Annotated in this window: 48 protein-coding genes and 1 tRNA gene (1 of these 49 running past the window's edge); 28 read left to right on the forward strand and 21 right to left on the reverse strand. The window is 58.6% G+C overall.

All coding sequences use genetic code 11. From position 1 onward, the window contains the following. Together F4V54_RS02540 and F4V54_RS02545 are read right to left on the reverse strand one after the other, a co-directional pair. Positions 1–1079 (reverse strand): alpha-(1->3)-arabinofuranosyltransferase domain-containing protein (locus F4V54_RS02540; RefSeq protein WP_150386137.1); only part of this gene is annotated, 1079 nt, incomplete at its 3' end. Continuing rightward, positions 1021–1218: a DUF2613 domain-containing protein gene (locus F4V54_RS02545; protein WP_034662727.1), complete on the reverse strand. Its 198-nt coding sequence runs from the start codon at positions 1216–1218 to the stop codon at positions 1021–1023. The genes F4V54_RS02540 and F4V54_RS02545, both read right to left, overlap by 59 nt. Positions 1219–1317: 99 nt before the next feature. Between F4V54_RS02545 and F4V54_RS02550 the strand changes: the two genes are divergently transcribed. Continuing rightward, positions 1318–2460, forward strand: a complete 1143-nt coding sequence (locus tag F4V54_RS02550) for a glycoside hydrolase family 3 N-terminal domain-containing protein (protein ID WP_150386138.1) — start codon at positions 1318–1320, stop codon at positions 2458–2460. A 21-nt stretch (positions 2461–2481) separates the two neighbouring features. Beyond that, positions 2482–4188 (forward strand): VanW family protein, encoded by a 1707-nt coding sequence (locus F4V54_RS02555; protein ID WP_249041208.1) that lies wholly within the window; start codon positions 2482–2484, stop codon positions 4186–4188. Here the strand turns inward: F4V54_RS02555 and F4V54_RS02560 are convergent. Continuing rightward, positions 4185–4922 carry an alpha/beta fold hydrolase gene (locus F4V54_RS02560; RefSeq protein WP_249041209.1) on the reverse strand — a complete coding sequence of 246 codons (738 nt, stop codon included), beginning with the start codon at positions 4920–4922 and terminating at the stop codon, positions 4185–4187. The genes F4V54_RS02555 and F4V54_RS02560 overlap by 4 nt on opposite strands. Positions 4923–5063: 141 nt before the next feature. After that, positions 5064–5137: transfer RNA gene (locus F4V54_RS02565), tRNA-Gly, on the reverse strand. 80 nt (positions 5138–5217) lie between these two features. Here F4V54_RS02565 and dcd point away from each other — a divergent pair. Together dcd and F4V54_RS02575 are read left to right on the forward strand one after the other, a co-directional pair. After that, entirely contained in the window at positions 5218–5781 is a 564-nt protein-coding gene (gene dcd, locus F4V54_RS02570; protein WP_034662732.1) for a dCTP deaminase, read from the forward strand. Between the two features lie 61 nt (positions 5782–5842). Next, on the forward strand, positions 5843–7174 hold the full coding sequence (locus tag F4V54_RS02575; protein WP_034662826.1) for a UDP-glucose dehydrogenase family protein: 1332 nt from the start codon (positions 5843–5845) through the stop codon (positions 7172–7174). Between the two features lie 322 nt (positions 7175–7496). Here F4V54_RS02575 and F4V54_RS02580 read toward each other — a convergent pair whose 3' ends face one another. Beyond that, a complete protein-coding gene (locus F4V54_RS02580) occupies positions 7497–8762 on the reverse strand; it encodes a pyridoxal phosphate-dependent aminotransferase (protein ID WP_034662828.1) in 1266 nt (421 codons plus the stop codon). Positions 8763–8772: 10 nt separating this feature from the next. Further along, entirely contained in the window at positions 8773–9414 is a 642-nt protein-coding gene (locus tag F4V54_RS02585) for a DUF1707 SHOCT-like domain-containing protein (RefSeq protein ID WP_249041210.1), read from the reverse strand. 124 nt (positions 9415–9538) lie between these two features. Between F4V54_RS02585 and F4V54_RS02590 the strand changes: the two genes are divergently transcribed. Further along, positions 9539–10624: a hypothetical protein gene (locus F4V54_RS02590; RefSeq protein ID WP_150386139.1), complete on the forward strand. Its 1086-nt coding sequence runs from the start codon at positions 9539–9541 to the stop codon at positions 10622–10624. On the opposite strand, the gene F4V54_RS02595 is transcribed toward F4V54_RS02590, so the two are convergent. The 6 genes from F4V54_RS02595 to F4V54_RS02615 form a co-directional block, all read right to left on the reverse strand. Continuing rightward, positions 10621–12567: an ABC transporter ATP-binding protein gene (locus F4V54_RS02595; protein WP_150386140.1), complete on the reverse strand. Its 1947-nt coding sequence runs from the start codon at positions 12565–12567 to the stop codon at positions 10621–10623. The genes F4V54_RS02590 and F4V54_RS02595 overlap by 4 nt on opposite strands. Further along, on the reverse strand, positions 12564–14237 hold the full coding sequence (locus tag F4V54_RS02600) for an ABC transporter ATP-binding protein (protein ID WP_150386141.1): 1674 nt from the start codon (positions 14235–14237) through the stop codon (positions 12564–12566). The genes F4V54_RS02595 and F4V54_RS02600 overlap by 4 nt, the downstream gene beginning before the upstream one ends. A 130-nt stretch (positions 14238–14367) precedes the next feature. Continuing rightward, positions 14368–15300, reverse strand: a complete 933-nt coding sequence (locus F4V54_RS02605) for a substrate-binding domain-containing protein (RefSeq protein WP_052092568.1) — start codon at positions 15298–15300, stop codon at positions 14368–14370. Further along, the gene (locus F4V54_RS11410; protein WP_170253093.1) at positions 15293–15679 is read right to left on the reverse strand and encodes a hypothetical protein; all 387 of its coding nucleotides are present in this window, start codon (positions 15677–15679) and stop codon (positions 15293–15295) included. Before F4V54_RS11410 ends, F4V54_RS02605 begins: the two co-directional genes overlap by 8 nt. A gap of 23 nt (positions 15680–15702) precedes the next feature. Further along, on the reverse strand, positions 15703–17040 hold the full coding sequence (locus tag F4V54_RS02610; RefSeq protein ID WP_102723438.1) for a Na/Pi symporter: 1338 nt from the start codon (positions 17038–17040) through the stop codon (positions 15703–15705). 130 nt (positions 17041–17170) lie between these two features. Then, on the reverse strand, positions 17171–17800 hold the full coding sequence (locus F4V54_RS02615; RefSeq protein ID WP_150386143.1) for a hypothetical protein: 630 nt from the start codon (positions 17798–17800) through the stop codon (positions 17171–17173). A 492-nt stretch (positions 17801–18292) separates the two neighbouring features. Between F4V54_RS02615 and F4V54_RS02620 the strand changes: the two genes are divergently transcribed. Beyond that, positions 18293–18970, forward strand: a complete 678-nt coding sequence (locus tag F4V54_RS02620) for a GOLPH3/VPS74 family protein (RefSeq protein WP_150386144.1) — start codon at positions 18293–18295, stop codon at positions 18968–18970. An 83-nt stretch (positions 18971–19053) separates the two neighbouring features. On the opposite strand, the gene F4V54_RS02625 is transcribed toward F4V54_RS02620, so the two are convergent. From F4V54_RS02625 to F4V54_RS02635, 3 genes are all read right to left on the reverse strand, one after another. After that, on the reverse strand, positions 19054–20121 hold the full coding sequence (locus tag F4V54_RS02625) for a lipoate--protein ligase family protein (protein ID WP_211359449.1): 1068 nt from the start codon (positions 20119–20121) through the stop codon (positions 19054–19056). Then, positions 20118–20648, reverse strand: a complete 531-nt coding sequence (locus F4V54_RS02630; RefSeq protein ID WP_150386146.1) for a type 1 glutamine amidotransferase domain-containing protein — start codon at positions 20646–20648, stop codon at positions 20118–20120. The genes F4V54_RS02625 and F4V54_RS02630 overlap by 4 nt, the downstream gene beginning before the upstream one ends. Before the next feature lie 70 nt (positions 20649–20718). Then, on the reverse strand, positions 20719–22059 hold the full coding sequence (locus tag F4V54_RS02635; protein ID WP_211359450.1) for an AI-2E family transporter: 1341 nt from the start codon (positions 22057–22059) through the stop codon (positions 20719–20721). A 306-nt stretch (positions 22060–22365) separates the two neighbouring features. Here F4V54_RS02635 and F4V54_RS02640 point away from each other — a divergent pair, with 306 nt between their 5' ends. From F4V54_RS02640 to F4V54_RS02675, 8 genes are all read left to right on the forward strand, one after another. Continuing rightward, positions 22366–23217: a hypothetical protein gene (locus tag F4V54_RS02640; protein WP_034662755.1), complete on the forward strand. Its 852-nt coding sequence runs from the start codon at positions 22366–22368 to the stop codon at positions 23215–23217. 177 nt (positions 23218–23394) lie between these two features. Further along, positions 23395–24201, forward strand: a complete 807-nt coding sequence (locus tag F4V54_RS02645) for a hypothetical protein (RefSeq protein WP_150386147.1) — start codon at positions 23395–23397, stop codon at positions 24199–24201. Positions 24202–24427: 226 nt separating this feature from the next. Further along, the gene (dnaK, locus tag F4V54_RS02650) at positions 24428–26272 is read left to right on the forward strand and encodes a molecular chaperone DnaK (protein WP_150386148.1); all 1845 of its coding nucleotides are present in this window, start codon (positions 24428–24430) and stop codon (positions 26270–26272) included. 12 nt (positions 26273–26284) lie between these two features. After that, positions 26285–26926, forward strand: coding sequence for a nucleotide exchange factor GrpE (grpE, locus tag F4V54_RS02655; RefSeq protein ID WP_150386149.1), 642 nt, complete (start codon positions 26285–26287; stop codon positions 26924–26926). 125 nt (positions 26927–27051) lie between these two features. Continuing rightward, on the forward strand, positions 27052–28257 hold the full coding sequence (gene dnaJ / locus F4V54_RS02660; RefSeq protein WP_150386150.1) for a molecular chaperone DnaJ: 1206 nt from the start codon (positions 27052–27054) through the stop codon (positions 28255–28257). Between the two features lie 12 nt (positions 28258–28269). Further along, positions 28270–28668, forward strand: coding sequence for a heat shock protein transcriptional repressor HspR (locus F4V54_RS02665; protein WP_034662767.1), 399 nt, complete (start codon positions 28270–28272; stop codon positions 28666–28668). Between the two features lie 123 nt (positions 28669–28791). Then, positions 28792–30813: a Rib/alpha-like domain-containing protein gene (locus F4V54_RS02670; protein WP_150386151.1), complete on the forward strand. Its 2022-nt coding sequence runs from the start codon at positions 28792–28794 to the stop codon at positions 30811–30813. 2 nt (positions 30814–30815) lie between these two features. Continuing rightward, a complete protein-coding gene (locus F4V54_RS02675; protein ID WP_150386152.1) occupies positions 30816–33239 on the forward strand; it encodes a zinc metalloprotease in 2424 nt (807 codons plus the stop codon). On the opposite strand, the gene F4V54_RS02680 is transcribed toward F4V54_RS02675, so the two are convergent. Beyond that, positions 33236–34987, reverse strand: coding sequence for a pyruvate dehydrogenase (locus tag F4V54_RS02680; RefSeq protein ID WP_150386153.1), 1752 nt, complete (start codon positions 34985–34987; stop codon positions 33236–33238). The genes F4V54_RS02675 and F4V54_RS02680 overlap by 4 nt on opposite strands. 81 nt (positions 34988–35068) lie before the next feature. Further along, positions 35069–36292: an alpha/beta hydrolase gene (locus F4V54_RS02685; protein ID WP_170253094.1), complete on the reverse strand. Its 1224-nt coding sequence runs from the start codon at positions 36290–36292 to the stop codon at positions 35069–35071. Between the two features lie 348 nt (positions 36293–36640). Here F4V54_RS02685 and F4V54_RS02690 point away from each other — a divergent pair, with 348 nt between their 5' ends. Next, the gene (locus F4V54_RS02690) at positions 36641–37432 is read left to right on the forward strand and encodes a carbon-nitrogen hydrolase family protein (RefSeq protein WP_034662844.1); all 792 of its coding nucleotides are present in this window, start codon (positions 36641–36643) and stop codon (positions 37430–37432) included. Here F4V54_RS02690 and F4V54_RS02695 read toward each other — a convergent pair. Beyond that, positions 37429–38259 carry a ferredoxin reductase domain-containing protein gene (locus F4V54_RS02695; RefSeq protein WP_146014935.1) on the reverse strand — a complete coding sequence of 277 codons (831 nt, stop codon included), beginning with the start codon at positions 38257–38259 and terminating at the stop codon, positions 37429–37431. The genes F4V54_RS02690 and F4V54_RS02695 overlap by 4 nt on opposite strands. 103 nt (positions 38260–38362) lie before the next feature. Between F4V54_RS02695 and F4V54_RS02700 the strand changes: the two genes are divergently transcribed. After that, entirely contained in the window at positions 38363–39700 is a 1338-nt protein-coding gene (locus tag F4V54_RS02700; protein ID WP_034662780.1) for a sodium/glutamate symporter, read from the forward strand. Between the two features lie 4 nt (positions 39701–39704). Here the strand turns inward: F4V54_RS02700 and F4V54_RS02705 are convergent, their stop codons facing one another. Further along, complete coding sequence (locus tag F4V54_RS02705; RefSeq protein ID WP_150386154.1) at positions 39705–40193, reverse strand: helix-turn-helix transcriptional regulator; 489 nt, start codon at positions 40191–40193, stop codon at positions 39705–39707. A gap of 627 nt (positions 40194–40820) precedes the next feature. On the opposite strand from F4V54_RS02705, the gene clpB reads away from it, so the two are divergent. The 10 genes from clpB (at position 40821) to F4V54_RS02755 (ending at position 52914) form a co-directional block, all read left to right on the forward strand. Continuing rightward, entirely contained in the window at positions 40821–43367 is a 2547-nt protein-coding gene (gene clpB / locus F4V54_RS02710) for an ATP-dependent chaperone ClpB (RefSeq protein ID WP_150386155.1), read from the forward strand. 145 nt (positions 43368–43512) lie between these two features. After that, positions 43513–44544: an alcohol dehydrogenase AdhP gene (gene adhP / locus F4V54_RS02715; RefSeq protein WP_034662791.1), complete on the forward strand. Its 1032-nt coding sequence runs from the start codon at positions 43513–43515 to the stop codon at positions 44542–44544. Positions 44545–44784: 240 nt separating this feature from the next. Further along, positions 44785–45183, forward strand: coding sequence for a DUF4265 domain-containing protein (locus F4V54_RS02720; RefSeq protein WP_034662793.1), 399 nt, complete (start codon positions 44785–44787; stop codon positions 45181–45183). Between the two features lie 14 nt (positions 45184–45197). Further along, complete coding sequence (locus tag F4V54_RS02725) at positions 45198–46031, forward strand: sulfurtransferase (protein WP_150386156.1); 834 nt, start codon at positions 45198–45200, stop codon at positions 46029–46031. Positions 46032–46185: 154 nt separating this feature from the next. Then, positions 46186–47172, forward strand: coding sequence for a type III secretion system chaperone family protein (locus F4V54_RS02730; RefSeq protein WP_150386157.1), 987 nt, complete (start codon positions 46186–46188; stop codon positions 47170–47172). 24 nt (positions 47173–47196) lie between these two features. Continuing rightward, entirely contained in the window at positions 47197–47751 is a 555-nt protein-coding gene (gene pyrE / locus F4V54_RS02735; protein WP_150386158.1) for an orotate phosphoribosyltransferase, read from the forward strand. Positions 47752–47815: 64 nt separating this feature from the next. Then, positions 47816–48457: a TrmH family RNA methyltransferase gene (locus tag F4V54_RS02740; protein ID WP_102723457.1), complete on the forward strand. Its 642-nt coding sequence runs from the start codon at positions 47816–47818 to the stop codon at positions 48455–48457. Between the two features lie 688 nt (positions 48458–49145). Then, entirely contained in the window at positions 49146–50471 is a 1326-nt protein-coding gene (locus F4V54_RS02745) for a glycoside hydrolase family 76 protein (protein WP_249041212.1), read from the forward strand. 30 nt (positions 50472–50501) lie between these two features. Continuing rightward, positions 50502–51536 (forward strand): class II fructose-bisphosphate aldolase, encoded by a 1035-nt coding sequence (gene fbaA, locus F4V54_RS02750; protein ID WP_034662806.1) that lies wholly within the window; start codon positions 50502–50504, stop codon positions 51534–51536. A gap of 100 nt (positions 51537–51636) precedes the next feature. Beyond that, positions 51637–52914, forward strand: coding sequence for an FUSC family protein (locus tag F4V54_RS02755; protein WP_150386169.1), 1278 nt, complete (start codon positions 51637–51639; stop codon positions 52912–52914). A gap of 18 nt (positions 52915–52932) precedes the next feature. Here the strand turns inward: F4V54_RS02755 and F4V54_RS02760 are convergent, their stop codons facing one another. Continuing rightward, positions 52933–53721: a hypothetical protein gene (locus F4V54_RS02760; protein WP_150386159.1), complete on the reverse strand. Its 789-nt coding sequence runs from the start codon at positions 53719–53721 to the stop codon at positions 52933–52935. Between the two features lie 207 nt (positions 53722–53928). On the opposite strand from F4V54_RS02760, the gene F4V54_RS02765 reads away from it, so the two are divergent. Continuing rightward, positions 53929–55218, forward strand: a complete 1290-nt coding sequence (locus tag F4V54_RS02765; protein ID WP_150386160.1) for an adenylosuccinate synthase — start codon at positions 53929–53931, stop codon at positions 55216–55218. 125 nt (positions 55219–55343) lie between these two features. Here F4V54_RS02765 and F4V54_RS02770 read toward each other — a convergent pair whose 3' ends face one another. Then, positions 55344–56840, reverse strand: coding sequence for a hypothetical protein (locus tag F4V54_RS02770; RefSeq protein ID WP_150386161.1), 1497 nt, complete (start codon positions 56838–56840; stop codon positions 55344–55346). Between the two features lie 520 nt (positions 56841–57360). Here F4V54_RS02770 and F4V54_RS02775 point away from each other — a divergent pair. Then, a protein-coding gene (locus F4V54_RS02775) for a hypothetical protein (RefSeq protein WP_034662077.1) crosses the window boundary here: on the forward strand, positions 57361–57671 show its start. Its footprint extends 970 nt past the window's final position; 311 of the gene's 1281 nt are visible here — the first part of the coding sequence; its start codon is at positions 57361–57363; the stop codon falls past the right edge of the window.

Here is a 57671-nt window from a genome sequence, read left to right on the forward strand (position 1 = left end):
AACCGGACCAGCGGGTCGAGCTTGTGCAGGTTCCGGAAGGGCGCGCCGGGTCCGTCGAGAAAGCTCAGCCAAGCCAGGCCGAACGGGCCGTGCGCTGCGCCCATGAGCGCCACGCCGAGGCACAGCAGCACCACGAAGTAGCCGCGCCAGGGGGAGCGCCATGTGGCTAGCCCTGCGATAGCGACTGCCGCAATTGCGGCAGTCGCGAGGACGAAGACAGGTTCCGCGACGAGGAGGGAGCCGGCGGTGCGCTCCGTATCCACGAAGGGGGCCCACGAGGTGGTGCCCCGAAGGATCTCCGCCAGGTTGAGCCACCGAGTGGTTACGTAGGAAGACTCAATGAAATCTGTAAACGGCGCCGAATACTTCCCCAGCACCAACAGGGGGCCGATCCACCAGGCGCTCACGAGCGCAGTTCCGGCCAGCCAACCGGCCAGATGCTTCCACGCCCCACGCCACAACAGGAGAATGAAAGCCGGCAGGCACGCCATCATCGTCGCGGTGGCATTCACCGCGCCCATGAAAGCGATGGGTACCACTGCCGCGGCAACATCGCACCAGTTCAACCGCGTTGCCCCGATGAGCGGCAGCACCGTCCACGGCACCAGAGCGACAGGCCACGCCTCCGAAGAAATCGCGGTCAGTGTGGTGAGCATCCGCGGGCTCAACGCGAAGAGCACCCCCGCCGCCCAGGCTGGCCACAGAGCAAATCCGACCTTGCGTGCCACCAGGTACGCCCCGGAAAAACCCACCCCCATGACCACGATCCACCACATCCGCTGCGCCACCCAATCCGGCAGCGGATCCGTAAGCAAGAAGAACAATCCGTGGGGGAACAGATACCCGTAGGCCTGGTTCTGAATTTGGCCCAGTGTGAATGTGTCCGTGTACGCATGCCCGGCAGCGGCCAAGAATCCAGCCGGGTTCACCAGCACATCAAACTTGGTATCCGCTGCTGTGCGGCCGGGGGCTTGCAAAAAGGACAGAAGGCCCAGTGCCAGCCATGTGAAAAGGTGCGCGCTACTGGCGCGAGCCGTACTCCGGTCCACCAAGAACCGCCTGGTCAGCGGGCACAGCATTGCCGGTGGGCACACGGTTCTGCCCGGAGAAACCCGCGATTCCCACGACCGCCACGATGCCGAGCACCACGCCCGTTACGGCGCTGGCAAGAACCGGGCCGAGGGTGCGGCGCGGCCACGATGCGGTGCGGTTTGTCATGCTCACAGACCATACCAGCCCTTTGGGGCGGAGCGTGTCCACGCGGGACGATAGTATAGGCCCGACACGACTTCTTATAGCTCTAAGGAATCCACTTTCATGCGCGCATCCATCACAGGCTTCCTGGCGTTGTGTGCTGCGCTCATGCTCAGCGCGTGTACGCCGACGGGTCCAGAATCTACGCCGGAGACATCCCTTGCCACTGTGACCAACACCGTCACGGAAACGCCCGCGAGCCCTGCGCAGCAGCGCGTGCCGGAGGATCTTCGCATGCGCGTAGCATCGCTCATGGTTGTGGGGGTTACTTCTTATGATGACGCCCGTGCCGCCCTCGACCAAGGCGTCGGCGGCCTGATTATCCCAAGCTGGGCGGACCCGGCCCTGCTTACCGAGGAAGGCCGTAACATCAACGCACTGCGGGAGGAATTCAAGCGCCCCTTTATCGTCGCCATTGATTTCGAAGGTGGCCGCGTTCAACGCCATTCGCAGATCCTCGGATCCTTCCCCAGTCCGCGTGACCTGGCTAAACAGTCTGATGACGTCATTCAGGGCACCGGCTACGACATTGGCACTCGTCTGCGTGAACACGGCATCAACGTGGATTACGCACCGCTGCTGGACCTCGATGTCACGGACCTGGACATCGTGGGCGACCGCGCATTCGGCCCCTCACCCGATCGTGTCGCAGAGGTGGCCACGCTTTTTGCGCAGGGGCTTATCGACGCACGGGTGGCGCCCACCTTCAAACACTTCCCCGGCCATGGTCGCGCCAGCGGGGATACCCACCACACCCTTGCGGTGACCCCGCACGTGGATGAACTGTATGGCTTCGACCTTGCCCCCTACGCTGCCGTGCTGCCGAAATTCCCCAACGCGTCTGTCATGGTCGGCCACATGGCGGTGCCCGGAGTAGGGGAGGATGACCTTCCTGCCTCCCTCAATCCCGCCATTTATGAGCTCCTGCGTTCCGGTGACTACCCCGGCGGCTCACCTTTCCATGGTGTCGCAGTGACCGACGATCTCTCCGGCATGCGGGCCATCACCGACCACATGTCCACCCCCGAAGCCGTCCGTCGCGCCATTGCCGCCGGCGCTGATCAAGCACTGTGGTCATCCGGTACAGACCTGCCTGCGGCCATTGACGGAGTGGTCGCCGCCGTCAACAACGGGGACATCCCCGAAGAACGGATCACCACCGCCGCCACCCGCGTCCAACAACAATTCATTGACACAGAATTTTGATCTTGAACTACCCTGTATCAGGTGAGCTCCAAACCTACATCCACGAATCAGCCCGGCGCGTCCCGTGGCAGCAAGATCGCCGCGGGGTTCTTCGCCGGATTCTTCGTGCTTCTGCTTGGCCTGTATCTTGCTGATATTGGGCTCAACCGTGGCACTGTGCCACGCGGCACCACAGTTGGTGGTGTGGAGATTGGGACGATGAAGCCCGCCGCGGCGGTGAGTTTGTTGGAGGGAGAGCTCGGCGACGTGGAAAAGCGTCCCGTACTCGCGCGTGCCGGCGACGTAGAGGCGACCTTCATCCCTGAAAACGCTGGTCTCGGCGCTGACTGGCAGGCAACCGTCGACGCAGCTGGTGTGGAATCCCTCAACCCACTCTCGCGTCTGCTTGGCTTCTTCCGCACCAAAGAAGTGGACATCACCTCGACGATCGACGCGAACAAGCTTCAACCCGAAATCGACCGCCTAGCTGCGGATCTAGCGCGCGACCCCAAGGATGGGACCGTGGCGCTAGAAGGGGGTAAGGCCAAGGTTGAGGAGCCCGAGGACGGCCAACACGTCATGCGCGACGACCTCGAACGCACAATGACCCTCAACTGGATCAACCCGGATGGCATCAGTGTTGAACCGAAGACCACACCCCCGGCGATTGATGCCGACGTGATCAAACAAACCGTCGACGGGCCTGCCGCCGCCGCACTCAAAGGGCCACTGACCCTGCGTGGCGGCCAAGGTGAGCAAAAGGTCAAGGCTGTCATTGAACCCGAACGCATGGGCGAGATTGCCACCTTTCGTAATGAGCCAGAAAACAAAAAGATCGTCCCCGAAGTCAACCCCGACAAGGCTGAAGAAATCTTCGGTGAACAGCTCAAAGACACCGTCACGAAAGTCCAAAACGCCACTATCTCTGCCTCCGGCGCCGTGACCCCTTCCCAAGATGGCAACGAGATTGCCTGGGATATCGTCTTGCGTGACCTTGATCGACGTGTGTTTGGCAGCGATCCCCGCGAATGGGACGCCGAATACCGTGACGTCCCCGCCACCTTCACCACCGAACAAGCGAACAATGCCACCTTCAACGAAGAAGTTGGGTCCTTCACCACCGACGGGTACTCCGACGCCTCAGGCACCAACATCAAACTCGTGGCGGAGACCGTCAACGGTGCTGTAGTCAGCCCCGGCCAAACCTTCTCCCTCAACGGCTACACCGGCCCGCGCGGGGCGGCGCAGGGCTACGTGGAATCCGGCATCATCATCAACGGTCACGCTGGCAAGGCTGTCGGCGGCGGCATCTCCCAGTTCGCCACCACCCTCTACAACGCCTCCTACTTCGCCGGCATGACCGATGTCGCCCACACCCCGCACTCCTACTACATCTCCCGCTACCCAGCCGGGCGCGAAGCCACCGTGTACGAAGGTGCCATTGACCTGGTGTTCAAAAACGACACCCCAAACCCAGTGAAGATTGTCACCGATTTCGGCGGCGGCAAGATCACCGTCCGCATGATGGGTGTGAAAGACCGCACCGTTGAATCCGTCAACGGCGGCCGCTGGGCAGAAACCTCCCCATCCCCACAGACCGTGTCCGGTGACGGTTGCGTCCCCTCCAGTGGTTCCCCTGGATTCACCACCTCTGACACCCGCATCGTCCGTGACCTTGCAGGCAATGAAATCTCCCGCGAAACCCAAACCACGGTGTACGACCCCCAACCAATCGTCCGCTGCGACTAAAAAGGCGGGATGGTTTCACCCAGCTCCCGCTCCAAACCCCAGCGGGTAAGCCGCGCGATCTCCATGTCCCGCGGCATGAGCGGGTGCAGTGGTGCGCCCGGAATCTCAAGATTCACCACATCCGCGCCATCAACTGCTTCCAGCATCGACGTACTCGCCGGCGTCACAATATGGTCCCGCCGCGAATACAAGGACGTATACACCACCCCCGGGTGCGTATCCGGAACCACGCGGGCCAACAACCATTCCGATCCCACCAAATGCTGCTGGGCACTCTCGCCTAAGAAACGGTTCACCACAGCTTTTTGTTTGTTCATCACCTGGGATATCAGTTCCGCCCGCCCATCCACATCTGTGCCATGAAACGGCGAACCCATCGTGACCACCCGGCGCACCTTCTCATACCCACCAGCCGCGATGAACAACTTGGTCACCGTGCCACCCTGCGAATGCGCCACGATGTCCACCTGGTGTGCACCAGTTGCCGCGAGCACCTTGTCCACATTGGCAGCCAATTCCCCCACGAGATCATCTAGATTCCCCGTGCCATACAGCCCCGGCACCCGCATTTGGCCATAATCAAACCCCCACACCCAATAACCATGGGTGGCAAGATACCGGGCCTGACGCGTAAAAGCACTGGTCCTACCCTGGAAACCATGCACAAACAACACCGGCGTGGGATGCTGCGGGGTGAAAGCAGGATTGTTAAACACAGGTTTGGGCAAGCGCACACAGCCACGCTAGCAGTTCGGGCGTGCCGGGAGAGTTCAAGAAATCTAACCAAAGTCACGCAATAACGCGATGAAACCCCGGGCCCAGTAATCTGACGAGCGTCAGATTCCTCAGCCAACGCCCCTTTTTGAACCCCCACTTGGAGCCGGCGACGAGAATCGAACTCGCACTCTCAGCTTGGGAAGCTGATGTTCTACCACTAAACTACGCCGGCGCAGCCACAACGAATGCAGCGGGAACATCGTAACACCGCCACCCCTCGAGCCCCCAAATGCGCGGGGTTAAGATTGTTTTGTGCTTCTTTCAGATCGTGACATTTCCTCCGCCATCGAGTCCGACCGCTTTCAGATCGACCCGTTCGACCCTGATCTGATCCAGCCATCGAGTATCGACGTGCGGATTGACAACCTCTTCCGCGTGTTCAACAACTCGAAATACACGCACATCGACCCCAAGGAAGAAATGCCGGACCTGACCACCGAGGTCCAGGTCCCCGAAGGTGAACCCTTCGTGCTGCACCCCGGCGAATTTGTTCTCGCCGCAACGCTGGAGCACTTCACGCTTCCCGCCGACCTCGCTGGTCGCCTCGAAGGCAAGTCCAGCCTCGGCCGTCTTGGCCTGCTGACTCACTCCACAGCCGGGTTCATCGACCCGGGCTTCTCCGGCCACATCACCCTGGAGCTTTCCAACGTGGCAAACCTTCCCATCACTCTCTGGCCCGGCATGAAGGTTGGCCAGCTGGCGCTGTTCAAGATGAGCTCCCCGGCCCAAACCCCGTACGGCTCCAGCACACTCGGCTCCAAGTACCAAGGCCAGCGTGGCCCGACCCCATCGAAGGCCTACCTGAACTTCCGCTAGACACCTTCCTCTAAAAGCACTCGCGCTGCGCAACTTCACAGTAGGGGTCATAATGGCCGGTATGCGCATGACTGTGATTGGCACTGGTTACCTTGGCGCGACGCACGCCGCTTGCATGGCAGAACTTGGCCACGAGGTGCTGGGAATTGACGTTGACCAGGCAAAAGTCGATGCTTTAAAGGCTGGCAAGGTCCCGTTTTTTGAGCCCGGTTTGCCGGAGGTGCTGGAGCGCAATATTGCGAATGGTCGGCTGCGCTTCACCACGGATTACAAAGAGGCCGCCGAGTTCGCGAATGTCCACTTCATTGGCGTGGGCACCCCGCAGCAGCGTGGCAGTTACGCGGCGGACACTTCCTATGTTGAAGCAGCGGTGGATAGCCTTGTGCCGCATTTGCAGGGGGATCACGTGGTTTTCGGCAAGTCGACGGTGCCGGTTGGAACAGCTCAAGCACTTCAAGAACGAGCCAATAAGCTTATTAGCGCCTCCGCCACCCTCGAGATCGCCTGGAACCCCGAGTTTCTTCGCGAGGGCTACGCGGTCAATGACACGATCACACCGGACCGTATCGTGCTTGGCGTCCGTAGCCCCGAAGAGGGCATAGAAACCCACGCCGAAGAGATTGCACGTGAGGTGTACGCTACTCCGCTGGCAGACGGTACGCCGTTTATTGTGACGGATCTGCAGACCGCTGAGCTGGTCAAAGTTTCCGCCAACGCTTTCCTGGCCACGAAGATTTCCTTCATCAATGCGGTCTCCGAGGTTTGTGAAATTGTTGGCGCCGATGTCACTCAGCTCGCAGACGCCATCGGCCACGACGAACGCATCGGCCGTAAATTTCTCGGCGCCGGCCTCGGTTTCGGCGGTGGCTGCTTGCCTAAGGATATTCGCGCGTTCATGGCCCGCGCGGGCGAGTTGGGAGCCGATCAGGCCTTGACTTTCCTCCGCGAGGTGGATGCGATTAATATGCGCCGCCGCCAGCGAGTTATTGATTTGTCGCGCGAGATCCTAGGATCGCTCATCGGCCGTCGCATCACAGTGCTCGGCGCTGCGTTTAAGCCGAATTCGGATGATGTGCGTGATTCGCCCGCACTCGCAGTCGCGGGTCAGCTCAATCTCGCGGGCGCCGCGGTGCGAGTCTACGATCCGGAGGCGATGGACAATGCACGCAAGGTCTTCCCCACGCTAGATTATGCAGACTCGCTCGATGACGCTCTGACGGACGCTGAACTGGTTATTCTCGCCACGGAATGGGACGAGTTCAAGAACTTAGATCCGGATCGTGCGGGTCAGCTCGTTGCAAGCCACATACTTATCGACGCCCGCAACGTCCTCCCCATCACCCCCTGGCGCGCCGCCGGCTGGGAGCTTCACGCCCTCGGTCGTTCTCTCTAACGCTTTTAACCGTCGCTTCTCGTTTCAGCAGCGTCGCTCCGGCGCTTTGAGAGAGTGGAAGGTATGTCGTCAGAGCATGCGGACAAATCTGTCCCTTTGGTCGTGCTCTCCTGGTCAGAGCCAATATTTGGTATGGACACGTAGTGTGTCCGCATGAAATAGAACTATTTTCCCAGAGTAAGAGGTGTAGTTGGAACGGTCTGGACAGATTTGTCCGCATTTCATTTTGCGCAATCTATCCAGCCCGAGGGGCTGAGCTTGCGTCAGGCCGATTGGGCTCGGCCGAGCAGAGCCGAGCAAGGCAGAGCCGAGCCGAGTGCGCCTAGTGCTGGTGGTAGTCCGAGAGGAAGTTGCCCAGGCGCTCAATGGCGTTCTCTAGCTGAGATGCCCAGGGGAGGGTGACCACGCGGAAGTGATCTGGCTTCGGGTAATTGAAGCCGGAACCACCAACCATGAGGATCTTCTCGCTCTTGAGAAGGTCGAGCATGAAGCGTTCGTCGTCGTGGATCTGGTACATGTCCAGGTCGATCTTGGGGAAGGCGTACATGGCGCCTTTAGGTTCAACCACGGACACGCCCGGGATCTCCCGTAACTTCTTCACCGTGATGTCGCGTTGCTCTTTCAAACGGCCACCCTCGCCGGTAAGCGCGTAAATGGACTGACGTCCGCCAAGAGCCACCTGGATAGCGTGTTGGCCTGGGACGTTCGCGCACAGGCGGGTGCCGGCGAGCAAATCCAGGCCTTCGATGAATCCGGTCGCGCGACGTCGCGGTCCGGTAATGACCATCCAGCCAGAGCGGTAACCGCACACACGGTAAGCCTTGGACAGGCCGTTGAAGGTGCAGGTGACCAGGTCGGGGGCGATGGAGGCCATAGAGTGATGGACGGCGCCGTCGTAAAGCACGCGATCATAAATTTCGTCGGCAAGCACCATGAGCTCATGCTCGCGCGCGATATCGGCAATTCCTTCGAGGATTTCCTTCGAATAGACCGCGCCCGTCGGGTTGTTCGGGTTGATCACCACGATGGCTTTGGTGCGCGGGGTGACCTTTGAACGGATGTCCTCGAGAGACGGGTTCCAATTGTCCTCCTCATCGCACACGTAGTGCACTGGCTTGCCACCGGCGAGTGAGGTGGCTGCGGTCCACAGTGGGTAGTCGGGGGAAGGAATGAGCACTTCATCGCCATTGTTAAGTAGCGCCTGGGTGGTCATGGAAATGAGCTCGGAGACGCCGTTGCCGAGGTAGACATCGTCGATATCAAAATCCGGGAAGCCTTCCACCTCCTCGTAGCGTGTCACCACAGCGCGACGAGCCGGGATGATTCCTTTCGAAGTGGTGTAGCCCTGCGACGTTGGCAGAGCGGCGATCATGTCGCGCATGATCACATCGGGAGCGTCGAAACCGAAAATGGCCGGGTTACCTGTGTTCAGCTTCAAAATGGAGTGCCCATCGCGCTCCATCTCCTCCGCCGTCGCCGCAACCGGACCGCGGAGGTCATACGCTACGCCTTTCAGCTTGTCCGCCTGATCAAAGTGGCGATGCTTCTTAATACGGGGGGAAGATTTCGTCTCGGGTTGGTCGGTCATGGAGGCCATCCTACTCATCTGACATGCGAGTCATACGGTATCTGTCGAGCGTCTTTTGTGCGAGGTCCATTGCGGAACCTGTGATTTCGTCGCGCTTCGCGGCGCGCAAAGCTTTTCTACGCTCCTCTTCCATTCGTCGTTCAGCCTGAATCTCGCGAAGACGTTCCCTTTCAAGTTGTCGGGGGCTGGGCGTGTACCAGCTATCAGGCCCGACTTTCATGACGTAGAGGAGGATGAACAGGATGGGGATGAGCGTGAAAATCAGTGCGCCAATCCCAGGAAATCCGGCCTGGCCTGCCACAGCGGTAAGAGCGACCGTGCCAACAGATCCGAGGCTGAAGATGCCCAACCGTGTGCGTTGTCCGCTGGTCCGGGACTGTTCAATTTCCTCACGGGTATATAACTGCATGTTCTTCGATTGCACTGCCGGTTCCACGCTGGTGTTCTTCCCAGGAAGATCCCGGAACAGGGGGATGAGATCCCCGTGGGTGGTGGCCTCCGTTACGGCATCACAACGGCGGTCATATTCGGCCAGATCTAACCGGCCTTCGCCGTAAGCGAATGTGAGACGTGAGAACGCGTCTGCACGGTCGGTGTCCGATAAACGCAGCTGAAGTTTCGCTGCTGACGAGTTTTCTGGCTGATAAATCACAATTCAAATAGTAGTGAGAAACCCCTGCTCTTTCCTAGTAGAGCAGTGTGTAATGGGTAAATAGTTGCTGCGTACACGAAACTATATGCATGACTCACGGGAGATTTGCGTTACCCTTGTCTACATGACTAATCCGAATGACCCACAAAACGGTTACAACAGCACTGGAGGTGCGGGCGACAACCCGTACGGCGGTAACTACGGCAACCAGCAATTCCCCCAGTACGGCTCCGAAGGGGAGTCCGGCCAGTCAGGCCACGCTGATCAGTCTGGTTACGGCCAAGACCAGACCCAAAACTACGGTCAGACCCAGGGGTACGACCAGACTCAGGGCTACGGCACCTACGAGTCGTACAACACGTACGCTTCGCAGGATGCCTACGGTGCCGGCTACGTGGACCCGAATGCTTCTTCTCAGTCTGGCCAACCGTTGGTGACCAATGCTGGTCCGCTGCCGGTCATGGACGCGCTGGCTTTTGGCTTCAAGCGTGTGTTCACGAGTCAGTGGCACGTGTACTTGGGCTTGGCACTGATCCCGATGTTGGTCGCCTTGGTCGGTTCCATTCTGATTGCTGGCCCATTGGTGGCAGCCGTCATGGAGGACCCGGAGAACTTTGTTCCGGGTGCAGGTACTTTCGTTTCGATCGCTCTGTTCGTGATCATCGCGACTCTTGCGACTATGGCTTTCCAGATTGTGTTGGCCAAGGTGGCGTTGCGAGACACTGCAGGTGAGGCACCTGCGTGGGACAAGGCATTCAAGGATGTTCCGTGGGGTCCTGGTTTCTTGGTGTACATCTTGGTGGGCTTGGCGTTCGGTGTCGTCGCTATCGTGGCAATGATCATTCCGATTCTGCTTGTCGCATTTGTGTCTGCACCGCTGGGTGTGTTCCTGGTACTGCTTGTGGGCATCGGCCTCATCTTCCTGTACCCGTTCACCGCGCTGATCCCGCTGTACGCGATTGACGGTCGTACGTCTGTCACGGGTGCTTTCTCCGCTGCGTACAACGACATCAAGCCGAACTACTGGCGCGTGTTTGGTGCGCTGGCTCTGGTTGGTTTGATCACGGGTGCTGCAAGCTCAATCACCAGTGGTTTGTCCTCCCTCATCATGACGCCGGTGAGCGTACTTGTGGCGGTGTTCGTGTACCGCTGGATCAGTACTCGTCACGAGCAGCCAGTCCAGCAGGATGGCTACATGAGCATGTACTAATCTTCGCAGCTGAACTGCGATTGGTTCAGTTCGAAGTACGTTCCTCGCCGGGCAAGGAGTTTCTCATGGGTTCCTTGCTCGGCGATTTTTCCGTCCTGCATGACGATGATGAGGTCAGCATCCCGAATCGTCGATAGGCGGTGAGCGATGACAAAGCTAGTGCGGTTGTTGCGCAGCGCGTTCATCGCCTTTTGTACGAGCACCTCGGTGCGGGTATCCACGGAGCTCGTGGCTTCGTCGAGGATGAGCAGCGCGGGTTGCGCCAGGAAGGCGCGTGCAATGGTGATCAACTGGCGTTCGCCAGTGGAAATGGATCCGGCGTCTTGGTCGATTTCGGTGTCGTAGCCTTCGGGGAGCGTGCGTACAAAACGGTCGACGTAGGTTGCCTTAGCTGCGGCGATGACTTCTTCATCGGTGGCATCAAGGCGTCCGTAGCGGATGTTGTCCATGATGGTGCCCTTGAACAGTACCGCGTCCTGGAGCACCATGCCCACCTGTGAGCGCAGGGTGGCGCGGGACATGTCGCGGATGTCGGTGCCGTCCAGGCGGATGGCGCCGGAATCAATGTCGTAGAACCGCATGATCAGGTTGACCAGGGTGGTTTTGCCTGCGCCGGTCGGCCCGACGATCGCAGCGGTCTGCCCCGGTTCCACGCGCAGGTTCAGGTTTTCAATGAGAGGCTCGTCAGAAGCGTATGCGAAGTCCACGTGGTCAAATTCGACGAGGCCCTGGGACACTGTGACGCTGTCATCTGATACGTCGGGTTCCTCTTCTTCCGCGTCGAGAAGTTCAAAGATGCGTTCCGCGGAGGCTACACCGGACTGCAGCATTTGCATCATGCCAGCGACCTCCCCGAGGGGTTGGTTGAGCTGGCGCGAGTACTGGATGAACGCGGTGGCTGCGCCAAGCGTCAAATTCCCTGATGCGACTTTGAGTCCACCGAGCACTGCCACAGCGACGTAGGACAGTGACTCAATAAACTGCATGATCGGGTGCATGGCGTTGGCCAGAAATTGGGCTTTGTGTGCTGCGCTGGCCAGCTCCTCGTTGTGCTCGTTGAACTCTGTGCGGACGTAGTCGGAGCGCCCAAAAATCGTGGTCACGTCATGGCCGCTGAAGGCTTCCTCCACATGGCCGTTGAGCCCGCCGGTGGCTTTCCACTGGGTGACAAATTCCTTTTGGGAGCGGGTACCCACGAGTCCGATCACGGCACCAGTGAGTGGGATAGCAAGGAGAGCAACGAGGGCAAGCTGCCAGGAGATGACTACCATCATCACAACGATGCCCACGATCGTGAGCAGGGCGTTGAAGAGCGACGCAAGGGATTGCTGCAGGGCTTGTTGCACGTTGTCTACGTCATTGGTGGTTCGGCTCATCACGTCTCCGCGTTGCCGTGAATCGAAGTAACTCAGCGGTAAGCGGTTGAGCTTCGTTTCAATTCTTTGGCGGAGAGCATATATGGCCCGCGTGGTCAGACGGTTCAGGATGGAACCTTGGCTCCACCTGAGGAATGAGGCGGCGATGTACAGCGCAAGCACGAAGGTGATGAGCTGGCCGAGTTTGTCAAAGTCTATGCCACGCCCGGGGATCAGTTCCATCGCGGACACCATGTCGGCGAAGCGGTCTTGGCCGGCAGCACGCAACCCCTCAACAGCTTGTTCAGGTGTTGTTCCTGCAGGAAATTGGCGGGAGACAACACCGGAGAAGATCACGTCCATGGCTTTGCCCAAAACGCGTGGTGCCCATACGGCCAGGAGGACCGAAATCGCATTCATGAGGAACACGAAGGTCAGCGCAATTTTATAGGGTGCTAGCAGACCTAGGAGTCGCTTCGCGGACGGCCAGAATTGCTTTGCTTGGCGGGGAGCTTTGCCCGAGTACTCATCGCCGGCCATGGAGGCTTCGTATTCGGCCAATTGCTCGTCATTAAGCTGCTCACTCATGCCGTCACCTCCTGCTGGCTTGCCGCGATCTCGCGGTACGTTTCACTCGTACGTAGCAGTTCATCGTGGGTTCCGCGCGCCACAATATCGCCAGCCTCCATCACGAGGATCTGGTCAGCATTGCTTATCGACGCCACCCTTTGCGCCACCACCAACACCGTCGCCCCCGCGGTGTAGGCATGCATCGCCTCTTGGAGTCGCGCTTCGGTGACGGCGTCGAGGGCCGAAAACGAGTCGTCAAAAAGCAGCACATCCGGCTTGGCCACGAGCATGCGCGCGATACACAAGCGCTGGCGCTGACCACCGGAAACATTAGTGCCACCCTGGGCGATGGGCATGTCCAGGTCTTCCACGAAGTGGGCCTGGGCGACGCGCAGTGCCTCCCAGAGCTCCTCATCGGTGGCCTCTGGATTGCCCACGCGCAAGTTGGTGGCCACAGTGCCGCGGTACAGCCAGGGCTTTTGCGGGACCATCCCGACCTTGCCGCCGACGCGGATGCGGCCAGACGTGGGGTAGTAGAGCTCCGGGAGCAGGCCCATGAGCGTCGATTTTCCGGAGCCCGTTGAGCCGATGATCGCCGTGAAGCTCCCTGGTTGTGTGGTGAATGAGATGTCCCGCAAAACCGGTTCCTCTGCGCCTGGATACTGGTAGGACACGTTGTGGAATTCCACGAACCCAGGTTCCGCATCGGTGTCCACTGCTTGGTCTGGGCGCTGGGTGTGTTCGTAGTACACAACTTCGCTGATGCGGCGAGCACAGACGAGTGCGCGGGGAAGCATCATGAGCATGAACATGCCCATCATCACAGCCATGAGAATCTGCATGAGGTACTGCATGAACGCGGTCAGCGAACCAACTTCCACGAGCCCCGCGTCCACCCGTTTTCCTCCGAACCACAACACTGCTGCGGTAGCGAGATTCAAGATGAGCATGCTGACAGGAAACATAGCTACAAATACGCGACCGATATTGCGGCTCAGCCTGGTCAGCTCGCCATTCGCCTTATCGAACCGGGCTTCCTCAAAATCCTCGCGCCCAAACGCGCGAACAACCCGGATACCGGCAATCTGCTCACGCAACAACCCATTAATAGCGTCTAGTTTGGCCTGCATCTTTTTAAACATTGGCAGCAGCACCGTCAGAATAATCGCCACAACCACGCCAAGTGCAACCACGGCAACCACCACCAACCACGACATTCCAGCATCTTGGCGCAGCGCCATCACCACACCACCAACAGCCATAATCGGTGCGGCGACCATGAAATTAAGACACAGCAAGATGGTCATTTGAACCTGCTGCACGTCGTTCGTGGCACGAGTAGTCAACGTGGCTGCACCAAAATGGCTCATATCCTCGGATGTAAAACGGCTGACTTTGTCATAGATAGTGCGCCGTATATCCCTCCCCGTGCGCATCGCCGCTGCCGAGGAAAACCACACCGCGGCCACTGCCGCTGCAACCTGGACGAAAGATACAGCCAGCATGACTAATCCGACGCGCTGAATGTATGCGACATCCGCCTTGGCGACACCATTGTCGATGATGTCCGCGTTCAAATCCGGCAAGTACAGCAACGCCAATGCAGACACTAATTGCAGCACCACAACCGCAGCAACCAGTGGCGCGTGGGCCTTGCCGTACTTCCCGGTGAGCCGAATGAGCTCCACGAATTGTCTCCTTGTTTCGAAGTTTCGCAATAATCCTAGCTGGTGGGAGGGACACGCGCGGGAGACGTCGATAAGCAGTGCATATAGACAAAGAGGGGCTCTTAGAAGAACCCCTCAATGCGTGCTTAGTTTAAGGCTGCCAGCGGGCATCCGGACCCGTGGTACGGTCGGCAAAACGCTTCTGCGCGGCCGCGTAATCCTCCTCAGGGAGCTGGTAGAAGTACACCCGCGGCATGACTGCTTCAGCGTGCTCGAGATACGTGGTGACAAAACCATTGATGTCCTCGCGCTCCGCAGCCTTCTTACTCACATAGATGAACAGCGGGCGGTCCAGCGGGTAGCTGCCCTTCTTCGTCTCATCCGCAGTGGGAGCCACGCCGTCCACGTTCACGTTGTCAATGAGCCTCAGGCTGTCCTCTTCTGTGGCAAGGTAGTTGCCAATACCCATGAATGACAGCGCATTCTTATCCTCCGCGACCCACGTGGACAGCTCCTGAATATCGTCCGTGGCACGGTAATCCTCGCGTATCTCATCGCCCTTCAACACCAGATCTTCGAAGACACTGAGCGTGCCCGAACCATCCGGACGACCATAGAGTTTGATCTCCTCATCAGGCCACGCCGGGTCAATGTCAGACCACTTTTTCACCGCGGAATCCTTAGCCCAAATGTCATGCAGCTGCTCGACGGACAGGTCCGTAGCAAAATCATTGTCGCGGTGCTTCACAATCGTGATGGCGTCGAGGCCAATGGGCAGCTCAAGGTACTCAACCTTGTTGTCAGCGCACTGTTGCTGAAATTCGCCCGGAATAGCTATCGACGAATCGTTGATATCAGCCTCACCACTACAAAACTTCCCGAATCCATCCGTGGAGCCGACTGCCTCAAGGTTGACGTCGAAGTTGTAGCGCTTAGCGATGTAGGAGGTGATCGGCTCCACCGTTGCGGAACCAGTCACCTGGATCGCGTTCTCGCTCGGGGTGGTGTCCGAGGAGCAGCCAGCGGCAAAAACGGCGACCGCTGCCAGGGTGGCAGTGACGAGTGGTAAGCGATTCCTACTCATGGTGCTTGTCTCCCTGCATCTCAGCGCGGAACTCCCGTAGCAGGCGGAAGAGGTTCTTCCAAGAGCCATGCGAGTTGCTCCAGTACTTGGCAAAGTTTTCGTCCAATTCGGCCTGTTGCTCAGGCGTGACATGTGGATTGATCTTCTTGTGCCGGTGATGATCATCCTCAGCGCGGCCGGATTCTACGGCGGAGTCAGACTCCTGATCAGCAGTCAGGCTCTCCTTATTGCGGCCACGTGCACGCAGTTCCACGCGCAACTCATTCGCGGTCTCCTCTAGCTCGTCGAGAAGCGCAACCAAGGCTTCATCCGGCGCCTCATTTTTGATGAGGTCCTGGGCCATCGGGGACAAATCTGGGGTCTCGTTCGGGTTCGTCATTGAAGGCTCCTTTAATCGGGGAGTTACATCAAGGTGTTGGAAATGAACACGGCCAGCAGCGGGAGAACAAAGAACACGCCACCGATGTAGATGAAGATGTACAGCTTGTTTTTCTCGGCCAGGCCCGCCAGCCAATCCGAGCACCTCGGCGGGACGTCTCGCAGGAATGGCAGGCCGAGGATGAGGATGGCGGAGAAGAGGTTGAACATTGTGTGCACCAGCGCACCGGCCATCGCGGCTTCGGCCTCCGCACCAGATGCGGAAAACGCTGCGATGAGGCCGGTGACGGTCGTGCCAATGTTCGCGCCAACCACGAACGGGAACAGGGTGCGCACGGAGAACTTGCCGGACGCTGCCAACGGAACCGTCAGGGCCGTGGTGGTCGAGGAGGACTGGACCAAGGCGGTGATCAGGGCGCCGGAGAGAACACCGAAGAAGGAGTTCTTGCCCAGGGCGGCGTACAGGATCTCCTGCGCCTTACCCACGAGCAACGCGTTCAGCAGCTTGCCAATGAAGCTGATGGACAGCAACACCAAGGTGACACCGATGATGGCGAGGAGGATGCCACCCCAGACGCTGCCAAGCGGAGAGACCAACCCACCTGCGACCCCGACGAGGGGTTCGGTGATGAGATCAATGAAATCACCCAGAGACTCAAAGACCCCCGCGATAACACCATCGCCCGAGCCGGACAGAGATGGCGCAATAGCTGACGCGGTCTTACCCAGGAATCCCGTGAACATCTCCAGAGTGAAGAAGAACGTAATACCGATGAGGTTAAAGAAGTCATGCACGGTTGCCATGGAGAAACCGTTACGGAACTGCTGCTTATTGCCTGCGAGACCCAGCGCCACCAGCGTCGAGGTGACGGAGGTACCCATGTTGGCACCGAACAGCATCGGAATGGCAATCTCCAGCGGCAAGCCACCGGCGATCATGCCCACCACGATCGACGTGGTTGTCGAGGAGGACTGGATAATCGCCGTGGTCACAATACCGATAGCCAGACCCACGAACGGGTTTTCCGCAAACGAAAACAGCTCCTTGGCCTGATCGCCGGCGGCCAGCTTGAAGCCGTCGCCGATCATGCCCACACCGTTAAGCAACAGCCAAACGCCGACGAACACGGCGATCCAGTTGATCACCTGCTTAGCAGTGCCAGTGAAAGGCAGGAACCCCAACGGGTCCTTCATCTGGCCATCATCCCCGTGGTCAGTGGCAGGGCGCGTTACTGTCGCGGCCCGGCCTTCAACCTCGGCTGATTCAGAATCCACCCGGCTGCGGTCGATGACACCCACGTCTTCTCCTTCTTGAGGATCTTGCTCATCGGCGAGCCCGTGGGAAACCCCCTCGTTGCTCATGAGTTCTCTCTTCTACGGATTGATAAGCCCTGGCAAGGTTAACCACAACTTCTTACCGGTAAGTAAACGAAGGTTGAACTCGATGAGAACCTTTAGGTCAACCAGGGGATATTCCCCGGTTTCCCGGACTCTAGAGCACTGACGGGACCGATGTAGCAGCCGCCACTATCGCGGACCACTGAGCGATGCTCACGGTTCTCGTGGCGTGGGTGTTAGATGCGTGGGTGTTAGATGCTTGCCTTTGAGTGCTGTCTTGCTTGAATGCTGGGCGGTGCCAGCCCGTCCAGGTGGTGAAGGGCAGGCTGCGGGCCTCGAGGAATGCAACAATCGCTCCGGGTTGGTCAGCAGGAGAGGGGTCGCTCACCACCGGGGTGCGGCTGACTGTGACGCTGCCGGTTGTACTTAGATGCTCGTACACGGTCACGGTTTCTGGGCTGGTGCCCACGACCGTCAACGCTTTGTCCTCAGCAGCCACGATCACGGTGTCGTAGTAGTTGGTGAGTTCGCCGACAGTGATATCCGAGCCCACCCTCACGTTTCCAAAGAGCCGGAGACGCGGGACCAGGGAGGTGCCGGGCGTGCTGCTTGCCGGTCGGTGTTGGTTGGCAAAGCGCAAGAGCCCGATTGGTGCCGGTGCTGGATCAAAAAGATCGACAAAGAACGTGTGGTCTGCCATGCAGATCAAAGCGTCCGATGCATGAATGCCGGCTGGGCCGGCGCCGACAATGGCCACGCGGTGTGCGCGGAACTCGTGCGTCATGATGACTCCTTTGATCAATTGGTACAGACTGCTTAGTCTGTAAATGTACGCGTCTCAAGTGCTGTGTCAAGAGGTTTAGGGGAATTATATTCAGAATAAATGATGCGCGACGTGCACTGTTGGTCTTCTTGGGCTGGGTGAGTATAGGCATGTCGTGCGCGACAGCTGTGGCCCCTTATATGTAGACCGGGCGGTCTGGATTGGGGAATATTGAGTTTGCGGGCCTCCATTGTCGGTCACCACCCTTGACGGTTTGTGGAGGGTGGGGTAGCTGGGGCTGGGTGAAGGATTTAACACCCAAGCGCGAGATAGTTGGTGCATCCCCACTATCTACCAGGGGTTTTAGTGGGTCATGTCCACAGGCCCTTGCAAATCCTTCACCTGGCACGGGTAATAGCAACCAAAACCGCAGAGCCGAACATGGCGGGCTACACTTGGCCCAAGTTCATCCGCTAGATCCGCTCGTTGAAAGACAGTTGAAAGACATCCGCCATGCTCGTTAGTGAAGCACTGTTTCTCCTGCTCTCGAACAAATCCGCACACCCGGAGCTGGGAGTAAGTCACCAGCGCGTTGCCTTGAACGGCGCATTGTTGTGTGACCTCGTGGCCACGGGTTTGGTGGAAGTTCATGGAGGGAAGAGCCCTACGTTGACTGCCGTTCCAGGTGCAGCTGGGCGCGCACAGTCTCATCCTGCACTGGCTCACGGCGTTGAAAGGGTGGAGCGAAAAGGGCAGCCGACTTTGTATTCGGCGCTGAATTCACGGAAGTTCGCAGCTAAGGAAGCGATCGCCGAGCGTCTGATTGAGGAGGGCGTGCTCGATGAGGAGCGCGCTGGCTTCCTGGGGCTCACCTGGTCCAGGTTCCCAGAAAAGGACGAAACCATTGAGGCTGCTATGCGCCAGCGCTACCGCGACATTTTCCGTGGTAAGGCCGAGCCCCGCCCGGAGGAAGCAATGCTGATTGTGCTGTTGCGCAACACTGGTGAGCTGCGCCGTCAGTTCCTCGAGGAGATTGAGGGCATCCCGTTTGATGCACTGCGGGTGCGCGTGCACGAGATTGACAAGAACGTCCTGGACGCAGCCACTTATGAGAACGCCGAGGGGATTAATCTCATCCTCGACGGCGTGGCCAAGGTCGCCGCGATCGAGGAAGAGGCCGCCTCCAGCTAACCCCCTTAAGCCTGAAGGCTTAAGGGGGTTAGGGGCCAGTATTAAGGCTCATGGCTTAAGGGGGTTAGGGGCCTTGGTGCCGTTTACGGCACGCGGTAGGTCCACTCGTCAGTGCTGAACTTTTCAGCCACGAGTTTCTCAGCGGCCGCCAGATCCTCATCGGACAAAGACCCCAGATGGGACGGGTAGCGGGCCATGAAGGTACTGATCAGGGTGTCAATAACCTCTGAACGAGATACGCCTGTCTGCCGGCGCAGCGGGTCCACGCGCTTGGCCGCGGACTGCACGCCCTTAGAGGACAGTTTGACCTTGCCCACGCGCAGGACTTCAAGCATCTTGTCGGCGTTGATGTCGTAGCTCATGGTCGTGTGGTGCAGCACTGCACCGGGGATGCGCTTTTGGGCGGCACCACCGATTTTGCCGCCGTCGGAGGTGATGTCGTTAATAGGCACATACCAGGCGTTCACACCCAGTGACTGCAGGCCGGCGAGAACCCACGTGTCCAGGTACTGGTAGCTGTCCACGTAGCTGAGTCCCGACACCACATCATCGGGCAGGTACATGGAGTAGGTGACGCAGTTGCCACCCTCCATAAACATGGCGCCACCACCGGAAATGCGGCGCACCGGCACGATGTCATGCTTTTCAATCCCCTCCGGGTCCAGCTCATTTTGGAAGGACTGGTAAGAGCCGAAGACCACGGCCTTGTCATCCCATTCCCAGAAGCGCAGGATCGGCCCTTTGCGCCCGGCTGCGACTTCCTCCAGGAGGTACTGGTCTAGCGCTACATTGATCGGGGTGGGCAGCACCGGGCAGTGGATCACGGTCCACTCGTAATCTGTCATGTCCTTCGCGTCGAGCAGTGCGCGCCGCGCGACCACGGCTACGTCGCGGGTGGAAAAGCCGTGCAAGGAAACGTTTTGGCTTCCGCCAAGGCGGGCCAAGGCGTCGTCGATAAGCGTCTGCAGCTCATCTGTACTTGCGCCAACGGGTGCGCCGATGAGCGCGCCATTGATTGCGTCGAAGGCTTCCTCCGGTTCGAGGAAGAAGTCGCCGGAGATGCGGGCGTCGGTGATGTGCGCGCCGTCGTCGTCGATGTCCGCGACGACGAGCTTGCCGCCGGCGACCTTCACTTCAAAGTGGTGCTTCACTTGGCAAATTCCTCCACGATTGCCTCGTTGAATGCCGGCAGGTCATCCGGAGTGCGCGAGGAAATGATTCGCTTATCTGCGACTACTTCTTCATCAACCCATTCAGCCCCTGCATTCTTAAGGTCGGTCTTCAACGAGGGGTAGGAGGTCATGCGCACGCCGCGCAGCGCGTCCGCGTCGGTGAGGATCCAGCCGCCGTGGCAGATAACACCGACGGGCTTGCCTTGCTGAGTCAGTTCGCGGACAAACGTGACAGCGGCCTCGTCCATGCGGATGCTGTCAGCGTTGCCGGTGCCGCCGGGAAGAATTAGCGCATCGAAGTCCGAGGCGTTTGCCTCCGTCGTGGTCAGGTCTACTGAGACGCTGGCGCCCTTCTTACCTTCGATCGTGCCTGCCTTGGGGGCGATGACCAGTACCGTTGCGCCCGCGGCCTCGACCGCATCGCGTGGGCTTGTCAGCTCCGAGTCCTCAAAGGCATCGGTGGCCAGGATCGCGATTTTCTTGCTTTCCAATGTGTTGTCACTCATGCGTCCCCAGGGTAGAGAAAAACGCCAGCCCGTGGGCTGACGTTGTCATGGGGGTTAGATGAAGGGGGGACTAGGCGTCTTGTTCTTCGTGTTCCTTCTTGCGGCGCTTGGGCAGCATGCGATCCCGCACCGCTTCGTACGCTTCGCGCCCATCCAAACCTTGGCTCTTCTGGGTAGCAATCTGGATGTCATCTGCCGTGATTTCGCCGGTACGCAGGGACACCATTTCGGCCCAGTAACGGAACCACACGGCGAAGACAGCCGCGATTGGCACAGCCAAAAACGCGCCCACGATGCCGAAGATCGTGCCACCCACCGCCACGGACAGAAGCACGATCGCGGCGTGCATGTTCATGGAGCGGGACTGCAGGATCGGGGACAAGACATTGCCTTCGAGCTGCTGCACCAGGATGACCAGGCCGAGAACCAACAGCGCGTTGGTCAGGCCGTTGGACACCAGCGCCACCACCACGGCCAGGGCGCCCGCGGTGAATGCACCGATGATCGGGATGAAACCGCCGAAGAACGTGAACACTGCCAGGACCGGTGCGAGTGGAACACCAAGGATGACAAGGCCGACGCCGATAAAGACGGCGTCGACAAGCGAAACAATTGCCTGCGTCCGAATGAATCCCGCGAGCGTATTCCAGGAACGCATCAGCACCTCAGACAGGTGCCAACCTGCCCTCTGGCCAGCGTACTTACGCAGCCACGGCAAGAAACTGTCGCCGTCTTTGAGGAAGAAGAAAGTGAGAACCAGCATCAGCACAAGCGTCGTGCCTACTGACGTCACAGCCCCTACACCAGTCACCACACCCGAAGCGATATTGGACGCCTGGCCGCGGGCGAAGTCCCCAACTTTCTCAACCGCTTCCTGAATTTGCGCCGTATTCACATCGAAGGGTGCTGACGTCTCAATCCACCCCAGGATCCGCTGCACGCCCTCTTCCGACTGGCGGTACAAGTCCACCGACTGCGTCTTAATCATCGGCGCCATCGCCGCGAACAACCCACCAATCGCCCCGAAGAACGTGATGAGCACCAAGAACACCGCCAACGCTGCCGGCACCTTATGGTTGCGCAGCCACCGCACCGGCGGCCACAGCACCGTGCAGAAGATCAAAGCCAGCAGCAGCGGCAGCACGCCCACCCACACGTAGCCGATGATTTTGAAAAGGAAGAATGTCGCAATTACTACAACGATGAAACGCAGTGCCCATGCTGCAGCCGCCTTGCCGTCCCCGGCGATCACCTTTGCGCGATCGATGGCCTCGCCCCGGTTTACCGGTTCGCTTTCGCGCCCTTCTTTATGAGTCTGCTCATCTTGCTCATCTTGCTTATCTTGCTCATCTTGCTTATCGACGGCGTCGATCGACGTCTCAGCAAAATCCTTCGCATCCTTGTCAGTCACAAGGGTGCATTCTGCCAGACACCAGTGAAAAGCAATACTGCTGTGCAGCAGATATGGGGTTTCGGTGCGGGGTTTTGCTTCTTGCTTTTGGGCACCGGTGAGTCGCACTGGTTAGTCGCGTTTGATTTTAGAGTCACTTCAGCCACATCTGACCTGGCCTTTTCTGGAACGCGTTTCAAACGCGACTAACCCCGTAGGCGGGATTTTGATAGGAACTGAAAGAAACGTGGAAATGTCCTGACAAATAAATGGCCGTTGCGTAGCATTCCTTTGAAGCCGAAGTTTTCTCCCGAAAGGACCCCTGCTATGAAGGTTTCTCGTTTTTCCCGCGCTGCTGCCACGGCGGCGCTCACTGTTGCTGTTGTCACTGGCGTGACCGTCGCTCCTGCAAATGCGTGGGAGAACACCTACCAGACCTATGAAGAGGTTGGGAACAACGAAGGCTTGTGCACCCTGGAGTTCACCAATGACGAGGTAAAGCGCATCAATGGCGCTTACGCGCTGATGTTCGAAACGATGGCGGACCTCTCCGCCAAGAAGCTCCAGAATAGGGAGAGTGCGGACATTTGGTACCCGTGGGCGAAGGAAAATCCGAACAGGGACCCTTTGGCGTGGCACCTTGGTACCAAGTACAACGGCAAGGATGTCGGAACTGCGCAGCGGAAGCTTGCGACAATCCATCCCAGCAAGAACTCTGGCCCGTACTTCATGGCTGGTAAATTCCTGCAGCAGTCCCGCGAGCCGATTCTGACCAACCACACGCTGAAGATCACACCATCTCAGGCCAAGGATATGAAGGGGGCTGGCGCTGTTAAGACGGGTGGCCTCATTGCGCCTGGCCTGTGGGGAATTATTACAGGCAGCCTCAAGGTTGATGATGCTGCCGGTATGGCCGCCGAGGCTCTGAATAAGCTGGGGCCACGCATCCAGCCGACGATCAAAACCTATGAAGGGGCATTGACTGCGTGTGAGGAGCGCCGCACCACCAAGGGCAAGATTAATAAGGGTTCCAGCCTGGACACGGACCAGTTCCTCGGTGTCGTCGCCGGTGGGATCCTCGGCGGTATTGCACTGCTTGGGCTCATTGCTGTTGCTGTTGGACCGCTGGTCAATGACTTCTTTACTAACTTCTGGAAGAACGCTGGTGTCCTGCGATAGTGCTTGTCCGCGTTTGGGTTGAGGTTCATGCGTTTTAACCCTTGAACGCATATTTATGTAAACAACTTCAGGTAGTGTTGTCGGAAACTAAATATGGCTCAGATTGTGCCGAATGGATGAGTCCGCCGAGCTTGAGCTGTGTGTTGGGTTTTGCTGTTTATGAAAGGTCTCTCTATCTTGAAACTTCGTCGTGCGGTTATTGCCGCTGTCACTGCCACTACTGTGGTTAGTTCCACGCTGAACGTTCCTGCATACGCGTACACCGTCAGTTATGACGAGGGTGCACAAAAGTGCACGATTTCCTTCACGGAGCAGGATCAAACTCGCATCAATGATGCCTATAAGAATGTCTATGGGAAGCTCGCGGATCAGTTGGTGAAGACCCTGGGCGAGAAGGAATCCACGAAAGCGTACTCGCAGGAGCAGCGTAAGCAGGACCTGGATGTGTATGTGGCGTGGGCGAAAACTGTGGATGACCCAAACCCGTACTCCAACGACCCTGAGGTGAAATCGGCGCAACAACGGCTGTGGCGACACGAGCGCCAGAATTACAATGTCTTCGTCGCGCTGAGCAAAGCCTCGAAGAAGGATTTGATCACCGATCCTCATATGGAACTGACCCGCGAAGAAGCCAAGAAGCTCGGGGAGACTCTGGGGTTGGATCTGACCACAGTGCTGGGTGGTGGGTTCGGCGGGATCTTGGGTAGCGTGCTCGGCGGGGTGAGTGACATCAGCCATTCGGTGAAGGTCATGATGCGCGAGGATGCACTGCAGTTCGCCGCCCCGATTGGTGCTTATAACAAGGCGTTGACCTCCTGTGCGGAGGGTGTGAGCGATTCAAGCTCCGTGCCCGCTGGTTCTTCCCTGTCTTTCTCCGGTTTGGTTGGCGTGCTCATTGCCGGAATTGTGGGCCTCGTGCTCGTTGCGGCAGGTATTGGTTTTGTAGTGCGTCCGGCGGTCGACGGCTTCTTCAGTCCGCGGTAAGAGCTCTTGACTATGTCCGCGAATGTCCTTTTGGCCTCGTGCAATCAAGAAAGTTGAGCGAAGTGGGAACAACTTTGAATGGAGCGCCGTTGTAAGGATTGAGTCAGTCAGGCTCAACCTTGCGACACTGTGTTCCTTCTCGGTGGTACAGTAGCCCGCAGAAGTTGAGTCGAAGCGACTTAACTTGAAAAACGAAAAACCACAAACACTTAGGAGGACATGAATTATGGGACGCGCAGTAGGTATTGACCTTGGTACGACGAACTCCGTCGTTTCCGTTCTGGAGGGTGGCGAGCCCGTCGTGATCGCTAACGCGGAGGGGTCACGCACGACTCCATCCGTCGTCGCCTTTGCTAAGAACGGCGAAATTCTTGTTGGTCAGTCTGCAAAGAACCAGGCGGTGACCAACGTTGACCGCACGATCCGGTCTGTGAAGCGCCACATGGGCGATAACAGCTGGAACGTCGACATTGATGGCAAGAAGTACACCCCGCAGGAGATTTCCGCCCGCACGTTGATGAAGCTGAAGCGCGACGCGGAGGCCTACCTGGGCACCGACGTCACCGATGCGGTGATCACAGTGCCGGCTTACTTCGAGGACGCACAGCGTCAGGCAACGAAGGAGGCTGGCCAGATCGCAGGCCTGAACGTTCTGCGTATTGTGAACGAGCCGACGGCGGCTGCTCTGGCTTATGGCCTGGACAAGGGCGAGAAGGAACAGACCATTCTGGTCTTCGACCTCGGTGGCGGTACCTTTGACGTCTCCTTGCTGGAGATCGGCGATGGCGTTGTTGAGGTTCTCGCTACCGCTGGTGATAACGAGCTGGGTGGTGATGACTGGGATCAGCGTGTGGTTGATTGGCTCGTCGATAAGTTTAAGAGCCAGCACAGCATTGACCTGACCAAGGATAAGATGGCTCTGCAGCGTCTGCGTGAGGCTGCTGAGAAGGCAAAGATTGAGCTGTCCTCTGCACAGCAGGCTTCTATCAACCTGCCGTACATCACGGTTGATGCGGATAAGAACCCGCTCTTCCTCGATGAGAGCCTGTCTCGCACCGAGTTCCAGAAGATCACTTCTGACCTGCTGGATCGCACGAAGCAACCGTTCAACCAGGTGATCAAGGACGCTGGCTTGTCCGTCGGCGACATTGATCAGGTTGTGCTGGTTGGTGGTTCCACCCGTATGCCGGCTGTGACTGACTTGGTCAAGGAGCTCACTGGTAAGGACCCGAACAAGTCCGTCAACCCGGATGAGGTCGTGGCTCTCGGTGCTGCACTTCAGGCTGGCGTGCTCACCGGTGATGTGAAGGACGTGTTGCTTCTCGACGTCACGCCGCTCTCCCTCGGCATCGAGACCAAGGGTGGTGTGATGACCAAGCTGATCGAGCGCAACACCACGATCCCGACGAAGCGTTCGGAGACCTTCACCACGGCTGAGGACAACCAGCCAAGCGTGCAGATCCAGGTTTTCCAGGGTGAGCGTGAGATGGCTACGGCGAACAAGCTGCTCGGCTCCTTCGAGCTCGGCGGTATCGCCCCGGCACCGCGCGGTGTCCCGCAGATTGAGGTCACTTTCGACATTGACGCCAACGGCATTGTCAACGTGACCGCAAAGGACAAGGGCACTGGTAAGGAAAACACGATCAAGATCCAGGAAGGCTCCGGCCTGTCCCAGGAGGAGATCGACCGGATGATTAAGGACGCGGAACAGCACGCTGACGAGGACAAGGCTCGCCGCGAGGAGCAGGAGACCCGCAACAACGCGGAATCCATGGCATACCAGACCCGCAAGTTCCTGGACGAGAATTCCGATAAGGTCACCGAGGACATTAAGTCCAAGGTCACCGCTGCAGCCGATGAGGTCGACGAGGCGCTCAAGGGCACTGACATCGATGCCATCAAGACTGCAGTGGAGAAGCTGTCCACCGAGTCCCAGGAGATGGGTAAGGCCATCTACGAGGCTGAGGCCAACGCTGGCGCTGCCCAGGCTGACGCCCCGGCGGATGACAATGTCGTTGATGCCGAGGTCGTTGAGGACGACGCTGACGCCGACAACTCCGAGGACAAGTAAGGAGCTGCCACTATGACCAACCCGAACCAGCCCACGCCTGAGAACCCAGAAGCGCAGGAGACCCCGGAGAACCCGGAAGCAGCCGAGGCTACTGAGGCATTCGAGGCCGAAGAGCAATCCGACACCGAAGGGCTCGACCCCCAGGTCGACTCTGACGTGGACGGCGATGGGGAGGTTTCCGACCTGGAGCGTCAGCTTGCTGAGCGCACGGAGGACCTCCAGCGTGTCAGCGCCGAGTACGCCAACTACCGTCGTCGCACGGACCGTGAGCGCGCTCAGACCGCTGATCTGGCGAAGGTCAAGATCGTCTCACAGCTGCTCCCGCTTCTCGACGACTTGGAGCTCGCCCGCCAACACGGCGACCTGCAAGAAGGTCCTCTGAAGGCATTCGCGGACAACCTGGCCAGTGTCCTGACCGGCCACGGGGTTGCCCCGTTTGGCGAAGAGGGAGATGCCTTCGACCCGGAGATCCATGAGGCAGTGCAGGATCTGTCCTCCGGTGATAACAAGGTCATCGGAACGGTGCTGCGCCGCGGCTACAAGCTTGGTGACAAGCTAGTCCGCAACGCGATGGTGATCATCGCCGATCCTGCTGGAGCTGAAGCTCCAGCAGAGGAAGCAGGATCAGCTGGATCGTCAGATTCGGAGGAATAGATCGCCCAGGCTGAGCGTGGGGGCGGGACGGGGAACCCCGCCCGCCCCCTTTTTCTCGGAGTGTTAGATAAATCGAAAATTTCCGCACGTGACCCACTTGAACTACATGAAAGGAGGAGGTGCACATGGCTATGCAACAGGAATGGTCCAACAAGGACTATTACGGTGATTTGGGGTTGACTAAGTCAGCCACCAGCGCCGAAATTAAGAAGGCTTACCGCAAGCTGGCCAGGGAGAACCACCCGGACTCAAACCCCGGCAACAAGGCGGCGGAAGAAAAGTTTAAGCGCGTAGCCGAGGCGTATGACGTGCTCGGTGATGAGGCTAAGCGCAAGGAATACGACGAATTTAAGTCGATGATGGACTCCGGAGGCTTCATGCGCTTCGGGGGGAGGGGAGGCTCGGGTTTCCCGGGCGGGTTTCGCACGACGGGCTCCCAAAACTCCTCGGACTTCAGCGGAGGATTCGAAGACTTCGGGTTTGGACAAGGCGGAGGATTTTCTGCGGAAGGCGGTCTTGGTGACATCTTCGGTGGCCTCTTTAACCGCGGCGGCAATGGTGGCAGGAATGCTCGGCCGACGCGGGGGGCGGACGTCGAAACGCAAATAACGCTTGACTTCCGTGAGGCAGTGAAGGGCACGACGATTCCGGTGGAACTCACTGGTGAGGCGCCGTGTACTGATTGCCATGGTTCCGGCTCGAAGGACGGCAAGACCACGACCTGCCCGGATTGTTCCGGCAGTGGCTTTGTCAGCGAGCAAAGGGGCGCTTTCGGGATGTCGCGGCCGTGCACCCGATGCGGTGGCACCGGGCAGATCGTGGAGCACCCATGTAGCACGTGCCACGGCGGTGGGACGGTGCGGAAGACTCGTTCGATCACGGTGCGCATCCCAGCTGGCGTGATTGATGGGCAGAAGGTCCGTCTGGCTGGCCAGGGTGAAGCGGGCCCGAATGGGACTCCGGCAGGTGATCTGTTTGTGAACGTGACGGTCCGCCCGGACAAGGTGTTCACGCGCGACGGGGATGACCTGGAAGTAACGGTCCCGGTAAGTTTCAGCGAGTTGGCTTTGGGTGGCACAGTGACGGTGCCTACCTTGGATAACCCGGTGAAGGTGAAGGTTCCTGGGGGTACTCCGAATGGTCGGACGCTGCGCGTGAAAGGTCGTGGTGTTCCGCGCCGATCGGGCACGAATGGTGACCTGATGGTCACGGTGTCTATCACGGTGCCAAAGAATCTAGACACGGCGGCGACGAGTGCGCTGCGGACCTACGCCCAAGCAGAGAAGGACTCTGGCTTTAACCCACGTGCGGGTTGGGCTGGGGCGGTCTAGGAGGTGAGCACAATGGCTGGTTCGGAACAGTATTCGGGCGAGTACTTTGTCATCTCCGTTGCCGCTGAGCTCACAGGCATGCACGCTCAGACTCTGCGCACGTACGACAGGATGGGGTTGGTTAGCCCGGTTCGTACCTCCGGTGGTGGTCGCCGCTATTCGGAGCGCGACATCAAGCGCCTACGCCAAGTCCAACAGCTCTCCCAGGAGGAGGGAGTGAATCTCGCCGGAATCAAGACGATCATTGAGCTCAGCGAGCGGATTGATCAGCTTGAAGGCGAAAATGCCCAGCTCAAGGAGAATCTTGCACAAGCACAACTTGCTTCTCGACGGGGTGGGGAACTCGTCCACGTTCCCCGCTCCACTGCGCTGGTGGCCTGGTCCCGATCGTCCCGTCGTGAGCGCAGCTAGGTGAAGCCGATCCTTCTCGGTTTCGCCCTCGTGTGGTCGCTGTGTTTGCCTCCAGAGTTGTTTCTGGCAAGATTAACTGCAGGTGTGCCCTTGGGGGGCACAAAAGGAGAATAAGGACGCACCGTGTTGAGCTTTGCACAGAACCGGATCATCGTCGTAGCTGCTGCTATGGCGGTGGCAGTGGCGTTGACAGTCCCTGCATTTATGGCCCTGGGGCCGGCGAGTGGATCACAGGTGTTTGGGCCTGCTGTGGCGCATGCGCAGGAAAATGAGCCCCGCGCTGTGTACATCGGGGACCGGGTGGTGCTCAAGCCGATTGACTATACGCCGACGAAGCAGGAGTGGGTTGTCGGCGGGAATGTTGTGAAAACCTGCGAGTTCCCCGACGGTTTTGATGCTTCCTCGTGTGCGCTGCGCGTTGATTTCCCGGCTGGCACCAGAATTGATTTGGTGAGCTATTCGCCCACGCATGAGAGCACTATCCCGCTTGTGGTGAAAGATCCTGCGTCCGGGTTTGGTTTTGCGGGCACGCAGGACACAACGCTGAGCCTCGAGGTGGGGGAAACCGTTACCTTGCGGGCAGACGAGGAGTTGCCACCAGCGGCCAACACGATTGTGTGGCGCAGGGCTGACCAGGTAGTGAAGAAGTGTCAGGTGATCTCCTCTGCTGATGTTGCTGCCTGCACCTACCTTCTGGGAGCGGATGATGAAGGCGCAACGGTGAGCGTGGACCTCCTGTACCGCAACCGTGTTGTGTCCACTCTTTCGGTCAACGTGGGCAAGGTGAAACCGGTGCCGGGCGACGGTGCGCCGGAAGATGTTCCGTTGGCGGATACGCATGAGCCTGTCTACCCGCCGGCTTTTTCCCGTGTGGGCAAGGGCGGCAGCACCCATACACCCTCGTTTAATGTTGCGTATGAAGGCGAGATCTTTGAGCGCCAGCCCACCCCGGAAGACACGACCTTTGAGGTTGTTTCTGGGCCTGCTGCCGTAGATGCGGAGGGTAAGCTGACGGTGCTTTCTCCACCGGGCATGCGCGCGGGGGAGAAGTTTCCTGTGACTGTGAAGGTGACCTACTCGGATGGGTCAGTCGACACAGTGAAAGTAGAGTTTTTGCTGGTAAAAGCTCTTATGGCTGACATCAACTCCCCTGCGTATGAAATGAACCGAACCGCAGCCAAGGGAAAGTCGATCACCGTGCACCAGATCGGGGAACCCAGCATATCCGACGTGGAGTTCTCAGTGGTTGAGCCAGCAGATGGGTTCCAGGGTTGGCTGGTGAGCATCGATAAAACCACCGGCGAGCTGCGCCTCACCTCGCCGGAAGAAAAGGGTGGTCCACTCACGGTGACGGTGAACGCGGTGTATTCCGATGCGTCAACGGATGAACTTTCGGCCACCATTCACTTCAACGCTGATAGCAGTAATGCCAGCGAGTTCCCTCCGGCGCAACACGACACAATCATTGTTTCTCCGGGTTCCCCAGGAAGTTTCACCCCGCAAGACCTACCTAGCGGCACCACCTTCGATTCTGTCAGTGACGGTGGGTTAGAGGACCTCACCGTGGACCGTGAAACGGGGAAGACCGACTTCATCATGCCGCGCGGCGCCGTTCCGGATTCGTTGTACCTCCCCACCATGGATGTGCTCTACCTGGATGGCTCTGAAAACCGTGTGGCCACACCGGTTCACGTGGCCTCCCTCGCACAGAGTGCGCGGCCACACTGGGACAAGATCGAGGTTACCCCAGGCAGGAAAACCAAGGCTGAACAAACCGGCACGGTTCCTGATGGCACCACTTTCCAGCTTCAGGAGAGCTTCAGGGCAGAAGGATGGAGCGTGCGTATCGACGAAAAAACGGGCGCACTCACCGTCACCACCGCCCGCAGTGAAAAGCCGGCGAAACAAATTGAGATTCCCCTCGTGGTCACTTACCGCGATGGTGCCCAGCGGGTAGTGAAGGTCGAGGCGGAGAGGCAGGCTGGGAGCCTAGGGTCGTCGATAAGCTACAAGCTGGGGATCAGCACGATGGACTGGATCGGTCTGGCTGTGACTATCTTCCTGATGCTTCTGACGTCACTCGTGGTGTCTCAACGTACCCTGGAAATTGCTGAGCAAATCAAACGTCAACTGCAAGCGAGGTAAAAATGCGCGGAAAGCTCAAACGTCTGGCAGCTGCAGTCACTGCGGCCACACTGGTGCTCACCGGCGCGGTTTCACCTGCGTATGGCCAAGAGACCACTCGCGATGCGTTACAAGCCGCTACCGCGAACACTGGGTATTTAACTGGCGGAAGGCTTCTCCTGCCCAGAAACGACAATGCCGACCTGACCTGGAACTCCAGCGCAGGCACCCTGCTAACTCGTCTGGAACCCTCCATACGCATCAACGACATCTTGCAGAAAACCACTTCTGTATCCACCCACCATGAAGGCGCAACGGAAGTCAGCGAACTACGCAACATCGACCAAGGAAACGGATCAAATACCGGCATTGAGGTCCTGCGCACCTACCGTTTTGACGGAACTACCGCCACCCTCGAGGTGACGCTGAGCAACACCACCTCCCGCGATCAAAAACTCCAGGTAGACCTGAGCCACTCCGGTGTCCGCCTAGCACCGACCTTCACCGCCATTTCTGGTGATAACACGCTTCTAGCCACCACGAAGAAACCCGACTACACAGTCCGCGTGGGATTTGAAGGCAACCCGCAAGCAACGGGATTTTCCGGCGGAAACTTCTTGCCCGAGGTGCCCTACGGTGCAGAAGGAAAAAAGGGACAGCGCAGCGAAGGAAGCGCGCGCTACCAAACCGGACGCTGGTTCAAACCGCTGAAACCAGGGGAAACCTTCAAGAGCTCCATCAGCGTGACCGCCACGCCCGCGGTTAGCGCAGCAGATTCTGATGGTGATGGCATCCCCGACGAATGGGAACGCCACGGGTTTAGGCCCAGCCCCAACGAATATCTGGACTTCCCGCGCTGGGGCGCGTCCCCCGACAAACCTGACGTGTTCCTCCAGCTCAACTGGATGCAGCCCGAAGTGGATTCTAAAACCTGTGCACCCGGTGGCCGCTACGCACGAACCCCTCGCGGCTATACCGACTTCGTTGCGTGCGCGGAGGCCAACAAGAACGAGTACCGGCCCTCCAAGAAAGCCCTCCGAGATCTGATTGACTTGTTCCAAGACAAAGGGATCAATCTGCATATCGACGCGGGCTCGTGGTTCAACACCTTCACCACCAATCCTGACGAGATGAAGGGCGGCCCGACAGTGCCGTACCGGAAGCCGTACTACGCCAACGAACCAGTTATCCGCCCCACCCTTATCGCCGACCGCGATTACTACCTTGGTACACGCGACGGTGTCTTCCGTCTGGGGATTATTGGTGATCAAATGTTGGCTGGTGACTACTCCTCGGGTGTATCCACCACTCCCGGCAGCTCTTTCTACGTGGCTAAGCAGTCCATCATGACCAGTGACGAGCAGGTACGAAACACGATCCTGCACGAGCTTGGCCACAACCTTGGCCTAACCCACGCTGGTACTTCTACCGTGGCGGAAAACCGCAGGCTAGCAAACGTCAACTTGCCCAATTACCTGTCCACGATGAACTACCTGTACCAGTTCACCCACTTCGGTTACTCCGACCGGGAATACCGCAGCAGCAGTACATTGCCCCGAATCTGCAACGTGAAGAAATGCTACACGGGTTCTTACAGGGTGCCAGCGGACTGGGACAACCTCTTGCTCGCAGACGGCATTAGACATTTTGTTATTCCAGAAACTGACCACCACGAGGACTCCACAATCCGTGACCTCGAAGTTAATGGCGCCGACCAGAACTCTGGCAAGGGTGGCTTCCGCCTCACCCAGGTCCCTGACAAACTCAATGGCATCATTCCCGCTCTGCCAGACAACGTTATCACCGGGGAGATCACCAACCGTGGCCGAACAGACCACACCTTCATCCTTGAAGCCACCTCCCCCGGCGGCCCATTGTGGCGGCAGAAGTTCCGCGTCGAAGGAATCCCAAAGGATCTGCCTAAAGATGACTCGACCAATCCAACAGCCGGCAAACGGTCGGTGGACATTCCGATTGAGTTCGGGGACGTTGTCCCTGAGGATTCCCTCCCGGTGACTATCCGACTGTTCAATGAGGCGGGGGTAGAGCAGTTCAATGAAACGTTCAGTATCCCTGTGTTGGATTACAGCGTTGAGGAACTCTCCACGGTTGTGGACGAGGTACTCGCCGACCCCAACGGCGACCCTAAGGCGAAGGAAGCAGCGAAAAAGGTTCTTGAACGCCTGGAGAAAGCAAAGAAGGACAAGGATGACGGGAACGGCAAGAACCCCGGTGACAAGCCCGTGGTTCCTCCGACTATCCCGGGCAAGCCGGCCACGCCGCCACTTTCAGGAGAAGGATCCAGTAACGGTAGTTCCAGCCTGCCTGGTTCCAGTCGCCCGAGCGTAGAACGCGGTGCGGAGTGGAAGATCCCGGTTACCGTCTTCGGCTCGATTCTTGGCCTCGTGGGCTTGGCCGGGATCTGGGAGCAGTTAGTAGGCCGTTAGAACTCGATTGATGCCGCACCCTTGATGTTGCGGAGGTTGGAACGGGCAAGCGTGACCATGTTTCCAATCCCGCCGTCAAGGACGGTCTTTACCGCGGACTCCGTAAAGCCCTTGATCATTGCCCAATCGAAGTTGGGTGGGAGCGACAAGGCGTTCGGGTCTGTGACAATGTCCACGAGTACGGGGCCGTCATGATCCAAAGCCTGCTTGAGGGTTTTCTTCAGATCCTGTGGCTTTTCCACACGGAAGGACGTGATGCCCGCGGCCTGAGCGATGTCGGCGAAGTTCACGCCCTCGTGGGAGGTGCCGAACTCTTTAAGGCCAGCCACCATCATCTCGAGTTTGACCATGCCCAAGGTGGAGTTGTTAAACACCATCATTTTCACCGGCAGGTTGTGTTCCTTAACTGTGATGAGTTCGCCTAGCAGCATGGCCATACCGCCATCACCGGAGAACGTAATCACTTGGCGGTCACGGTCTGCAGCCTGCGCACCAATTGCTTGGGGCAGTGCGTTGGCCATGGTGCCGTGGCGGAAGGAGGCCAACTCGTCCTTCTTACCGTTCGGGGTGATGTAGCGGGCAGCCCATACGTTGCACATGCCGGTGTCGACGGTGAAGAGGGCGTTGTCGTCCGCAAGCTCGTCGATAAGCTGCGCGGCGTACTCCGGGTGGATCGGGGTGGCCTTCTCATTGTGACCGAAGTTCTCAATCACGTTGTTCAGCAGCTTCGCGTGCTCTTTGAGCATCGAGTCCAAGAAAGAACGATCCTTCTTCTCCTCAACATGCGGCAGGATGTTTTCAATCACGCTCTTCACATCGCCCACGACCGGATACTGCACTTGGGTGCGGCGGCCGATGTTCTCCGCCTTGATGTCCACCTGTGCCACATTCTTGGTGGGAAGCCAGGCGTTGTACGGAAAGTCCGTGCCCAACAGAATGAGAAGGTCAGCTTTATGCGAGGCTTCGTAGCAGGCGCCGTAACCAAGTAGTCCGTTCATGCCCACGTCAAAGGGATTGTCGTGCTGGATGTGCATCTTGCCGCCGAAAGAGTGACCGATGGGGGACTTGATCTTCTCCGCCAAGGCGAGGACCTCCTCGCGGGCTCCCGCCGTACCAACACCGCAGAAAAGTGTCACAGTCTTCGCATCATTGATGGCCTGCACGAGGCGTGCTGCTTCCGCAGGATCGGGGAACACGCGCTTGTTGTTACCACGCGCGATTGTGGATTCCAACAGGGGAACGTCCGCAGCTTCCTGGCTAGCAATGTCGCCAGGCAGCACGAACACGGATACGCCCTTGCCGGCCATGGTGGATTGGATCGCGTGGTGCAGGATGCGTGCGCCCTGCTCCGGCGAGTTGACCATCTCGCAGTAGCCCGAGCATTCTGCGAAGATCTGCTCCGGGTGCGTTTCCTGGAAGAACTTCGAGCCAATTTCCTGGCTAGGGATGTGCGATGCGATGGCCAGCACCTTTGCGCCATTGCGGTGCGAGTCATACAACCCCTGAATCAGGTGAGTGTTGCCCGGACCACAGGACGCAGCACACACTGCGAGATCTCCGGTCACCAGGGATTCAGCCCCCGCCGCGAAGGCAGCTGCTTCCTCATTACGGACGTGAATCCACTCAATGCTGGATTCAGCCACTGCATCGGAGACCGGATTCAGTGAGTCACCCACAATGCCGTAAATACGCTTAACGCCGTTCTTTTCTAGAGTTGCGACAATCTGGTGTGCAAAATCTTTACTCATCATTCCTCCATCACATATCGTTTCGTCCGCACCCACGGTACGCCTCTTTCGCACACTCTCTCGGCCGCCACGGTTTTCTGTTTATCGGCGCACCGCCTCACCCAGTTCCTTCAACACTGCCTCATCTGTGAAGTACGTTGAGTGTCCACCCGAAATTCCGGGTATCCGCTCCGCGCCAAAACTTGGATCCGCGGGGTTAAATCCGTGTGCCGCAATCGGGCCGTTCCGCAACATCAAAATGGGATCGGTGGGGGAGTCCGCTACCGTCACCCGAGTGTCGGTGCCAATGAGATTTAACTGATCCACGTTCGAAGCCGGCACTCCGGGGGAACCAGCGAGGACCAGTTCATCGGCGAATAAGCCGTAGCCCATTGCTGCTCGCGTGGCCACAACCGAGCCGTAACTATGGCCGAGCACAACTTTGCGGGCATTCGGAAAACGATCGTTCATTGACATCTGAAAATTTGCGAGTTCTTCCGCGCTTGCGCGCGCATAAGATGGGTCCGCCCCTTCCGCAAGGTTCTCCGGCGGGAGGTAGCCTTGCCACACCACCACTGCGCCCCCCGTGGCGGCTGCGATGTCCTGCGCCCGTTTAATCGCGTCGGGCAATGCTTCCGGATTACCGCTGGATACTCCGGACACCTGAGTGATCACGCTTTTGGGGTTCTCCCGCCACGAATCATCACCCGGTGGACCCACCATGACGGTGAAGCCGTCGCCATATTCTGGAGTCGCCCCTTCCGGTAGCGTTGCGGCCTCGAGGAGCATGCCATCCGCTTCAAGCACAGCTTTCCGGACCGAGGCCGGGGCCGTGCTCAAATTCCGTTCACTGATCTGGTCAAGCGGTTCACCGGGATGGAATACAAGCCGGTCCAGGTCGGCCTTGTGTTCCAAAAGGCATTCCCCGGCTACGGAGGCCGCGCAGGACTTGTCTAGCAAATAAGACTGCAGCGCCACAGTTGCTATAAGGGCTTTGTGGGCAAAAACGACCGAAGGTGGCAGTGGCAAACGCGGACCGAGTGCCGCATTGCCCCAACCAGCAAATCTGGCTAGTACATCGTCCAACTCGCGCTGCGCCGCCGCAGCGGTATCAAGCACATCGGCCACCGCGTTGAGGCGCTTAGCGGGTTCCCCAAAAGCAGTGCCCAGGCTAGCAAGGAGGTCTAAGCCCTGGATGGCGGTGGGGCCATCCAAACCGGCAGAGGCAAGCATGTTTCGATGCACCCACGTGTCATCGATACGTGATTCAAGAGTTTTTGCTACCTCGCGCATCTGGTTTGCAGAACTCGTGAGTTCGTTAGCCACCAGCATTAGAAACCTCCAAATGTATTTGTGGAATCAACGTCGTTGATCGCCTTGACAAAAGCCGCGAGATTAGCCGCCTGCTCGGTCACGTTGCGGGAACGCGTAGATATTCCGTCCAAAAGAGTTTCATGCGCTCGCGCCAGCGCACTGGACGTGAGACTCGGAGTGGATAGGCCGACCAAATGCGGAGCTTTCCACTCAGGGAACGAAGGGAGACCATGTGATGGTGCTTGGATGTAGTTCATGTTTTCGAGCAAAAAGCATGACGCCGCCAAGCGCAAGGAAAATGCCCAAAGTGGCAAAATCGGGCTGTGGAATTCGCTTCAAATTCCACATACGCTGGTGCGCATGCGAATCGGAATCGTGCAAGTCACCACCACAAAAGACAAGTGTGAAAATTTGTTTCTTGTCACTGAAAGCATTCGGCGGGTTGCCAAGCACGGGGCCACACTCATCGTGTGCCCAGAAGCAACATCACAAGCCTTTGACTCTGGCCGCCTAGACACCCAAGCGGAAGAACTCGACGGGCCTTTCTCCACTGGTCTGCGTGAGCTTGCTGCTGAGCTCGGCGTGACCATCGTCGCCGGGATGTTCCGCCCTGCTGACACTCAGGGGGAAGTCAACCGCGTGTACAACACCGCCCTAATCACCGGCAATGGTCATCACGAGGGTTACGACAAAATCCACACCTTCGACACCGCCACCTACAGCGAATCCGATACGGTCAAACCCGGCTCACGCCTGCACACCTTCACCCACGAAGGGGTCACCATTGGCGTAGCCACCTGCTTTGACATCCGCTTCCCGGAACAGTTCAAACAACTCGCCCGCGAGGGCGCCCAGGTCATCCTTGTGCCCACAAGCTGGGCCGATGGGGAAAATAAACTCGAGCAGTGGAATACTCTTGCCCGTGCCCGCGCGCTCGACGCTGGAGTGTTCATCATTGCTCCTGACCAAGCACGACCAGGTGGCACGTCCGAAGCGGGCACGGCCTCCGGCCCCACCGGCATCGGCCACTCCATCGCCGTTGCCCCCGACGGCACCGTCATCGCTCAAGCCGGATACGAGCCAGAAGTCCTCGTCGTGGACATCGACCCCGAACAAGCCCTGAAACAGCGCAAAGCACTGCCCCTGCTTTAATCAGCCTGCGTCAACCTCAACCAATGCGACGCATCCGCAAGAGCTCGCAGGCCCGGCTCGTGCGACCCAGCCGCGTCCACGAGCAATTCCACATTCACGCCAGCGCCACGCTCCGCGGCAGCAAACACCGCGGCCCGCACTCCAGCCAAGGCTGAACCACGCGCATCAACAGTGCTGGAAAGCCACACAGGCTCACCGCTGGCATGCCCCAATGTCCAGTAATCACCCACCTGCGGAATCTGCGCATTGTCAACACCGCTAGTCAGCGCCTCCGCAGGCAAGAAAAACACCAGCTCGCCAAAGTCATTCGGCGGAATCGCAGGGGCCAACGTATCCCACAGCGGGTCCACTCCCTCCGCCCGCGCCGCCGTAGCGATCTCCGGGCGCAGCACCGGAAACGTTTGCCCAGCCTCATACTCCACCGGCACAGAAGAAGACAGGTAGACGGACCAGTAGGCGATCCCGGTGTCGTCGAAAAGCGGAAGCACCCCAATCACCTCCATCGCCGACGCCGGAGGCACACCCGCCAGATCAGCCTCCCGCGCAGCATCCCCCATCCGCGCCAAACCCGAAACCATATGCGCGCGCAACTCTTCCGCATCGGGGTGCGCCCCCAACACCGCATCCACAGCCTTGGACACAGGCTCCACCAAGGCATCGTAAGAATCGGCAGACACAGCAAGCCTTCGCCTATCGACGCCCACAGCCCCCATCCCACCCTCATCCCCCACCAACGCCTCTACCAAAGAACGTGCTTCCGGAACCTCCGGCAAGTAGCTGACCAGCTCTTCTATCAACGATGGCGGTAAATTCATACGTGGCGACATGCTGCCCAAGATACCGCGTCCACTCCGACCGCTAAGCTAGCCGGGACAGAACCTTGCAGATCCCACGGATCTGGCGGAGAAACCGAGAGCTGAAAGGCCCATCATGGAATTCACCCCCTACGTGCTGCTCACCGATGTTGGATGGATCTCCATCCTCCTCATCATCGGCAACATCCTCCGCCAACGCGTCCGCATCCTCCAGCAACTCCTGCTGCCGGCACCCATCACCGCCGGCCTCATCGGACTGTTCCTCGGTCCCGAAATCCTCGGGATCATCCAGTTCTCCGACAAAATCGGCGCCTACACATCGCTCCTCATCGCCGTTGTCTTTGCCTCTATGGCCTACTCCATGGACCTCGGAGGGTCCGTAGCCAAAGGTGCACGCAACATGTGGGCATTTTCCACCACCATGTTCATGTTCCAATGGGGGCTCTTCGTTCTTTTGGGCATCTACCTCTTCAAACCTGTCTTCGGCACGGAGGACTGGTTCGGCATGATGCTGCCCGTCGGATTCGTCGGCGGATTCGGTACAGCCGCCGCCGTCGGCTCCTCACTCGAAGACACTGCCGGTGCCGTTGCCGCATCCTCCCTCGGGTTCACCTCCGCGACAGTGGGCACCATTGTGGCCATTATCGGCGGTGTCATCGTGGCTAACTGGGGTATTCGCGCAGGTAAAGCCACCGAACTCCAAGGTGAACTGCCCAAGGAATTGCGCTCCGGGTACATCGAGGACGAATCCCAACGTCCCTCCATCGGCAAAGCAACCACCAACCCCTCCTCGATCGAACCGCTTGCCCTCCACGGCGGATTCATCGTCTTCACGGTGCTTGTTGCCTACTTAGTGGACGGCTACCTCTCTACCGCCCTCGGCAACGTCTCCATCCCACTATTCGCCCTGTCCTTCGTCATTGGTTTTGTTGGCCGCGGTCTCCTGCGTCTGTTCAAAAAGCCGAACTACCTGGACAAGGACACTGTTACCGCTATCTCTGGTGCGGCTACCGACTACATGATTGCCTTCGGCATCGCCTCCATTGTCCCCGCAGCGCTCGCGGCGTACTGGCAGGCGCTCATCTTGCTTTTCGTCCTCGGCCTCGTGTTCTGCCTGTTCTACCTGCTGGTCATGGCGCCACTGTACTTCGGTGAACAGTGGATCGAACGCGGCATTTTCGGTTGGGGGTGGGCAACCGCCGCTGTGGCCACAGGTATCGCTCTGCTCAAGATGGTGGACCCGAAGCTCAAATCTGGCACACTCAACGAATACGGCGTGGCCTACGTTGGTTTCGGCCCCTTCGAAATCGGCATGACCATCCTGGCCCCAATCGCCGTGCTCGCCTCCTTCACCGGTGCGTTCGGCTGGGTGTCTACGCTGATCGCAGCGGGTATCCTCATCATGAGCTTCGCGCTCAAATGGGTCCCTGTTCGCTCAGACGCGAAGACTTAATGGCTTAGCCCGCCTGTTTCTCCCGCACGGCCTTCGCGGCGTACCACGTGGTGATGCCCTCCCGCATCGCTTCCCTGTACGCCGCCTCAACTCGGCCCACGACGTGCCACGGCGCCACGTCCCGGATCCGCCGGTTCAACGCGCCGACGCGCTTCTTTAGCTCGGCATCATCTGTCTGAAAGTACGCGAGCGCAAACGACAACATTTCCAGCTCATCATCATCAAAAACCAGCGGTGGCATTTTCTCACCGCGCACCAAACGGTAGGAATTCTCGCCCCGTCGCGTCGTCTCAACCTCAAAACCAACGGCGCGGAGCCCCTGAATATCACGCCTCAACGTTCGCTTATCGACGCCTAATTTCCCCACCAACTCCTCCCCCGTAAAAGCCTGCCCCGTTTGCAGCACCGCCATCAGTTCCGCCCCGCGCAGAAACGGCGGACATTTCGGCCGCCCCTCAAAGACCGAGATCTCTGAAATATCCACTCGTTTCATCTCGACTGATCCCCCTTTTCTCTAGTCCCCTTAGTTTCCCGATTCCCCTGGTTCCTTCTTTTTGAAGGATGTTTCTGACGTTAATCGTCATCGCCGCTGTTTGCTAGCAAAAACTGTCCACTTAAGTGGACATCGCACTTTTGAAGCAGTCGCTCAGCTCCGCGAACTTTTCACTGTCCTGCGCTTTCTCTTCTTCTGTCTTTCTTCTCGCAGTTTCCGCTCATATATGGGCAATGGACGATGCGGACTTATCTGTCCACCCGGGCATCTTCAGAGCTGTGGCTTGCATTTTTGCGGTGGTGCGGAGCGGACGCACTTTGCGTCCGCTCCAGAAGGGAATGAAGCTACAGTTCACGGTGATGATCGTCGAAAAGCGGACACATTTGTCCGCATCCCATTTCGCCCATATATGTGCGAGGAAGCGGGAGTGAGTGTGAAAGCGGGTGTCAACGGGGGAGTGGGCCACCGGGTGTCAGCGCGGGAGCGGGCCGCCGGGTGAGTGCGGCGGGACGTAGTGTCTGTGCGGAAAAGAATTTTTAGGTTGAGTGGAACAGACTCAAGTTTTAAAGCGTTGCACTGAGTGACCAATTAATTAAGAACGACAGAAGACACGAAAGGAGCACTTCAATGAGCTCGTTTAATCCCACTACTAAAACGCAACAGGCGCTGCAGGATGCGCTCCAGTTGGCCTCCGCAAAGGGGAACCCGGACATTCGTCCCGCACACCTGCTGTACGCAATCCTGACGCAGGAAGATGGCATCGCGGCACCGGTGCTGAAGGCAACGGGCGTGGATCCGGAGACGGTAGCGCAAGAGGCAGCTGAAATCGTCGATGGTTCCCCCAAGGCTGAAGGCCAGAACATGGCCAACCCGACGTTCAACCGCGATGGTCTTAATGCGCTGAACGCGGCGCAGGAGTTGGCTGGTGAGCTCGGCGATGAATACGTTTCCACCGAGGTGCTTCTGGCTGCCATTGCACGCGGCTCGGAAGAAGCTGCAGAGCTGCTGAAGAAGCGTGGCGCGACCTACGACACGATTAAGGCAGCTTTCCCCTCGGTACGCGGGCACCAAAAGGTGACCTCACAGGACCCAGAGGACCAGTTTCAGGCTTTGGAGAAGTACTCGACGGATCTGACGGCGCGGGCACGCGAGGGCAAGATTGACCCGGTTATCGGCCGTGACAGCGAAATCCGGCGTGTTGTTCAGGTGTTGTCACGCCGTACGAAGAACAACCCGGTTCTCATCGGTGAGCCAGGTGTGGGTAAGACCGCCATCGTGGAGGGCCTTGCTCGCCGCATCGTGGCTGGTGACGTGCCTGAATCCTTGAAGGGCAAGACGCTGATCAGTCTCGATCTGGGCTCCATGGTCGCTGGTGCGAAATACCGCGGTGAATTCGAGGAACGCTTGAAGGCCGTACTCGATGAGATTAAGCGGGCGGACGGCGAGATCATTACGTTCATCGATGAGCTGCACACCATCGTCGGTGCAGGTGCTACCGGTGAGGGCTCTATGGACGCCGGCAACATGATCAAGCCGTTGCTGGCTCGTGGCGAGCTCCGCCTGGTTGGTGCGACGACGCTGGATGAGTACCGCAAGTACATCGAGAAGGACGCCGCTTTGGAGCGTCGTTTCCAGCAGGTGTACGTGGGTGAGCCGACGGTGGAGGACACCATCGGTATCCTGCGTGGCCTGAAGGAGCGCTACGAGGTCCACCACGGTGTCCGCATTCAGGACTCGGCGCTGGTGGCTGCAGCAACGCTCTCGGACCGCTACATCACGAACCGTTTCCTGCCGGACAAGGCGATTGACCTCGTCGATGAGGCCGGCTCGCGCCTGCGCATGGAGATTGATTCTTCCCCGCAGGAGATCGACGAGCTTGAGCGCATTGTGCGCCGCCTCGAAATCGAGGAGATCGCACTGTCGAAGGAATCGGACGCTGCTTCCCAGGATCGTCTTGTCACACTGCGCCAGGAGCTGGCGGATCAGCGCGAGAAGCTTGGCGAGCTGAAGGCTCGTTGGGAAAATGAGAAGGGCGAGATCGATAAGGTCCAGCGCTTGAAGGAGGAGCTGGAAGATCTGCGTAACCAGTCAGAGATCGCCGAGCGTGAAGGTGATTTCGCGAAGGTTTCGGAGTTGCGCTACGGGCGGATTCCGGAAGTTGAGGCTGAGCTGGGGGCAGCGGAGGCGTCGACAAGCGAAAAGACGATGCTCAGTGAGGAGGTGACGCCTGATGTGATCGCTGATGTTGTGTCGAGCTGGACCGGCATCCCGGCGGGCAAGATGATGGAAGGCGAGACCGAGAAACTCCTGCGTATGGAGGATGTCCTGGCTGACCGTGTGGTTGGTCAGCGCGCGGCGGTGGAGGCTGTGTCGGATGCGGTGCGGCGTTCGCGCGCGGGCATTGCTGATCCGAATCGTCCGATTGGTTCGTTCCTCTTCCTTGGGCCTACGGGCGTGGGTAAGACGGAGCTGGCGAAGTCGCTGGCGGAGTTCCTCTTCGACGATGAGTCCGCGATGGTGCGGATTGATATGTCCGAGTACGGTGAGAAGCATTCCGTTGCGCGCCTGGTCGGTGCGCCTCCGGGATACGTCGGCTACGACGCAGGCGGCCAGCTCACCGAAGCTGTTCGCCGGCGCCCGTACAGCCTCGTGCTTTTCGACGAAGTGGAGAAAGCCCACCCCGACGTCTTCGATGTCCTACTGCAGGTCCTTGACGAAGGCCGCCTGACGGATGGGCAGGGGCGGACCGTGGACTTCCGCAACACGGTGATCATCCTGACGTCGAACCTGGGCGCGGGCGGCACGCACGACGAGATCATGGATGCAGTCAAGCGCGCGTTCAAGCCGGAGTTCATCAACCGTCTCGATGACGTGGTCGTCTTCGACCCGCTCACACAAGAGCAGCTGGTGGGCATCGTGGACATCCAGCTCGCGGCGCTCGCGGAGCGTCTTGCTTCACGACGCCTGACGCTGCAGGTCTCCGACGCCGCCAAGTCCTGGCTCGCTGAGCGTGGCTACGATCCGGCCTACGGTGCTCGTCCGTTGCGTCGTCTGATCCAGCAGGCGATCGGTGATCAGCTGGCGAAGAAGCTGCTTTCCGGCGAGATCCGCGACGGTGACCCGGTGCACGTAGACGTCGCCGAAGGCACCGACCGCCTCGACATCAGCGCCTAAGGGTCCGCAGCGGCGGCACCGCCGCCGCCCAGTCCGGGGCCAAGGCATTCGGCGCTTAATGAAAATGTGTTTCAGCTCACTCGACTTACCCGCATGTGATGTGTATCATTCCTGGGGAACGTCCCCTTCGGAATAGGAGAACCATATGTCCACCCCAACTTCCATGCGAGCAGCAGTTGCCGAACAGTTCGGCCCAACCGTCAACGTCAAAGAGATCGACCTGCCTAAGCCTGGCCCGTTCCAGGCACTGGTGAAACTTTCTGCCAGCGGCATCTGCCACACCGACCTTCACGCGGTGGAAGGTGACTGGCCGGTCAAACCGACTCCGCCGTTCGTGCCGGGCCACGAGGGCGTCGGCGAGATCATTGAGTTGGGGCCGGGTGAGCATTCGGTCAAGGTTGGTGACATTGTCGGCAACGCTTGGCTCTGGTCCGCATGTGGCGCGTGCGAGTTCTGCCGGACCGGCCGTGAAACGTACTGCAAAAAGGCGGAATACGGCGGCTACACGGTGAATGGTTCCTTTGGTGAGTACATGCTCGTAGATACGCGATACGCCCCACGCATCCCCGAAGGCGCCGACCCGGTCGAGGTCGCCCCGATCCTCTGCGCTGGTGTCACGGTATATAAGGGCCTGAAGGAAGCACAGGCGAAGCCGAGCCAGTTCATGGTCATCTCCGGTATCGGTGGCCTCGGCCACCTCGCAGTGCAGTACGGCGTGGCCATGGGCATGCGTGTGATTGCAGTAGACATCGCTGACGACAAACTCGAACTGGCCAAGGAGCTCGGTGCCGAATTCACCGTCAACGCCGCCAACACCGACCCGGGTGAGGCTGTGCAGGAGTTCACGGACGGCGGCGCCCACGGCGTGCTTGTTACGGCCGTGCACCCAGCCGCGTTCGGACAGGCCATTGCGATGTGTCGTTCCAACGGCACCATCGTCTTCAACGGTCTGCCGCCGGGGGAGTTCCCGGCACCGATCTTCGACATCGTTCTGCGCGGCATCACCATTCGCGGCTCCCTAGTGGGCACGCGCCAGGACATGGCGGAGGCGCTCGACTTCTACGCCCGCGGCGAGGTGAAGCCCCACGTCACGGCGTGCGAACTCGATGATGTGAACCAGGTGTTTGAAGACATGCGAAACGGCAAGATCGCCGGCCGAATGTCCATCAAGTACTAGGCGTTTGCTCTGTCCGGGGGTGCTTACCGCCGACCCCCGCCGCAGACCGGTGAATGACTGTATCTTCGCCAGTGAGGGTCTCGCTGAAGCGTGTTAGCGCTTACGGGGCCTTCTTCCGGTTCACAGGTAGATGAGCGGAAGGGTTTTCGGCTTAAGGGACAAACTTTCCGGGCTCCTCGGCCTGCCTTGCCGCCGCCAACCCGCCACGCCCAGACCCCAGCACCGGCTACAATCCGGTGCATGCAACCGATCACCACTATCACCACCCGGGTTGCTGTCCCGGGTATGGAAAATGAGCTGCTTGCGGGCCACCAGCTCTCCGGCAACCATTTCGTGGTTGCCAGCGTGCCGTTTCTGGATACCTCGCTGGCGCTGGGGGACATCGTGGAGTGTGTCACAGTTGGTGGCCAGTTCCACGTGGATCGCGTGGTGGTGCGCGGCGGTGCCTCGACGGTGCGTATCCTCCCAGCGACGGAGGCTCCACTGCAGCTCGCCGAGACGTTGCTTGCGTTCGGCTGCCGGGTGGAGATGGGGCCGGGTGGGATGCTCGCGGCGTCTATAGGCCCGGATGCCCCGAAGGATGGTATCCGCGAGTGGCTGGAAGGCCTTGAAACCCAGGGCATCATTTCGCTCGCGTAGGTAGTGTGGGCGCCATGAGCGTCTACGTTTCTTCCGAAGAGCTGCGCGAACTGATTCGCACCGGCGAAAAGCTCACTTTGTTGGCCGCGCTGTGGGATGCGCGCGCGGGCCAGGCACGGTCCACGTTTCACGCTGCGCACATTCCCACCGCTCAGTTTTGTGACATGTCGGTGCACCTCGTGGGCACACCTACAGCGCAGGTGGGCCGTAATCCGTTGCCGTCGCTGGAGCGGTTGAGTGAAACGTTCGGCTTCTGGGGCATTGCGGAGGATCGCCCGGTCATTGTGTATGACACCGGCCATGGCGTCTTCGCTGCCCGTGTTTGGTGGACTTTGCGTTGGGCGGGTGTAAAAAACGTGCGCATCCTTGACGGTGGGTTCGCCGCGTGGGAAGCACTCGGCTTTGACACGGTTGCTGGCCCTGGCCCTGTCAACGTCCATTCGGAACTTGTCGCGCAGCGTGGCCAGGCACCCACGATTGATGATGTGCACGATTACAAGGGCCTGCTTATCGACGCTCGCCAGCCCAATCGCTACCGCGGCATCAAAGAACGTTTAGATAAGAAAGCGGGTCACATCCCGGGGGCACGGAACCTCCCAGTCCAGGACCTGTTTGATGCAGACGGCATGGTGAAACCCTCGGATGAGATCTTGGGACTTTTTGCCCAATTGGGTGTCACCCACACCACTGATCCCGCCTCGGCGGTTGTGTATTCCGGTTCCGGCAACCACTCTGCCAAGTTGCTTGCCGCCGCGGTGCACGCGGGGTTGCCGATGCTCACCCACTACATCGGTGGCTGGTCCCAGTGGGCCGCGGACGTAACAAACCCAGTTTCACGCGAAATCTAGGCCTGAGCGCCGGGCTTCGGGTGAAGGATTTAACACTCTGAGCCTGCCCTACCCGGCAAAAGCCCAGGTCACACGCGCTTGTGGGGTTAAATCCTTCACCCCCACAAAGTGCGCCTACCCAGCAATGTCCCCACGCCCGATAAAGTGCTAACCAATGGGTTTTGTTTTGTTAACGCTTTCCATGCTCGCCCTGATCGGGGCGAGCCGTTTGTGGCGCGCGGAATCCCGGTACAAAGCACTGAGCAAAAAGCGGGACAAAGCGCTCGCTAGAACTACGCCTGCTGAACCTGCCCCGAGATCCACCCACGGCCGTAAGACCCGCAAGTCCCACAAGCCCCACAAACTGTCGCGCCGGGCACGCCGGGACTGGGCTACCGCCAACGGCTTTACCTACACCGCCGAAGATGAATTCCTGCAGGACGAATGGACCCGCGGTGCTGCCGCCAGCGGAGCCCCCATTAAGGACGTCTTGACAGGCACTAAGTTTGGCCATGAAACCCGTATCGCTGATATCGCAGGCACGACCGTTATCGGAATGGGAACGGGCATGGCTAGCGATGTTGTTGTGGACATGCGTCGGCTCCCACTGACTCAGCAGCTCTCCGAAGACCTCGTCGAGGTCGCTCAAATCGAAGGGTTTGCTGTCTTCGCGTCGGAGGGAGGTCCGGCGGAACGGATGCTGGATATTCGCGTCCGCACGGCTTTGGAGCAGCTGCCGCCGCAGGTTGACGCGGTCTGTTTCGAGTCGGAGTGGGTGCTCGCGGAGTTCGACGACGTGACAGATTGGGATGCGGTTTTTGCTCCGCTCGCTCTCCTCGCCGACACCGCGCGCACCCTTCCGCCTGAAATATGGCCGCGGCTTGAACTCGCAGGCACGTCGCGTGAGATGGGCGAGCCCATGCTTATCGACGTCGCATCTCACCCCACCCCTTCCCACCACTTCCATCCCGCCATTACGCGTCCTGAGGAACCCTTGGAGATGCCCACGCGGCTGACCGGCGGGGTGAAGGGGGACATCACAGACCATGAGGTGGGGTCTGATGAGGTCAATGCGATTGGGACTGGCCAGGAAGATCCTCAGCCAAACGACGGCACTCGGGTCGCGCGCAAACTTGATCCGCCGTCTATTTTCGATGACTAACTCGGGGTGGCTAACCTTGGAGGCATGAGTGCCACATCTATTGACGCCACGGCTAAGGCCCGCCTTGCTGAGCTTGTGAAGGAGCTCGCTGTTGTTCATGGTCGAGTGACTTTGAGTTCCGGTAAAGAAGCTGACTACTACGTTGATCTCCGTCGTGCCACGTTGCACCACGAGGCCAGCCGCCTCATCGGTTCCCTCGTGCGCGAACTGACTGCTGACCTGGACTTTGATGCGGTTGGTGGTCTCACCTTGGGTGCTGATCCGGTGGCTACGGCTGTGATGCATGCGGATGGCCGTCCGATTGATAGCTTCGTTGTCCGCAAGGAAGCGAAGAAGCACGGGATGCAGCGTCACATTGAGGGGCCGTCGATTAAGGGTAAGCGTGTCTTGGTTGTGGAGGACACCACAACTACCGGTAATTCACCGCTCACCGCGGTGGAGGCTTGCCGGGCCGAGGGTGCTGAGGTCGTTGCGGTTGCGACCGTGGTGGACCGCGAGACTGGTGCTGACAAAGTGCTCCACGATGCCGGTTTGGAGTACCGCTTCCTGCTTGGTTTGAACGACCTTGGCCTCGCCTAATCCTGCTGAGTCCACCCCGACCGACAAAGGACCAACGGACAAGGGGCCAACGGGCAAGGGCCCAGTGGACAAGGGCCCAACGGAGTGGAATGAGGGTCGGCATGGCGTTGGTCCGTGGGAGGGCGAATGGCCCACTGACCCGCGTTTCGACCCTCAGTTTTTGGAGCACGGCGATAGCCGCAACGTTGTTGACCAGTACCGCTACTGGTCGATGGAGGCTATCCGGGCTGATTTGGATCAGCGCCGCCACCCGTTTCATGTTGCGATTGAGAATTTTGAGAATGACATGAATATCGGCACCGTCGTCCGCACCGCAAATGCGTTTTTGGCGGAGGCGGTTCACATTGTGGGGCGGCGTCGTTGGAATCGCCGAGGTGCGATGGTGACGGACCGTTATCAACACATCATTCATCACGACACCGTCGCGGATTTGGTTGCGTGGGCCACCGAACGGGGCCTCTCCGTGGTCGCCATTGATAACACGCCCGGTTCAGTTCCCCTAGAAACTGCTGAAATCCCGCGAAATTGTGTGCTCCTTTTCGGTCAAGAAGGCCCGGGCATCACTTCTGAAGCCCAGGACGCGGCGTTGATGACCTGCTCGATCGCACAATTCGGCTCGACGCGCTCGATCAATGCGGGGGTGGCCGCAGGAATCGCGATGCACACGTGGGTACGCCAGCACGCCACGCTTGACGACGCCTGGTAGCTCCCCACACCACCCTAAGACCACCCCCAGCCTCAACAATGGCATAACTTTGCCGATTCCCGCCACGGTCCCCGAGACTCCAGCGGCTTTTGCAGTTCCCGATGCGCTTGCAGTTCGAGAGGCTGCTGCAGTTTCCGAGGTCCCGCGAGTGTGTGCATATGTGTGAAAAGTGAAGCGGACAAATTTGTCGTTTAAAAAACGAGCGATGCTCTGACCTGGATTTATGCTTCCGTAGAGGGCGGACGCAGAGTGTGTCCACCTGGTACCACGCCGTTCATGCAGGTGAAGGCTTGAGAAGAAGGCAGACGGACAAATATGTCCTCATGTAGTTTCAGCTATATATGTGCTTCTCGTGGGTGCGAGAAGGTCATGTTGGGGTCATTCCGGGATTGCGTTGCGTTCCAGGTTGCTGTTGCTAGGGGATAGTGGCTGGACCGAACAGTAGGGGAGAAAGAAAAGGGAAGAAAAAGAGGGAGGAAAGAGAGGGAAGGAGAGAAAATGCAGGGGAAGCGGGAAGAACGGATGTTGGCTCCCTGTATTGAAAGAGAGTAGACAATAGATAAGGGTCTATAGATAAGAATCTATAGAGAAGGATCTATTGAGAGCACACCAAAATGAGGCCGAGGCAGGGCCGAGAGAAGGAGGCAGCGTGGTACGCACGAAGTCATCTGTTTCCGACTCCGCTGAGATGTGGGCATATCGCGCGGACCTTGCAGAGGCAGCGGTAGCTGAACGTCATGCTTCGCCATTGTGGCGATTGCCGCGAACAAACCTGGCGGTGGTTGCATGGCCTGCAACGCCACGTGAAAAGGCCTTTGTCACGTGGCATTACTGGTGGCAGGCGCACTATTTGGATTGTTTGGTGGATGCGGAGCGGCGTCAGTCGACCAAAGCTCGTCGCGCGAACATTTCGCGTACGATCCGGGGGATCCGGATTCGCAACCATGGGAATCTGACTCGTAACCGTTATTACGACGATAAAGCCTGGCTGGCATTGGCGTTAGGGCGGGCCGGGGAAGAAAACCAAGCACGACGCGAAGTACTTGCAGATCTAGAGAAACCGACGGTGAAAACAGCGGGGCTGCCACCACAGTCAAAGCTGCCGAAGTTGCCGAAGCTGCTGCGGGGGCTGGGTAAACCGGGCTTGCCGGGCCTATCGAAGGTGACGCGGTTGTGGCGTCGGCCGAAGACACGATTCCGCCCGCTGGAGGAACTCGAGTTCAACATCCTCGCAGGCCTGGACAATGTCATCGGTGTTTTGCCATGGCGGACAGATGAGAACTTCTTCAACGTCCCGGCGAATGGTCCGGCGGCGATCATGATGGCGAGGAGTGGGCGTCTGGATAAAGCTCGTGAAGTTATGGGCTGGATCTTTGACAACGTCATGGCGGATAACGGGCTTGTGCAGGACGGAATTCGTCTGCACGCGGATGGTCCACGGACAACGGATATCTCCTACACCTACAACCAAGGCACGGTTTTGGGGGCGGCACTGGAAATCGCGATTGCACTAGACAATCAGGAAGCCGGAAATGCTGATGAAGCTTCCGGGGATGCGCAGATGTTCTACATCGCCCGGATCCACGACTTGGTGCGGGCTGTGGCAAAACACTTGGCTACGCCTGCCGGAGTGATTGATAATCAGCGGGACTGCGCACCCAATAAGGGTGGGGATGGCGCTCTGTTTCAGGGGATTCTTGTGCGCTATCTTGCAGACGTGGCGGTGCGTCTCCCGGATACGACGGCGGCCGGCCGGGCGGCTAAGAAGGAGGCGGCACGACTTGTTCTGGCGTCGGCCGCTGCGATGTGGAATAACCGCCTTGAAGTGGACGGATTGCCTGTTTTTCCGGTGCGTTGGGTGGAGGGGGCGAGGTTGCCGCATATTTATGGGGGCGGGGGAGCGTCGATAAGCAAGGCCCCTGAAATTCCGGAACGCGATCTTTCTGTGCAACTTTCTGGCTGGATGTTGCTCGAGGCGGCAGCGCGGGTCGCGCAAAGCGGGCATACTGGTTAACGTAACCGCATTCGAGTGAGAGGACTCTTCATGCCTATTGCAACCCCTGAGGTTTATAACCAAATGCTTGATACGGCCAAGAAGGAAGGTTTTGCTTTCCCGGCCATTAACTGCACTTCCTCGGAGACCATCAACGCTGCGCTACGTGGTTTCGCTGAGGCGGGCTCTGACGGCATCATTCAGTTTTCTACTGGTGGCGCTGAATTTGGTTCCGGTCTGTCGGTGAAGAACAAGGTTGTGGGTGCGGAGGCTCTCGCGGCGTTTGCTCACAAGGTGGCAGAGCAGTACGACATCAACGTGGCGCTGCACACGGATCACTGCCAGAAAGAAGTTCTGGACGAGTATGTGCGCCCGCTGATCGCGATTTCGCAGGAGCGCGTGGATCGTGGTGAGCTGCCGCTGTTCCAGTCGCACATGTGGGATGGTTCCGCGATCCCGATCGATGAAAATCTGGTGATTGCGCAGGAGCTGCTGGAGAAGGCTCGTAAGGCGAACATCATTCTCGAGGTTGAGATTGGTGTTGTCGGTGGTGAAGAGGACGGCGTTGAGGCGAAGGCCGGCGCGAACCTGTACACCTCACGCGAGGACTTTGAAAAGACCATTGATGCGATTGGTACCGGTGAGAAGGGCCGCTACCTGCTGGCAGCTACCTTCGGCAATGTGCACGGCGTGTACAAGCCGGGCAACGTGAAGCTGCGCCCCGAGGTTCTGGACATGGGCCAGAAGGCGGCGGTGGAGAAGCTTGGCTTGTCTGCTGGTGAGCGTCCGTTCGACTTCGTGTTCCACGGTGGTTCCGGTTCTGAGCCGGAGAAGATCGCCGAGTCCCTGACCTACGGCGTGGTGAAGATGAACGTGGACACTGATACTCAGTACGCGTTTACGCGCCCGGTCGCTTCCCACATGTTTGAGAACTACGATGGCGTGCTGAAGATCGACGGTGAGGTAGGTAACAAGAAGGCCTACGATCCGCGTTCGTACCTGAAGAAGGCTGAGCAGTCCATGTCCGAGCGCGTTGTTCAGGCGTGCCAGGATCTGAAGTCTGTGGGCAAGTCTGTTTCGCGGTAATTAGCGTTGTACCGTCAAGGTCAGGCCAGTGAGGGCCTGGCCTTTTCTAGTGCGAAGAACACATGTGATGCCGATGGTTAGACAAACAAATCGCGTGCGTATGACCACGCGTGAGCGCATGGCTGCTGTTGAGGACTCGCTTGAAGCGCGTCTGAAGCGAGTGGCTCAGCGGTTCTTTCCGGCGCTCCGGGTGGGGGTTGCGGCGGGGATTGCGTATGCCATTGCGTTTGAGTGGGTTGGTCACGGGCAGCCTTTTTTCGCGCCGATCAGTGTGGTCATCATCGTCGGGTTGTCCGGCGGTGAGCGGATCAAGCGTGCCTTGGATATGTCGCTTGGGTGCATCCTGGGCGTGTTGGTCGGTGACCTTGTGTTCGCACCGCTTGGCCCGGGTGGGTGGCAGATTGCGGCGGCGGTGTGTGGGTCGATGCTGTTTGCGTCGTTCTTTTCTAAGTCGATGTTGGTGGCCAATCAGGTGGCCATCGGTTCGATTTTGATCTCTACGATCATGCCGCCTGACGCCGCTGTTACGGGCTTCGATCGTGCGGTTGACGCGTTTATTGGATCGGCGGTGGGCCTTGCGGTTGTTGCGCTTGTGCCTTCTGCGCCGTTCGCTGCGGCCCGCCAGGAGATTTCCAAGGTTCTTTCCATTTTGAGCTCAGTGCTTGACGACGTCTCTGCCGGCATCTCCCACCAAGACCCCTCCGAACTGGCCCTGGCGTTGGAGGCGATTCGTGGTACGCAATCCGATATTGATGCCATCTCGAGTGCCACAAAGTCCGGCAGGGAATCCACCCAGCTGTCGCCGTTTTTGTGGGGGTCGCGCCGTTATTTCCAGTCCCTGTCTCGCGCGGTGCCGCCCACGGACAATGCGGTCCGGAGTACCCGCGTTCTTGCTCGTCGTGCGCTTGTGCTTGTGGAGGACAAGGGCACTGTTTCCCCAAGGCAGTTGTGGATCTTGGACCAGCTTTCTGCGATTGTGCTTGACTTGTCGGAGCTTTTTGAGAGTACGTCGAAGTCCAGCCTTTCCGAGCGTATGCCGTCGGTGACTAATCGTTTGCGGTCATTGGCAGCGGAGACTGGTCTGGAGGCTCTTGAATTGGACTGTGAGCCACCGCGTGGGCCGTACCCGCCGGTCAAGGGGTTGCACTCCGGTGCGAAAGCTGCCGGTGAACCCGGTCAGGCCACTTTGTCTGGTGCGGTGATTTTGGCGCAGTCCCGGTCACTCATTGTTGATCTTTTGCAGATCTGTGGTTGGTCCCGGGAGTCCGCTGTTGCGATGTTGAAACCGACATCGGAAACACCGGCGTACCCACCAGAGTTGAGCGCGGGCGGTTTAGGGGAAAGTGGTGCCCCTGGCACTGACGAGCCTGGCCGCTAAGGAGCGGTGTTAAATCCTTCACCCATCTCCTCGAATCGCTTGGATATCGCGCAGGTGCCGGTAAAACGTCACGCGTTCAACGGGGCGCTTAGCGGGGACGTCATCTACGGTGACCTGGATGGCGTGGCCGCCGGATTGGAGGGCGCGTCCGGAGGGGGTGTGGGTGGCGTCGATAAGCGTGTGCTTGCGAAAGCGCGGTTTGCGGATGGCGGCCGCAGCAAGTCCTGGTGCCTGGGTGGTGGGGACGAGACGCGCGCCGTAGAGGCGGGTGTGGCCGTCGCTGCGGACGAGGACGTCATTGTCAACGACGATCTCCCCAAAAAATGGTTTGCCTTCCGCGTGCGTGAGTGTGGCTGACCCGGCGACGACAATGCCGGCATCATTGCGGATACAGGGGATGGGGCGGACCGGGCCGTCGAGTGCGAGTGATTGCGCATTGGTGGGGATGCCCCACAACACGGCGGCGGGGGAGGTGGGATCGGTGGGGAGGTAGGCGATCTCGGCCCACAGGTAGTCCCCGCGCATCATGCGGGTGAGGATCGCGCTGAGTGCGGCATCTGTGCCGGAGACCATAATCCGCAGGCGCTCATCGGGCTGTTGGGGCGCGAAGGTGGGCTCCCCAAGGTGTGAAACCTTAGGTGACGCTGCGATCTCTTGCAGCGATGGGGTTGGGTCGATGGGGAGGACCTCGCGTGCGATCTCGTCGAGAAATCGGAGGTCTTTTCGCGTGGGAATCGCCGGAAGCTCCTGATTTTCGGCGCCGTCGATGGTGATGCCGGTAGCGCACGCGCAATGAACAAGCCGCATGGCGCTCACGCTACATCGGCAGGGGCGTGGTTGAGATATTCAGGCCCATGTCCGTTGGCATCTTTCTTGGAGCAGAAGGTGTTTCCGACGCTCAACGGAAAGCCACCAACGGAGTAGCGGTACAATGTTCCTGGACTTTTGCGGGCACGATCCCGCAGGGAGCACACACGACAGCTGTGACATGCAGCGCGAATTAGGGAGCGTTTTATGGCGGCCATCATTATCGTCGGAGCCCAGTGGGGCGATGAGGGCAAAGGTAAAGCCACGGACATTCTTGGTGGCCGGGTGGACTATGTGGTGAAGCCGAATGGTGGTAACAACGCTGGTCACACGGTTGTTGTGGGTGGTGAGAAGTATGAGCTGAAGCTTCTGCCTGCCGGCGTTCTCAGTGAGAATGCAACTCCGGTGCTGGGCAACGGTGTGGTTGTGAACCTGGAGGCACTGTTCGAGGAGATTGATGGGCTGGAGGCCCGTGGCGCGAACGCGAGCCGGCTGAGAATCAGTTCGAATGCGCACCTAGTGTCGCCGTATCACCAGACGCTTGATCGCGTACAGGAGCGCTTCCTGGGCAAGCGTGCGATCGGCACCACTGGCCGAGGTATTGGTCCGACGTATGCAGACAAAGTCGCTCGCGTAGGTATTCGCGTCCAAGATCTTTTCGACGAATCCATCCTCCGCCAGAAGATCGAATCCGCTTTGGATGTGAAAAACCAAATGTTGGTGAAGATGTACAACCGCAAGGCAATCGATCCGGATGAGGTTGTGGACTACTTCTTGGGCTACGCCGATCGCGTTAAGCCCATGGTCATTGATGCGGAATTTGAGCTGAATAAAGCTCTCGACGAAGGCAAGCACGTCCTCATGGAGGGCGGCCAAGCCACGATGCTGGACGTTGACCATGGCACCTACCCGTTTGTCACCTCCTCCAACCCAACGGCAGGCGGTGCCTGCGGGGGCTCCGGTATCGGGCCGACACGGATTACGGCTGCCCTGGGCATCATCAAGGCATACACCACTCGCGTGGGTGCCGGCCCATTCCCCACTGAACTCTTTGATAAATGGGGCGACTACCTGCAAGAAACCGGCGGTGAGGTGGGCGTAAACACCGGCCGCAAACGTCGCTGTGGCTGGTATGACTCCGTGATCGCCCGCTACGCCACCCGCGTCAACGGCTTCACCGACTACTTCCTGACCAAGCTCGACGTGCTCACCGGCATCGGAGAAATCCCCATCTGCGTCGCCTACGACGTTGACGGTGTCCGCCACGACGAGATGCCCCTGACCCAGTCCGAATTCCATCACGCCGAGCCCATCTACGAAACGATGCCGGCTTGGGACGAGGACATCACTGGTTGCCGCACCTTCGAAGACCTGCCACAGAAGGCCCAGGACTACGTCCTGCGCCTCGAGGAGCTTTCCGGTGCGCCCATCAGCTATATCGGCGTTGGTCCTGGCCGCGATCAAACCATCGTGCGCCACGACGTCATGGAGCGCTAACCTGCCCAAAATTGGCCGGAACAGGCGTTGACGGTAGCGCATGCCTACTTCAAAGGGGCTAGCTAACGTCAGCGCTCAAAGCGGTTCTACATTGAAGCGTCCTGAAGTTAGTCTCTTCAGAGCAATCAGATTGAACTAACGACCTTAGCCCAAAAATTTGCACTGAAATTCACGGAGTTACCGTCTTTCTCATACTTCGCCAAGATCGTCTTCTTGTCTGCTTTGACTTCTTCATCTCCGACTGATTCTGATGTACTCAGGATCTTTCTTGCGGTGGCCTGTGCTTTAGCGATGCGGTCTTGCTTGTGCGGTTGTGGGTCGCTGGTCGTCTCGCGTGTTCGCTCGTCTTGTTCCTCGGTAGTTTCGACATGCGAAGCATGCATTCTGTTGATAAAGAACCGCTCAATTTCTCCCGAGGCACCTGCTGTTAGAAGGCCAGTCTGAGTCTGAAATTGTATTGACCAAACGAACGCGGACAGGCATCCAGGAAGAACGAAAAGGAAAATGAGGAAAAGAAGAACCCCAAGTATTTCCCTTATTGTTCCGGTAGGTAGACAGCCTCCAACGATGAGGCCTATCAATAGAGTGATTACCGTCGCAGAAAGAGGCCATTTTTGTTTGCGCCGGATTTTCTTCGCTTCTTTTGCAAACCAATTGCGATCGGAGTTGAGACTGGTGCAAATACGTTCCCATTCAATGCGGGCGAGGGCCACACTGCATAAATGGATGGGGATGGCGACGAATGGGACTGCGAAGATAATCCAATTCTTAGTGCTGTCGACCTGTTTGAAGATTTCTAGAGGCGGGAATGTTAACGCAGCAGACAAGATCGCCAAAAGCAATAAACAGTGGCGTTGACTGAACTCGAGAATGCGCCATCTGCAAAGATATCGGAGTATTTTCGGGCACGTCCGCGTAGGTGGCCCCTGCCTTTTAGCTCCCGACTCGCCTAGTTGCTGGTCAAGCTCATTTAGAAGGAAGTCAACTTTCGCTCTTCGTTTCTTCGGGTAATTCGCCTGCCGCGCTTCAATCAGGCTTGGGGCTTCGGGCGTGTGTACCGCGGTAGCGGAAACGACGGTAGCAACTCCAAGGACCATGATCATCAGCATGGCGAGTATGAGTTCAGGCCCGGATGCCTCCTTTATTTCATCGCAGCAATACGCCCAGCAGAGGTTGATTAACAATATTTCGCCGATGGCGACGTTCATCATCCCAAGAAACAGTGAAAGATTCCGTAGTTTCCTGTTGGCGACTAAACGCTCTGCGAAGTACTGAGCCTCAGTAGCAGAGACTTCGGCGGGGATCTCAATAGGGGATTGCCTGTTTGCGGTAGCGATACTCGTGGCGAGGATGGCAGCAAAAATCGCCAGCATCATTTGTATGCCCGAACTGATTTGTTCTGGTGCTAATGGGGTTAATTGGTGGTCCGTAAAATAGAGCGCAAGTAGAACCAAACCAATTACGAAGCTGACGACCGTGCCGCCGATCAAGAGGCTGAAGACTCCATTGTAGAATTGCTTCTCGGCTTGGTGTTCTTCTTTTTCAAGTAATTCGTAGTTGGTGTTCATCGCCATCGGAACCTGCCTTGCCTCATCGTTGGAAATGTCTGGCAACTTAGACATTTCCTCCTGATCTTAGACTCGAAACAAGTAGCGCTGATGCATTGTCATTCGGAGAGAATGGCAACAGTTCCGATTGGGTTCCCGCGGTCGAGTGCCTGACTCGCTCAATCGATGATGGTCGATGGGCGAACCGAAATAGCCCCTGACGCTAACTCCGCTCGTCGCAGGGGCAAGGCGTCAGAAGGATACGGGACTTGACCATGGGGTCGCGGGCTTCATCGGCTAAGGGGTAATTGATAGTGCGCATCAGGTGGGGTGATGCGATAGAGTGCCAGCTCGCCTTAAGTGATTCTTAGACTACGCGCGGAAGATCAGTTCAAAGCGTACGGCGAACCTTTTCTGTAAGTCGATTCTCCGGCAACAATCGCCTTTTAAAAGGCATTTTATTCATTCAGTGGACGAAACCGTTAAAGGGATCTAACATCCTGAGAGAAATTTATATTTCGACTTGAGGGGTTTGCCGCAGGGCAGCGCTTCATTGTTCCCAGGTGTGCAGGTACGACGTGTGAAGGAAGAGAGTATGAAGAAGCAAGTAATCACGCTGGTTGTCACAGCCGCGATGATTGCACCACTGTCCGTTTCCCCGGTTGAGGCGCAGGAGAGTATGCCGGCGCATATTCAGCGTACGGGCGAGCGTTTCAGTACCAATTACGATTTCCCGACCTTCGACTGGAGTGGACACAAGTGGGCTGTCCGTCAGACGGAAGGCAAGCTGAACTTCGGTGGCCCGCAGGCTGAAGACCCAGCTGATGGTCGTGCGAAGTGGATCAATGGTGCACAGGTTCTGCCGAATGGCGATTTGAAGATTCAGAACGACGGTATTCGTGGTGC

Origin of the sequence: Corynebacterium tuscaniense (genome assembly GCF_008693065.1) — a bacterium.
GTDB lineage: Bacteria > Actinomycetota > Actinomycetes > Mycobacteriales > Mycobacteriaceae > Corynebacterium > Corynebacterium tuscaniense.

Bases quoted from the DNA above. Each gene is read 5' to 3' on its own strand.
- F4V54_RS02545 (WP_034662727.1), bottom strand. From the start codon at position 1,218: ATGACAAACCGCACCGCATCGTGGCCGCGCCGCACCCTCGGCCCGGTT.
- F4V54_RS02550 (WP_150386138.1), top strand. From the start codon at position 1,318: ATGCGCGCATCCATCACAGGCTTCCTGGCGTTGTGTGCTGCGCTCATG.
- F4V54_RS02575 (WP_034662826.1), top strand. From the start codon at position 5,843: ATGCGCATGACTGTGATTGGCACTGGTTACCTTGGCGCGACGCACGCC.
- F4V54_RS02580 (WP_034662828.1), bottom strand. From the start codon at position 8,762: ATGACCGACCAACCCGAGACGAAATCTTCCCCCCGTATTAAGAAGCAT.
- F4V54_RS02590 (WP_150386139.1), top strand. From the start codon at position 9,539: ATGACTAATCCGAATGACCCACAAAACGGTTACAACAGCACTGGAGGT.
- F4V54_RS02595 (WP_150386140.1), bottom strand. From the start codon at position 12,567: ATGAGTGAGCAGCTTAATGACGAGCAATTGGCCGAATACGAAGCCTCC.
- F4V54_RS02605 (WP_052092568.1), bottom strand. From the start codon at position 15,300: ATGAGTAGGAATCGCTTACCACTCGTCACTGCCACCCTGGCAGCGGTC.
- F4V54_RS11410 (WP_170253093.1), bottom strand. From the start codon at position 15,679: ATGACGAACCCGAACGAGACCCCAGATTTGTCCCCGATGGCCCAGGAC.
- F4V54_RS02610 (WP_102723438.1), bottom strand. From the start codon at position 17,040: ATGAGCAACGAGGGGGTTTCCCACGGGCTCGCCGATGAGCAAGATCCT.
- F4V54_RS02615 (WP_150386143.1), bottom strand. From the start codon at position 17,800: ATGACGCACGAGTTCCGCGCACACCGCGTGGCCATTGTCGGCGCCGGC.
- F4V54_RS02620 (WP_150386144.1), top strand. From the start codon at position 18,293: ATGCTCGTTAGTGAAGCACTGTTTCTCCTGCTCTCGAACAAATCCGCA.
- F4V54_RS02630 (WP_150386146.1), bottom strand. From the start codon at position 20,648: ATGAGTGACAACACATTGGAAAGCAAGAAAATCGCGATCCTGGCCACC.
- F4V54_RS02640 (WP_034662755.1), top strand. From the start codon at position 22,366: ATGAAGGTTTCTCGTTTTTCCCGCGCTGCTGCCACGGCGGCGCTCACT.
- dnaK (WP_150386148.1), top strand. From the start codon at position 24,428: ATGGGACGCGCAGTAGGTATTGACCTTGGTACGACGAACTCCGTCGTT.
- grpE (WP_150386149.1), top strand. From the start codon at position 26,285: ATGACCAACCCGAACCAGCCCACGCCTGAGAACCCAGAAGCGCAGGAG.
- dnaJ (WP_150386150.1), top strand. From the start codon at position 27,052: ATGGCTATGCAACAGGAATGGTCCAACAAGGACTATTACGGTGATTTG.
- F4V54_RS02665 (WP_034662767.1), top strand. From the start codon at position 28,270: ATGGCTGGTTCGGAACAGTATTCGGGCGAGTACTTTGTCATCTCCGTT.
- F4V54_RS02675 (WP_150386152.1), top strand. From the start codon at position 30,816: ATGCGCGGAAAGCTCAAACGTCTGGCAGCTGCAGTCACTGCGGCCACA.
- F4V54_RS02680 (WP_150386153.1), bottom strand. From the start codon at position 34,987: ATGAGTAAAGATTTTGCACACCAGATTGTCGCAACTCTAGAAAAGAAC.
- F4V54_RS02690 (WP_034662844.1), top strand. From the start codon at position 36,641: ATGCGAATCGGAATCGTGCAAGTCACCACCACAAAAGACAAGTGTGAA.
- F4V54_RS02695 (WP_146014935.1), bottom strand. From the start codon at position 38,259: ATGTCGCCACGTATGAATTTACCGCCATCGTTGATAGAAGAGCTGGTC.
- F4V54_RS02700 (WP_034662780.1), top strand. From the start codon at position 38,363: ATGGAATTCACCCCCTACGTGCTGCTCACCGATGTTGGATGGATCTCC.
- F4V54_RS02705 (WP_150386154.1), bottom strand. From the start codon at position 40,193: ATGAAACGAGTGGATATTTCAGAGATCTCGGTCTTTGAGGGGCGGCCG.
- clpB (WP_150386155.1), top strand. From the start codon at position 40,821: ATGAGCTCGTTTAATCCCACTACTAAAACGCAACAGGCGCTGCAGGAT.
- adhP (WP_034662791.1), top strand. From the start codon at position 43,513: ATGTCCACCCCAACTTCCATGCGAGCAGCAGTTGCCGAACAGTTCGGC.
- F4V54_RS02720 (WP_034662793.1), top strand. From the start codon at position 44,785: ATGCAACCGATCACCACTATCACCACCCGGGTTGCTGTCCCGGGTATG.
- F4V54_RS02725 (WP_150386156.1), top strand. From the start codon at position 45,198: ATGAGCGTCTACGTTTCTTCCGAAGAGCTGCGCGAACTGATTCGCACC.
- F4V54_RS02730 (WP_150386157.1), top strand. From the start codon at position 46,186: ATGGGTTTTGTTTTGTTAACGCTTTCCATGCTCGCCCTGATCGGGGCG.
- pyrE (WP_150386158.1), top strand. From the start codon at position 47,197: ATGAGTGCCACATCTATTGACGCCACGGCTAAGGCCCGCCTTGCTGAG.
- F4V54_RS02745 (WP_249041212.1), top strand. From the start codon at position 49,146: ATGTGGGCATATCGCGCGGACCTTGCAGAGGCAGCGGTAGCTGAACGT.
- fbaA (WP_034662806.1), top strand. From the start codon at position 50,502: ATGCCTATTGCAACCCCTGAGGTTTATAACCAAATGCTTGATACGGCC.
- F4V54_RS02755 (WP_150386169.1), top strand. From the start codon at position 51,637: ATGACCACGCGTGAGCGCATGGCTGCTGTTGAGGACTCGCTTGAAGCG.
- F4V54_RS02760 (WP_150386159.1), bottom strand. From the start codon at position 53,721: ATGCGGCTTGTTCATTGCGCGTGCGCTACCGGCATCACCATCGACGGC.
- F4V54_RS02765 (WP_150386160.1), top strand. From the start codon at position 53,929: ATGGCGGCCATCATTATCGTCGGAGCCCAGTGGGGCGATGAGGGCAAA.
- F4V54_RS02770 (WP_150386161.1), bottom strand. From the start codon at position 56,840: ATGTCTAAGTTGCCAGACATTTCCAACGATGAGGCAAGGCAGGTTCCG.